The 57,054-nt window shown below is 38.3% G+C and carries 62 protein-coding genes (1 of these 62 only partly in view); 37 read left to right on the forward strand and 25 right to left on the reverse strand.

The window, feature by feature from the left end; all coding sequences use genetic code 11:
• On the reverse strand, nucleotides 1-1,190 hold the 5' portion of the coding sequence (locus FVB9532_RS02940; RefSeq protein ID WP_150543721.1) for a tetratricopeptide repeat-containing sensor histidine kinase. Its footprint begins 745 nt before the window's first position; only the first 1,190 of its 1,935 coding nucleotides appear in the window; its start codon is at nucleotides 1,188-1,190; its stop codon lies beyond the left edge, outside the window.
• Nucleotides 1,191-1,347: 157 nt separating this feature from the next.
• Here FVB9532_RS02940 and FVB9532_RS02945 point away from each other — a divergent pair, with 157 nt between their 5' ends.
• Nucleotides 1,348-1,941, forward strand: a complete 594-nt coding sequence (locus FVB9532_RS02945; RefSeq protein WP_150543722.1) for a hypothetical protein — start codon at nucleotides 1,348-1,350, stop codon at nucleotides 1,939-1,941.
• Between the two features lie 499 nt (nucleotides 1,942-2,440).
• On the opposite strand, the gene FVB9532_RS02950 is transcribed toward FVB9532_RS02945, so the two are convergent.
• The 18 genes from FVB9532_RS02950 to FVB9532_RS03025 form a co-directional block, all read right to left on the reverse strand.
• Nucleotides 2,441-2,653, reverse strand: a complete 213-nt coding sequence (locus FVB9532_RS02950; protein ID WP_150543723.1) for a heavy-metal-associated domain-containing protein — start codon at nucleotides 2,651-2,653, stop codon at nucleotides 2,441-2,443.
• Between the two features lie 23 nt (nucleotides 2,654-2,676).
• Entirely contained in the window at nucleotides 2,677-4,938 is a 2,262-nt protein-coding gene (locus FVB9532_RS02955; protein WP_150543724.1) for a heavy metal translocating P-type ATPase, read from the reverse strand.
• A gap of 105 nt (nucleotides 4,939-5,043) precedes the next feature.
• Nucleotides 5,044-5,610, reverse strand: coding sequence for a helix-turn-helix domain-containing protein (locus tag FVB9532_RS02960; protein ID WP_150543725.1), 567 nt, complete (start codon nucleotides 5,608-5,610; stop codon nucleotides 5,044-5,046).
• A gap of 37 nt (nucleotides 5,611-5,647) precedes the next feature.
• On the reverse strand, nucleotides 5,648-5,797 hold the full coding sequence (locus tag FVB9532_RS19400) for a hypothetical protein (RefSeq protein WP_194716471.1): 150 nt from the start codon (nucleotides 5,795-5,797) through the stop codon (nucleotides 5,648-5,650).
• Between the two features lie 62 nt (nucleotides 5,798-5,859).
• Nucleotides 5,860-7,674, reverse strand: a complete 1,815-nt coding sequence (locus FVB9532_RS02965; RefSeq protein ID WP_150543726.1) for an efflux RND transporter periplasmic adaptor subunit — start codon at nucleotides 7,672-7,674, stop codon at nucleotides 5,860-5,862.
• A gap of 25 nt (nucleotides 7,675-7,699) precedes the next feature.
• Nucleotides 7,700-8,191: a DUF305 domain-containing protein gene (locus FVB9532_RS02970; protein WP_150543727.1), complete on the reverse strand. Its 492-nt coding sequence runs from the start codon at nucleotides 8,189-8,191 to the stop codon at nucleotides 7,700-7,702.
• A 116-nt stretch (nucleotides 8,192-8,307) separates the two neighbouring features.
• Nucleotides 8,308-9,537, reverse strand: coding sequence for a permease (locus tag FVB9532_RS02975; protein ID WP_150543728.1), 1,230 nt, complete (start codon nucleotides 9,535-9,537; stop codon nucleotides 8,308-8,310).
• Between the two features lie 49 nt (nucleotides 9,538-9,586).
• Nucleotides 9,587-10,252, reverse strand: coding sequence for a DUF2231 domain-containing protein (locus tag FVB9532_RS02980; RefSeq protein WP_150543729.1), 666 nt, complete (start codon nucleotides 10,250-10,252; stop codon nucleotides 9,587-9,589).
• A 17-nt stretch (nucleotides 10,253-10,269) separates the two neighbouring features.
• Nucleotides 10,270-10,407, reverse strand: coding sequence for a hypothetical protein (locus FVB9532_RS19405; RefSeq protein WP_194716472.1), 138 nt, complete (start codon nucleotides 10,405-10,407; stop codon nucleotides 10,270-10,272).
• A gap of 206 nt (nucleotides 10,408-10,613) precedes the next feature.
• Nucleotides 10,614-11,066 (reverse strand): heme-binding domain-containing protein, encoded by a 453-nt coding sequence (locus FVB9532_RS02985; RefSeq protein WP_150543730.1) that lies wholly within the window; start codon nucleotides 11,064-11,066, stop codon nucleotides 10,614-10,616.
• Nucleotides 11,066-11,665, reverse strand: a complete 600-nt coding sequence (locus tag FVB9532_RS02990; protein WP_150543731.1) for a DUF3347 domain-containing protein — start codon at nucleotides 11,663-11,665, stop codon at nucleotides 11,066-11,068. Before FVB9532_RS02990 ends, FVB9532_RS02985 begins: the two co-directional genes overlap by 1 nt.
• Before the next feature lie 126 nt (nucleotides 11,666-11,791).
• Nucleotides 11,792-12,112 (reverse strand): four-helix bundle copper-binding protein, encoded by a 321-nt coding sequence (locus FVB9532_RS02995; RefSeq protein WP_150543732.1) that lies wholly within the window; start codon nucleotides 12,110-12,112, stop codon nucleotides 11,792-11,794.
• A gap of 62 nt (nucleotides 12,113-12,174) precedes the next feature.
• Nucleotides 12,175-12,387: an SHOCT domain-containing protein gene (locus tag FVB9532_RS03000; protein WP_150543733.1), complete on the reverse strand. Its 213-nt coding sequence runs from the start codon at nucleotides 12,385-12,387 to the stop codon at nucleotides 12,175-12,177.
• 12 nt (nucleotides 12,388-12,399) lie between these two features.
• A complete protein-coding gene (locus FVB9532_RS03005; protein WP_150543734.1) occupies nucleotides 12,400-14,691 on the reverse strand; it encodes a multicopper oxidase domain-containing protein in 2,292 nt (763 codons plus the stop codon).
• 67 nt (nucleotides 14,692-14,758) lie between these two features.
• Nucleotides 14,759-15,322, reverse strand: a complete 564-nt coding sequence (locus FVB9532_RS03010; protein WP_150543735.1) for an AraC family transcriptional regulator — start codon at nucleotides 15,320-15,322, stop codon at nucleotides 14,759-14,761.
• Between the two features lie 2 nt (nucleotides 15,323-15,324).
• A complete protein-coding gene (locus tag FVB9532_RS03015) occupies nucleotides 15,325-16,542 on the reverse strand; it encodes a TolC family protein (RefSeq protein ID WP_150543736.1) in 1,218 nt (405 codons plus the stop codon).
• On the reverse strand, nucleotides 16,539-20,324 hold the full coding sequence (locus tag FVB9532_RS03020) for an efflux RND transporter permease subunit (protein ID WP_150543737.1): 3,786 nt from the start codon (nucleotides 20,322-20,324) through the stop codon (nucleotides 16,539-16,541). The genes FVB9532_RS03015 and FVB9532_RS03020 overlap by 4 nt, the downstream gene beginning before the upstream one ends.
• Before the next feature lie 135 nt (nucleotides 20,325-20,459).
• On the reverse strand, nucleotides 20,460-20,876 hold the full coding sequence (locus FVB9532_RS03025; RefSeq protein WP_150543738.1) for an HYC_CC_PP family protein: 417 nt from the start codon (nucleotides 20,874-20,876) through the stop codon (nucleotides 20,460-20,462).
• Nucleotides 20,877-21,153: 277 nt separating this feature from the next.
• Here FVB9532_RS03025 and FVB9532_RS03030 point away from each other — a divergent pair, with 277 nt between their 5' ends.
• The 27 genes from FVB9532_RS03030 to FVB9532_RS03160 all read left to right on the forward strand — a co-directional run bounded on the left by FVB9532_RS03030 (nucleotide 21,154) and on the right by FVB9532_RS03160 (nucleotide 44,206).
• Nucleotides 21,154-21,570, forward strand: a complete 417-nt coding sequence (locus FVB9532_RS03030) for an HYC_CC_PP family protein (RefSeq protein ID WP_150543739.1) — start codon at nucleotides 21,154-21,156, stop codon at nucleotides 21,568-21,570.
• A gap of 177 nt (nucleotides 21,571-21,747) precedes the next feature.
• Entirely contained in the window at nucleotides 21,748-22,329 is a 582-nt protein-coding gene (locus FVB9532_RS03035) for a helix-turn-helix domain-containing protein (protein ID WP_150543740.1), read from the forward strand.
• 172 nt (nucleotides 22,330-22,501) lie between these two features.
• Nucleotides 22,502-22,738 carry a DUF1517 domain-containing protein gene (locus FVB9532_RS03040; RefSeq protein ID WP_150543741.1) on the forward strand — a complete coding sequence of 79 codons (237 nt, stop codon included), beginning with the start codon at nucleotides 22,502-22,504 and terminating at the stop codon, nucleotides 22,736-22,738.
• Between the two features lie 10 nt (nucleotides 22,739-22,748).
• A complete protein-coding gene (locus FVB9532_RS03045) occupies nucleotides 22,749-22,967 on the forward strand; it encodes a heavy-metal-associated domain-containing protein (RefSeq protein WP_150543742.1) in 219 nt (72 codons plus the stop codon).
• Between the two features lie 17 nt (nucleotides 22,968-22,984).
• The gene (locus tag FVB9532_RS03050) at nucleotides 22,985-23,203 is read left to right on the forward strand and encodes an SHOCT domain-containing protein (RefSeq protein ID WP_150543743.1); all 219 of its coding nucleotides are present in this window, start codon (nucleotides 22,985-22,987) and stop codon (nucleotides 23,201-23,203) included.
• A gap of 18 nt (nucleotides 23,204-23,221) precedes the next feature.
• A complete protein-coding gene (locus FVB9532_RS03055; protein WP_150543744.1) occupies nucleotides 23,222-23,497 on the forward strand; it encodes a DUF5676 family membrane protein in 276 nt (91 codons plus the stop codon).
• A 23-nt stretch (nucleotides 23,498-23,520) separates the two neighbouring features.
• Complete coding sequence (locus FVB9532_RS03060; protein ID WP_150543745.1) at nucleotides 23,521-24,303, forward strand: AlbA family DNA-binding domain-containing protein; 783 nt, start codon at nucleotides 23,521-23,523, stop codon at nucleotides 24,301-24,303.
• 49 nt (nucleotides 24,304-24,352) lie between these two features.
• A complete protein-coding gene (locus FVB9532_RS03065; protein ID WP_150543746.1) occupies nucleotides 24,353-24,814 on the forward strand; it encodes a universal stress protein in 462 nt (153 codons plus the stop codon).
• Between the two features lie 34 nt (nucleotides 24,815-24,848).
• The gene (locus FVB9532_RS03070; RefSeq protein ID WP_150543747.1) at nucleotides 24,849-26,216 is read left to right on the forward strand and encodes an NAD(P)/FAD-dependent oxidoreductase; all 1,368 of its coding nucleotides are present in this window, start codon (nucleotides 24,849-24,851) and stop codon (nucleotides 26,214-26,216) included.
• A complete protein-coding gene (locus tag FVB9532_RS03075; protein WP_150543748.1) occupies nucleotides 26,206-27,561 on the forward strand; it encodes an APC family permease in 1,356 nt (451 codons plus the stop codon). The genes FVB9532_RS03070 and FVB9532_RS03075 overlap by 11 nt, the downstream gene beginning before the upstream one ends.
• A 21-nt stretch (nucleotides 27,562-27,582) precedes the next feature.
• Nucleotides 27,583-28,596: a type II glyceraldehyde-3-phosphate dehydrogenase gene (locus FVB9532_RS03080; protein ID WP_150543749.1), complete on the forward strand. Its 1,014-nt coding sequence runs from the start codon at nucleotides 27,583-27,585 to the stop codon at nucleotides 28,594-28,596.
• A gap of 11 nt (nucleotides 28,597-28,607) precedes the next feature.
• On the forward strand, nucleotides 28,608-29,669 hold the full coding sequence (locus FVB9532_RS03085) for a class I fructose-bisphosphate aldolase (protein ID WP_150543750.1): 1,062 nt from the start codon (nucleotides 28,608-28,610) through the stop codon (nucleotides 29,667-29,669).
• A gap of 24 nt (nucleotides 29,670-29,693) precedes the next feature.
• On the forward strand, nucleotides 29,694-30,665 hold the full coding sequence (locus FVB9532_RS03090; protein WP_150543751.1) for an ATP-dependent 6-phosphofructokinase: 972 nt from the start codon (nucleotides 29,694-29,696) through the stop codon (nucleotides 30,663-30,665).
• A 37-nt stretch (nucleotides 30,666-30,702) separates the two neighbouring features.
• Nucleotides 30,703-31,476, forward strand: a complete 774-nt coding sequence (locus FVB9532_RS03095) for an SDR family oxidoreductase (protein ID WP_150543752.1) — start codon at nucleotides 30,703-30,705, stop codon at nucleotides 31,474-31,476.
• A 27-nt stretch (nucleotides 31,477-31,503) separates the two neighbouring features.
• Complete coding sequence (locus FVB9532_RS03100; protein ID WP_150543753.1) at nucleotides 31,504-32,334, forward strand: universal stress protein; 831 nt, start codon at nucleotides 31,504-31,506, stop codon at nucleotides 32,332-32,334.
• A gap of 2 nt (nucleotides 32,335-32,336) precedes the next feature.
• Complete coding sequence (locus FVB9532_RS03105; protein ID WP_150543754.1) at nucleotides 32,337-33,179, forward strand: ATP cone domain-containing protein; 843 nt, start codon at nucleotides 32,337-32,339, stop codon at nucleotides 33,177-33,179.
• 10 nt (nucleotides 33,180-33,189) lie between these two features.
• Nucleotides 33,190-34,566 carry an MBL fold metallo-hydrolase RNA specificity domain-containing protein gene (locus tag FVB9532_RS03110; protein WP_150543755.1) on the forward strand — a complete coding sequence of 459 codons (1,377 nt, stop codon included), beginning with the start codon at nucleotides 33,190-33,192 and terminating at the stop codon, nucleotides 34,564-34,566.
• 26 nt (nucleotides 34,567-34,592) lie between these two features.
• Nucleotides 34,593-36,095: a thymidine phosphorylase family protein gene (locus FVB9532_RS03115; protein WP_150543756.1), complete on the forward strand. Its 1,503-nt coding sequence runs from the start codon at nucleotides 34,593-34,595 to the stop codon at nucleotides 36,093-36,095.
• A gap of 6 nt (nucleotides 36,096-36,101) precedes the next feature.
• Nucleotides 36,102-36,995 carry a ribose-phosphate pyrophosphokinase gene (locus FVB9532_RS03120; protein WP_150543757.1) on the forward strand — a complete coding sequence of 298 codons (894 nt, stop codon included), beginning with the start codon at nucleotides 36,102-36,104 and terminating at the stop codon, nucleotides 36,993-36,995.
• Between the two features lie 44 nt (nucleotides 36,996-37,039).
• The gene (locus FVB9532_RS03125; RefSeq protein ID WP_228482241.1) at nucleotides 37,040-37,636 is read left to right on the forward strand and encodes a hypothetical protein; all 597 of its coding nucleotides are present in this window, start codon (nucleotides 37,040-37,042) and stop codon (nucleotides 37,634-37,636) included.
• A 10-nt stretch (nucleotides 37,637-37,646) separates the two neighbouring features.
• A complete protein-coding gene (locus tag FVB9532_RS03130; RefSeq protein ID WP_150543759.1) occupies nucleotides 37,647-37,940 on the forward strand; it encodes a phosphoribosylpyrophosphate synthetase in 294 nt (97 codons plus the stop codon).
• Between the two features lie 18 nt (nucleotides 37,941-37,958).
• Nucleotides 37,959-40,091: a copper-translocating P-type ATPase gene (locus FVB9532_RS03135; RefSeq protein ID WP_150543760.1), complete on the forward strand. Its 2,133-nt coding sequence runs from the start codon at nucleotides 37,959-37,961 to the stop codon at nucleotides 40,089-40,091.
• The gene (locus tag FVB9532_RS03140) at nucleotides 40,091-41,347 is read left to right on the forward strand and encodes an MFS transporter (protein ID WP_150543761.1); all 1,257 of its coding nucleotides are present in this window, start codon (nucleotides 40,091-40,093) and stop codon (nucleotides 41,345-41,347) included. The genes FVB9532_RS03135 and FVB9532_RS03140 overlap by 1 nt, the downstream gene beginning before the upstream one ends.
• 26 nt (nucleotides 41,348-41,373) lie before the next feature.
• The gene (locus FVB9532_RS03145) at nucleotides 41,374-42,225 is read left to right on the forward strand and encodes an RteC domain-containing protein (protein ID WP_150543762.1); all 852 of its coding nucleotides are present in this window, start codon (nucleotides 41,374-41,376) and stop codon (nucleotides 42,223-42,225) included.
• A gap of 294 nt (nucleotides 42,226-42,519) precedes the next feature.
• Nucleotides 42,520-42,804 (forward strand): helix-turn-helix domain-containing protein, encoded by a 285-nt coding sequence (locus FVB9532_RS03150; RefSeq protein ID WP_031428464.1) that lies wholly within the window; start codon nucleotides 42,520-42,522, stop codon nucleotides 42,802-42,804.
• 3 nt (nucleotides 42,805-42,807) lie between these two features.
• Nucleotides 42,808-43,560 (forward strand): hypothetical protein, encoded by a 753-nt coding sequence (locus FVB9532_RS03155; protein ID WP_150543763.1) that lies wholly within the window; start codon nucleotides 42,808-42,810, stop codon nucleotides 43,558-43,560.
• Nucleotides 43,544-44,206: a P-loop NTPase family protein gene (locus FVB9532_RS03160; RefSeq protein WP_150543764.1), complete on the forward strand. Its 663-nt coding sequence runs from the start codon at nucleotides 43,544-43,546 to the stop codon at nucleotides 44,204-44,206. The genes FVB9532_RS03155 and FVB9532_RS03160 overlap by 17 nt, the downstream gene beginning before the upstream one ends.
• Nucleotides 44,207-44,302: 96 nt before the next feature.
• Here FVB9532_RS03160 and FVB9532_RS03165 read toward each other — a convergent pair whose 3' ends face one another.
• Nucleotides 44,303-44,950: an N-acetylmuramoyl-L-alanine amidase family protein gene (locus tag FVB9532_RS03165; protein WP_150543882.1), complete on the reverse strand. Its 648-nt coding sequence runs from the start codon at nucleotides 44,948-44,950 to the stop codon at nucleotides 44,303-44,305.
• Between the two features lie 189 nt (nucleotides 44,951-45,139).
• Between FVB9532_RS03165 and FVB9532_RS03170 the strand changes: the two genes are divergently transcribed.
• From FVB9532_RS03170 to FVB9532_RS19650, 9 genes are all read left to right on the forward strand, one after another.
• Complete coding sequence (locus FVB9532_RS03170; protein WP_031428457.1) at nucleotides 45,140-45,427, forward strand: hypothetical protein; 288 nt, start codon at nucleotides 45,140-45,142, stop codon at nucleotides 45,425-45,427.
• Nucleotides 45,428-45,463: 36 nt separating this feature from the next.
• Nucleotides 45,464-45,748, forward strand: a complete 285-nt coding sequence (locus FVB9532_RS03175) for a hypothetical protein (protein ID WP_150543765.1) — start codon at nucleotides 45,464-45,466, stop codon at nucleotides 45,746-45,748.
• On the forward strand, nucleotides 45,735-48,137 hold the full coding sequence (locus tag FVB9532_RS03180) for a TraG family conjugative transposon ATPase (RefSeq protein WP_150543766.1): 2,403 nt from the start codon (nucleotides 45,735-45,737) through the stop codon (nucleotides 48,135-48,137). The genes FVB9532_RS03175 and FVB9532_RS03180 overlap by 14 nt, the downstream gene beginning before the upstream one ends.
• 4 nt (nucleotides 48,138-48,141) lie before the next feature.
• The gene (locus FVB9532_RS03185; RefSeq protein WP_150543767.1) at nucleotides 48,142-48,723 is read left to right on the forward strand and encodes a conjugal transfer protein; all 582 of its coding nucleotides are present in this window, start codon (nucleotides 48,142-48,144) and stop codon (nucleotides 48,721-48,723) included.
• Between the two features lie 2 nt (nucleotides 48,724-48,725).
• Nucleotides 48,726-49,568, forward strand: coding sequence for a hypothetical protein (locus FVB9532_RS03190; protein WP_150543768.1), 843 nt, complete (start codon nucleotides 48,726-48,728; stop codon nucleotides 49,566-49,568).
• A 12-nt stretch (nucleotides 49,569-49,580) separates the two neighbouring features.
• Nucleotides 49,581-50,195 (forward strand): conjugal transfer protein TraK, encoded by a 615-nt coding sequence (locus FVB9532_RS03195; RefSeq protein ID WP_150543769.1) that lies wholly within the window; start codon nucleotides 49,581-49,583, stop codon nucleotides 50,193-50,195.
• Nucleotides 50,185-51,114, forward strand: a complete 930-nt coding sequence (gene traM, locus FVB9532_RS03200; protein ID WP_150543770.1) for a conjugative transposon protein TraM — start codon at nucleotides 50,185-50,187, stop codon at nucleotides 51,112-51,114. Before FVB9532_RS03195 ends, traM begins: the two co-directional genes overlap by 11 nt.
• Nucleotides 51,111-51,968: a DUF4138 domain-containing protein gene (locus FVB9532_RS03205; RefSeq protein WP_150543771.1), complete on the forward strand. Its 858-nt coding sequence runs from the start codon at nucleotides 51,111-51,113 to the stop codon at nucleotides 51,966-51,968. The genes traM and FVB9532_RS03205 overlap by 4 nt, the downstream gene beginning before the upstream one ends.
• A 177-nt stretch (nucleotides 51,969-52,145) precedes the next feature.
• A complete protein-coding gene (locus tag FVB9532_RS19650; protein ID WP_228482243.1) occupies nucleotides 52,146-52,346 on the forward strand; it encodes a hypothetical protein in 201 nt (66 codons plus the stop codon).
• Between the two features lie 5 nt (nucleotides 52,347-52,351).
• Here the strand turns inward: FVB9532_RS19650 and FVB9532_RS03215 are convergent, their stop codons facing one another.
• From FVB9532_RS03215 to FVB9532_RS03235, 5 genes are all read right to left on the reverse strand, one after another.
• Nucleotides 52,352-53,179 carry a nucleotidyl transferase AbiEii/AbiGii toxin family protein gene (locus FVB9532_RS03215; protein WP_228482244.1) on the reverse strand — a complete coding sequence of 276 codons (828 nt, stop codon included), beginning with the start codon at nucleotides 53,177-53,179 and terminating at the stop codon, nucleotides 52,352-52,354.
• Entirely contained in the window at nucleotides 53,137-53,925 is a 789-nt protein-coding gene (locus tag FVB9532_RS03220; protein ID WP_150543773.1) for a type IV toxin-antitoxin system AbiEi family antitoxin domain-containing protein, read from the reverse strand. Before FVB9532_RS03220 ends, FVB9532_RS03215 begins: the two co-directional genes overlap by 43 nt.
• A 75-nt stretch (nucleotides 53,926-54,000) precedes the next feature.
• Nucleotides 54,001-55,581 carry a type IV secretory system conjugative DNA transfer family protein gene (locus tag FVB9532_RS03225; protein WP_150543774.1) on the reverse strand — a complete coding sequence of 527 codons (1,581 nt, stop codon included), beginning with the start codon at nucleotides 55,579-55,581 and terminating at the stop codon, nucleotides 54,001-54,003.
• A gap of 9 nt (nucleotides 55,582-55,590) precedes the next feature.
• The gene (gene mobB / locus FVB9532_RS03230; RefSeq protein WP_150543775.1) at nucleotides 55,591-56,622 is read right to left on the reverse strand and encodes a MobB family relaxase; all 1,032 of its coding nucleotides are present in this window, start codon (nucleotides 56,620-56,622) and stop codon (nucleotides 55,591-55,593) included.
• A gap of 11 nt (nucleotides 56,623-56,633) precedes the next feature.
• Nucleotides 56,634-57,014 carry a BfmA/BtgA family mobilization protein gene (locus tag FVB9532_RS03235; protein ID WP_150543776.1) on the reverse strand — a complete coding sequence of 127 codons (381 nt, stop codon included), beginning with the start codon at nucleotides 57,012-57,014 and terminating at the stop codon, nucleotides 56,634-56,636.
• Nucleotides 57,015-57,054: the final 40 nt, after the last annotated feature.

The raw sequence follows: 57,054 nt of genomic DNA on the forward strand, positions 1-57,054 counted from the left end.
ACTACGAGTAATAAAATAATAGGAATGAGAATGATTAAAAAACCAATTAAAACTGCGTTTTTGATCGTACGTTGTTTGTCGATTTCTATTTGATCTTTCAGCTTAGCCTCTTGGAGTTTCATAATTTCTTTCTCCTTTTCTAAGCTTTTATATTTTTCTTCTAATTCTCTAACCTGGCGTTCATTTTGCTGTGAAGCTATTGTTTTATTTACAGCTTCATATTGCGTCATTAAATTAAAAGCATTTTTAAAATCTTTTTTGGCAAGGTAAAGATCAACAAGTGCTCGATTTACTCTCTTTTGTAATTCTAGACGATTCCACGATACCGTATTTATATAGGCAGTGCTTAGCGCAATTTCTGCAGCTTCATAATTTTGTTCTTTTAAGTAGATATAGCCTTCATTTAGCACCGCGTGGATATAAAAACCATAGTAGCTTTTTTCCAGACATTCTTTTTTTATTTGCTGAAAAATTGTTAGAGATTCTTTAGAGGTATAGTTTTCAGATTGCAGTCTGGCAAGGTTTAATTGTATGCGATAGGATAGTTTATCAAGTTTTTTTATAACCGGTAATTCTAAAACTTTAGTGTAGGTAGCTGTTGCTAAATCCCATTCATTATTTCTATATTGAAAATCTGCAAGAGCAGTAAGAACCAAAGCTTTTAAATTGTCATTGGCATGTTTATTCTGCAAAAGCTCATCTATAATTTCTTTCGCTTTCTGTAACTCTTCTTTTTGTAAATAGGTTTCAGCTAAGCCTAATTTCAAATACATGGAAATAGGTTTGTTTTTAGCTATTTTTAAATTTTCTAGTCCTTGTATATAAGTAGCAATAGCTTCTTCCAACAATCCCATCTTCCTTTTAGCAAGGGCTTCGTAATAAATTCCGCGGTAGTTATAATATTTGTAGTCTGGACTGGTAGTGGGTAATTCTTTAATTGTTTTTTGCAGACGCTCACCATATACTATTAAAGAGTCGGCCAAATCTGTTTTGTCAAATACTTGAGCGATGGTATCCAGGTATGCCAGCCGTTGTTCGGTGCTTTTAGCATTCTCTAAATTTTGATAAAAATAACTATCTACCTCATTGGGAATTTCAGTAAAAGCTTTGAAATTAGAATAATCCTGCGCTTGCGCCTGGATAATTATTAAGAAAGAAAATAAAAAGTATACCAGCCTTTGGAAGGACATAAAATTGACCCTTTTTAGAGCTTGCAAAAATACGACTTATAGAAAATACAAAAGCCTTATTTGTTATAAAAAATCCTTAAAAACCCTGAATTCAGGGAGTTTTTCGAGAAGTCTCAACAGTATCTTTCACCTCGTATTTTAATTTGATAGAAATCTTATGAACGGACAATTTAAAACGAAAGGATTTGATAAGGAACAGCTTAAAGATTTTTCGAGCGATCTTAAAAGACAAGGTTTGTTATTCGATATACGCTGGAAAAAGAATCATAAAATTGTAAAAGAAACCAGTGACAAAGCCAATGTACTTTTATTAGAAATTGAAGGTAAATGGTTTTTTAAACAGATAGGGAATAAAGGATTGATACGTCTAAAATATCTTGATGATCAGCAAAAGAAAATTCTATTGAAAGTTTTGGGAGAATATCACTTTTATTCTGAACCAAAATGGGAGTTAGGAATAGCGATGGTAATATTTTATCTTGTAGTAGAATATTATATTAGTGCAGCCCAACAAATGGATTGGCTGATGCCTTTTATTATGGTTTGTACGCTGCTGGTTCTTCTATTCCTGTGGGTAGCTTATTTGAGGGCTCAGGAAAAATTAAGTGAAAAAATGTATAAACTTAGTATGATTTTTGGTCTGCCAGCTTATGCTTTAACGGCTATAGGTTCATTATTAGCCTTGCCGCTTTACAACTGTATTTTACGATATCATTTAAAATTCAAAATATTGAATAACTCAACTATCTAAAATATGAGAGTAAGCAATTAATAGGGGAGGAAGAGGAGTTGTTACGATAGAAAGTTTAAAGGAATTAATTAAAAAATATAACATAGTCCCCAACAATTAGGATTGATCTCTTTTTTCTCTTTTATTTATGAAAGTTTATTGTTTTAAGATTAAGATACAAAAAAAGCCAATAATCTAAATGATTATTGGCTTTATATTGTCGGGGTGGCAGAACTAACTTGCCACTAGACAATATTTTAATAACCAGACACTTATATTGTTTCAATAAAATCAGGTAACCGAATAGGTAACCTTTGCACCGATTTTATTCGTGAAAGCAAAGATATATGAATATTGGAATATAAACACGAACAAATCCTATCATATTTAATTTCAATAAGCTCTTTTTACAAAAAACTGATTTTCAATATAATAAAAAAATAGTTAATTTTGTTTCTTGATCTTCCAAGGTAAAAGAGCCTATCAAAATTTTCCAGACAGCCACAAACCCTTTGAATTTTTAAGCAATTTTCTCAGCTTTAAATCCAATCTTCTTTAAAGTGGTCTCTATATCTTCATCGGTAGCACCATTACTTTCCACAGTTAAGATTTTATCGGGGTTATCGGTATCCACTTCCCATCTTTCAACACCGTCTTGCTTGTTTAAAAAAGGGGTTACTTTTGATACACAACCACCACAATTGATATTTGTTTTAAATTTTAAAGTTTTCATTGTTTCTGAATTTATAATTAATATTAAAGTTTTACTCGTTTCAGTCTTAAGCTATTTGCAACTACAGATACGCTGCTAAATGCCATTGCTGCACCTGCAATCATAGGGTCTAATAAAAATCCATTTACGGGATAAAGTACTCCTGCGGCTATTGGAATACCAATGATGTTGTAAATAAATGCCCAGAACAAGTTCTGACGTATGCCCAAAACGGTTCTTTTTGACAGTTCCAATGCTTTGGGTATGGATTGCAAATCTGACGTTATCAATGTCATTTTTGCCACGTCCATAGCTATATCCGAACCTTTACCCATAGCGATACTCACATTGGCCTGTGCCAAAGCGTGGGAATCATTGATACCATCGCCAACCATAGCTACTATCTTTCCGTCGGCTTGTAACTTTTCAACGAAACCTGCTTTCTCTGAGGGCATTACTTCTCCTTGATAATTTGTTATTCCTACTTGTTTTGCGACAGCTGAGGCAGTTTTATTATTATCTCCAGTAAGCATATAGACCTGGATGCCTCGTTCTTGAAGCGTTGTTATGGCCTTTTTCGAAGTTTCCTTAATCTTGTCTGCAATAGCGAGTATCGCCAGAACTTGTTTTTCATTACTAAAGAAAATGACTGTTTTTGCTTGCTCTTCAAGACTTTCTGCTGTTTGCCTTAAGGAAGCGCTGATTTGAATATTTTTATCGACCATTAGCTTATGGTTGCCCACATAATATTTTGAACCATTTTCTGTTTGAGCTTTTACGCCTTTTCCTGTAATACTTTCAAAAGAAGCAATTTCAGTTTTTTCAATCTTTTCATCTTTAAAGTGGTTGACTACTGCTTCTGCCAGAGGATGTTCCGATTGTGATTCGATAGTCAAAAGAATTTCCTTGTATTCATTTTGGTTTTCAAGCTTATCCTTCCAATGTACGTTTGTTACCACTGGTTTTCCTTCGGTAATCGTACCGGTTTTATCAAGAATGACAGCATTCACTTTATGACCCAGTTCTAAACTTTCAGCATCTTTTATAAGAATATTATTTTCAGCTCCTTTGCCAATACCGACCATTATAGCGGTAGGTGTTGCCAAGCCCAAGGCACAAGGACAAGCGATAACCAATACGGCTACAGAAGTTAATAAGGCTTGTGAAAATGCATTATCGCCTCCAACCGACATCCAAACAATGAAAGTAATGATAGAAATAACCAATACGACAGGAACAAATATTCCGGCAATCTTATCGACCAGTTTTTGGACAGGTGCTTTGCTGCCTTGCGCTTGCTGAACCATTTTAATGATTTGTGACAGCAAGGTTTCTCCACCTACTTTTTCGGCTGTAAATTGAAAACTCCCTTTTTGGTTTACCGTGCCCGCAAATACCTTTTCATCCTTTATTTTTTCAACTGGAACAGGTTCTCCCGTAATCATACTTTCATCTACGTAAGAATTTCCTTTGGAAACTTCGCCGTCCACAGGAATCTTTTCTCCCGGACGAACCAATATGGTCTGACCAACTTGCACAGACGAAATAGGAATTTCTTTTTCTTCCCCATTCTCAATAATTTTTAGCGTTTTGGGTTGTAATCCCATAAGCTTTTTAATGGCCGAAGAGGTGTTTGATTTTGCCTTTTCCTCCAATAGTTTTCCTAAAGAAATAAATGTAATAATTACAGTAGCAGCTTCGTAATACACGTGAGGCTCAATACCACGGCTCAACCAAAATTCAGGAAAAAAAGTATTGAATACACTAAAGAGAAAAGCGATTCCGGTACTCAAAGCTACCAAGGTGTCCATATTCGCTTTACCGTGTTTGGCTTGCTTGAAAGCATTGATGAAAAAGCTACGACCGAACCAAAAAAGAATTGGAAAGGTCAGTACCAAAGAAATCCATTTACCTGGTTCCCATTGCATATAGAACATACCCAATACAAAAATGGGTAGCGTAAGAATAGCCGACCAAATAGTACGGCTTTTTATATCTTGATAATGTTTTTGCTGTAGTTCTTGTTGAACTTCCGAAGGATTCTCCGCATCAATGATAATGTCATAACCCACTTCGCGAAGTGCGTTTTGAAGTTGATTAGGGCTCAACCCCTTTTCATATTCTACGAGAACAGAACTGCTGGCAAAATTCACACTCGCCCTGTTCACCCCTTCCGTATGTAAAAGAATAGACTCTACACTAGAGGCACAAGCTGCACAGGTCATTCCCGTTACCGGAAAGGAGTTTTTTATGCCTGGGTTCGTTTTCTCTTTTTTCTGGTGTTCAAATACATTTACTGCTTCCATAGACTGTTTGATCTTGTTTGATACAAATTTCGAAAGATAACAGGCTTGAAGTATTATGGAATGGGCTGAATGATTTGTAATATTTTCAGATTAATGGATTTAATTCTACACCTCATCCAAATTCTTTCGGTTTTTGTTTGTAGAATTTTTGAAATGTGTAGGTGTCATCCCCGTAATTTTTTTAAATTGATTGCTTAAATATGCAACGCTGCTATAGCTCATTTGAAATGCAATTTCGCTTAAACTCAATTCATTATATACAATAAGTTCCTTTACGCGTTCGATCTTTTGGTTGATGATATACTGCTCAAACGTAATACTCTCTACAGCAGAGAATAAGGAGCTAAGATATTTATAATCCAGATACAATTTCCCACTAATATACTCTGGCCATTTTATATCGAGTGCCTCGTTAGAGTGATGGATTTTATCCACCACCAAACTTTTCATTTGTTCAATGAGTTGACTTTTTCTATCATTAACCAAACTGAACCCTTCATTTTGAAATTCCACGGACAATAAACTTTTATTTTTAGGGCTCAGCTCATTTGACAAAGCTACTTCACCCAACTCTATAGTATTGTATTCAATATTCAATTTGTTCAAAATACGGGATACAGAACTTATACATCTGGGGCACACCATATTTTTTATATAAAGGATATTGGGCATATTGTGGATTTCATATATTAGAATGGATTCTCACGCCTTAAAAACTAACAAAGATGGCAGCAATCAAGGCCGTTATAAAAATAATAACCATAGCAAGAATACCATAAATTTTATCCTTTTTCGTAATGGTGTTATTGCTGGTTTTTATGTCTTTTCTGCTTTTATTTTTTCTCCTATTTTCACTCATATTCTTTCTCTAATTTTCAAGTAGAAAATGGCTTTATTTTTGGAAATTTACTGTGGAAATAACTACTCAAATGTATCCCTAACCTCGCCACAGGTCAACATAGCTTGTCCATAATATGGATTTTGGATTTCTTTTTCTAAACTCAACCAATAAGCTCCCTTGTTACTATTGGCCATTGGACAAAATTGGCTGTAAGCCTTTTGGTTTACGCCAAAGAGTTGAACACTGCTTATCATATGGGCAGATAAATGTTTAAAGTGATCCCTTTGTTTTTTGATATCTGAAGAAAGGGAAATAGCATCTGTTGAGGACTTTAATTCCTTTTGAATGGCCATCCAGTGCTTGTGCGCTTTTTCATCTTCCAATAATTTCATATCCACCTTGCTCAGACTTTTTTCTACCCGTTCAGCAGCTTGCTGTGCGTTTTTCGCATTATCATTTACTAAGGCATTTTTCAAATCAATATAGCCATCAAAAACCTGCTCTACCTGCTTTTGAAACTTGGCAGGAACATCTATTCTTTCGTTCATTTTCGTATGGTCAATGCTATTACCAGTGGCTTCGGTGTTTGCTTGCTGCATCCCAGTATGTCCTTCGTGCCCTGTCATTGTCTTGCCACCTTCTTGATTCATCATTGATTTTTTACCACTTAACTGTGCAGCGGCATCCACGGTAAACGTTCCATTGGTCACGATTACATCTCCATCTTCCAATCCGCTTGTTATAGAATAGGTTTCCCCGTTTCTGTTACCTATCGTCACTTCACGCATTTCAAAGATAGGTTCGTCGGGATCGGTTTTTACATACACCAATGAACGTTCCCCTGTCCACATTACCGCGCTTGCTGGAACAAGAAGCTGTTCTTCACCAGAAGGCTCAATACCTTCAAATTTACCTGTAACGAACATTCCTGGCTTCAAGAGGTTGTTTTTATTTTGTATAGTAGCCCTTACCGTTACTATTCTGGTTTGGGTGTTTAATACCGGGTCAATAAAAGATATTTTCGCATCAAATTCTTTATTGGGATAGGCATTGGTGGTCATTTTTATTTCCTGCCCTTTTTCAAATTGTGAAATTTGATTTTCGTAGGCATCAAACTCTGCCCAGACCGTATTTAGGTTGTTCAATTTTAAAATGGGCTGCCCCTGTTTTACGTAATCGCCCTCTTCCGCCATTTTTTCGGAAACTGTTCCGGAAACCGTGGCATAAATGGGGAAATTTTCACGAACTTCTCCAGATTCTTCGATGCTGTTGATCTGGCTTTCTGAAAGTTTCCAGAGCTTCAATTTATTCCGTACGGATTTATAAAGTGCGGGCTGGCTTTCTTTAAGGGAAGCCGTGGTAATGAGTTCTTGTTGGGCAGCAACAAGATTAGGCGAGTAGATTGTTGCCAAAAGCTGCCCTTTGCGAACTTCTTGTCCTTCATAATTTACATTTAGGCGTTCAATCCTCCCATCAAAATAACTGGCCTGTACTGCACTCGCTTCTTCGTTTTCCACGATTTTACCGGATAAAGACGTAACATTTCCATTTTCGCCTACAGCATTACCAACTACATTGGTTTGAATATTGGCCAGTGCCATTGCGTTTTTGGTCATTTTAATTTCATTTGCAGATAGGCCATCAGCTCCAGATTCGGCCGGGATAAGTTCCATTCCACAAATAGGGCAATCTCCCGGTTCCGGTTGCATAATCTGTGGGTGCATTGAACACGTCCACATTTGATTGGCGGTTTCGCCAGAATGATCGTGAGTATTGGACACCTCGGATACGTCCTTACTAGCCGTAGATTCATCCACCGGCTTCCCGAAAATTAGGTATCCTGCCAATAGGCCCACAATACCTGCGATACTTATGTATAAAAATTTCTTGTTCATAACATATAAAATTAAATCTGTTTATTTACTTCTTGTTTTCTAATCGTTTGATATACTGTTTCATTTCAGCAATTTCCTTTTCCTGAGCCTTAATGATTTCATCCGCCAATTTTCGTACTTCCGGATCTTTTATATCGGCTCGCTTGCTGGTCAAAATGGCTATGGAATGATGCGGGATCATTGCCTTCATATATAAAACGTCTCCAATGATGGGGGCCTGGGCTCTTACCAAGCCAAAAGCACCCGCAAACAGAATCGCGCTTCCCGCAAGTATCGCGATGTTCTTTTTCTTGTTTTGATACATTTTTCGCATAAAGAACCACATAATGACCGCCATACAGGCTATTCCCAAACAGGTCATATAAAATCTGGTAAGACTAAAATACACGTGGTCTATTTCGTATGTATTGAGATACATTGTGACGTACATAGCGATAAAGGAAAGACCAAGCATAGCTATAAACCTGCTATAATTACTTTTTTTTATTCCATCTTGTTTTTTTTCTGTTGACTTCATTTTTTTATTTTTTTTGATTGATAATTGTTAAGTCTTTTTACTTAGGGTCTATTTAAATTGATAATCTTTTTCTTTTGACTACCATTTTGTTAATGATTACTCCTTTAATTTCAATCTTAATTCATAAAAAATTTTACAATCAGCCCGCCCGCAATCCAGATATAACTAATAAAGGCCGCATACTTTAAGATGTTTTCGAGCAATTGGCTTTTAGGGGCCATTTCGCCCATTTTGCTGTCCACATCCTTCTTTTTGAAAAATCCTAGATAAATTAAATACCCTGATATTGCTAAAAATGCAAGGTTTAGGTAGAAAGTGTAGTTTATCTTGAAATATTCGCTATTCTGAACCTTTACCTGTGATGGATCTGGTAATAGGCTCATCAGGTCAAAAGAATAGTGCAAAATCAGAGAGGCTCCAATTAACGCAGTGAACAGCAGAAAGAGAATAAATAATGACATTTTCCAACCGTAGTACTTCGCATTGATTCTTAAAATTGGAAAAACGACCAGATCACTGAAAATAAAAGCCATTACCCCCGCAAAACTGACCCCTTTTCCGAAAAGCAAAGCAGCCAAGGGAATATTGCCCATAGACCCTATAAATGTTACAAACGCTGCAGCGGGACCCACTATAATGTGTTCCAGGATTTCAAAAAAAGAAAAGTCCGTATTTCCCTGACCGCTTCCAATAAAGAGGGTCTGAAACCACGCATCAGGTACAAAGGCTGCAACAATGCCGGCAATGGTAAAGCCCACGGTTACATCTTTCCAGACCATTTGCCATTCCATCTTATATTTTTTACCCACTTTCGCCCAGCTATCTTCTTTTTGAATCTGCTTTTTCCAATTTTTGGAATCGTCCATTCCTGAACCTTCATCTTCCTTTTCAAGATTTTTTCTTGCTTTATCAATGAGCTTTTTGGGATTTATGAGCTTTATTAAAATCCAGCTGATCCCTATCAATAAAATCCCCCCGGCATATTCGCCTACGACAAACTGCCATCCTAAAAAAATGGAAATGATAATACCCAACTCGATAACGAGATTTGTAGAAGCCAATAAGAAGGCTATGGATGAAATAAAACTAGCCCCTTTTTTGAAAAGGGATTTTGTGGATGCAAGTGCTGCAAAACTACAGGAGCTACTAATAAAACCGAAGAATGTACCCAACAATACGCCCTTGGATTCTTCACCGCCCATTGTTTTCTGCATCCGCTTTTCGGTCACGAAAATCTGAATCATACTACTTATGATATAGCCCAATACAAATGCCCACAGCGCCATCCAGAAAAATCCAGTGGTAGTGTATGCTGCCTCGCCCCATTGTTTTAGAAAGTCGTTCATATATTATTTCATTTTAAGGATTTAATAACTGCAAGATTGAACATAGGAGTTAATGGGAATGGCTATCGTGACCTTCTTCAGATTCATTTCCCAAATACTTCCCTTGGGGACCTACACCTTCAATATAAACCAGTTGGGAACCATAATGCCCAGCCCAGCCCACAGAATAACCTGAAAAAGCAAGTACTAAAAACACTAAAACTTCAAACCATCTTTTTTGTTTTAAAAGGAAAAGACTTCCCAGCTTTAAGATAGCGGCGGCGGCACTAGACCACATCGCCCACATCGCATATTTGTCGTGCTGTTCCAATACCTTTTTTGCGGTTTGGGTAAGACCTTCGGTATGGGGGTGTACAAAGTTAGCGGCCACGTAGGCCGCTATAAATCCTGCCCCTACCGTTAGCAATATGACCCAATCCATTGTCCGGTTCATTGTAAACAGTTGTATCAATTGCAATACAACTGCCAAAAGCAATAATACTATGGGAAAATGAACCACCAAGGGGTGAAGGTTAGGAAATTCGTCCAAACTAGCTTTAGGATCGGTTTGTGAGAATGAAACTGAACTACTTGTTCCAAAGGCCGCAATGGATTTTTCATTTATTATTTCCGCTTTTGTATTGGAAATAGAGGAATCATTAGCCATAAACGCAGTTGAAAAAAAACCAAAATACGTCAACATCAATACGGTAAAAAATAGTTGTTTAATTTTCATTTCTATGGTTTTTTAAATTAGTTTCCAGTTAATTGGAGCCCCAAAGCCCCCATAATTATAATGGCCATTATCCCATAAATGATATAGTTGAACCACTTTCTAAAGCCACCATTCTTTTGTTCTTTTTCATTTCCTGTTTTGCAACAATCTTTCATCGGCTTTCTTTTTGTGCCTGTCAAGGGAAGGGGCTTTTTAAACTAATTAAATTAAGAATACCCTTCCCTTACAGGACTTTATCATTATACCCTAAAAAGGAAAGGTTTAACTAACTAACCAATCTTCAATGAAAAAAAAATCCTTTCCTTCTTTCGGGTATAACTTTATTTATTTCATTTCTTCATCGCTGCTGAAATTTTAAGCGCTATAGATTATTTTTTAGCTGGGTCATATATTTTATAATTTCCTTTTTATCCGTCTCGGAAAGGTTTGCATCCGTATGAATCAAGGTATAAGAGTCCAGCGGCATTTCGTCATCTTCAATTTGACTAATAATTGACCGCAACTTGCTATTTTTTCTACGGTCGGAATATTCACCCCATTCATTAAAATTCAATTCGGCTTTTCCTTCTTTTATGTGATCTTCTAAAAACCAAGCGGCTGGTTGTATTTTATTGTACCAAGGATATCCTGTATTGTTGCTATGACAATCATAACAGGATATCTGTAATTTGTTTTGTATGGTAGTAGGTACTTTGTTAACCAGCATAAAATCGGTTTTAGGTACAGTGCTACTTAGATTGCGACTTGTGGGTATAAATTGAATACCCACAAACGCAACTAACAAAACCAGTACAATGATTTTGATGATTTTCATTAATTAATTTCCTTTTGTACTTCCCCACAACCCATCATTTTACTTCCATAATATGGGTTTTTGATCTCTTTGGAAGCACTTAACCACTGCGCTCCTTTATTGTCATTGTACATTGGACAAAAATCCTGATATAGTTTTTTATCGGTTCCCGTTATAGCGATCATATCAATAACATCTTTGCTCAAAATGTCAAAATGCTCCCTTTGGTGTTCCATAGGACTTTCTGAAATATGCTCCGCGTGTTCCTTTGCATCTTCAATAATATCGGTTAATTCCTGCTGTTCTTCGGAAGAATAACTGGCCTTATCAAAATCATCAAAGTCAGCTACCAAATTCCCCCCGGCTTCGGCGGCTTTTACCTGGTTATCTGCCACTAAGGCATTTTTTATTTTAAGGTAGTTATCGATGATTGCATCTGAAGCATTACTACCGGCATTAGCCATTTGTTTTGAGCCATCTTGATTATTACCATCTTCCTGGTGCATTTCGTTGGACATTGGTTCCGCAGCCCCTTCTTTTTTTCCGTCCTTGCAGGACATTGCTGTTAGGGTTACTAAGGTCATTGTTAGGATACCTATTGTCTTTTTTAGTTTTCTCATTTTGATTTTAATTTTAATTGTTGTTTAAAAATTTAATTTCTGTCATACCCATATTTTAGGGTCTATTCTATATTGGATTTTTGATTAATCCTCCCCCTTTAAATAGGGGAAGATTACTAATTATTACTAGCTTAAATAAGCTTCACAGGCCTCTGCGCATTTTTTACACGCTTCTGCACAATCCTTACAATGCTGGGCATCGTGTTTTGCACATTCCTCTGCACATTTTTTACAGGTTTTATGGCAGTATTCTACCATTCCCTTGGCATCTGAATAATTTGCGGCGAGCAATTTTGCGGTTGCGCTGCAAACTTCTGCGCAAGCTCTATCCGTCCTGATACAATCCACCATCATTTTGATGTCATCTGCATCCAGACAAGCATCTGCACAATAATTGCAATGAGCAACACAGTTGTTCAATGCTTCAATCAATTTTGAATTTTTCATAGGTTCTATATTTAAATTAATAATCGGTTACTTTGTTGAAAATCACATTCCCAAATTTGTTATTATTTCTTGGGGTTTCTATTATTGGTAGGATTAATCGTTTCTTTACGTTCGATATATTCTTCTTTTGTAATTTCGCCTTTGGCATAGCGTTCATCCAATATTTTCAGGGCATCCTTTCTTTTTTTCTTCTTTTGCTGTTTTCTGCCAGAGTAGATAACAATACATAGTATTATAACTCCCAGTAAAATCAGCCAATCCCATTCGTACATCATAACAGTTGGTTTTTAAAATCTTGCGGAAAGCCCACCACCCGCACCGAAGCGGTTGTCGTAACTTGCCATCAAGGAAAAGTTTCGTGATAAATAATATTCTACTCCAGCATTCCAGGTCACTTCTTTGGCGAAATTATCGCCTGCGGGAAGGGCGTCAACCCATCCAAAATCGGCTTGATATTCATACTCTCCAAATATTGCAGTTCTTGGAAATATGAGGATTTCCCGGCTTAAACTTATTTGGGGTCTTAATTTATTGTCAATACGCACATCTAAATTAAAGAGATAAGGTGTCAAATACCGAATCCCGGCAATTGCGGTGGTTGAAATTTCGTCTAAATTATCTTCCATTTCGTTTTCGACGTTCACCCCGCCAAAGACACGCAAATAATCGTGCAGATAACGTTCATAGGTTACTTCGGCTTCCAAGTTCTGGTTCCAGCCATATTCTGCCGAAACATTAAATTGATTACGAATATTGGAAGCGACAAAATCAAAAGAAGCCATATGTGAAGCTGCTTCTGCTAATGACCAAGTGTAAAATGGATCTGTTTCTTTGATTAATTTGGAAACAGGATATTCTTCCATCCTTGGATCGCGTGGGGTGTCGTAGCTTATTATTCTGTCCATTCCAGCATTCATATGATAGAGGATATGGCAATGTAAAAACCAGTCCCCGTACTCATCCCCATTATTCCCATAAAACTCTATGGTAACTTTCTGCATTGGGGGGACGTTTACCGTATGCTTTAAGGGGGAATATTCTCCATTTTCATTAATAACCCTAAAAAAGTGACCGTGCAAGTGCATAGGGTGGTGCATCATCGTAAGGTTATTGTAGGTAATTCTGGTTACTTCATCGCCATTTATCTTTATCTTATCGGTTTCACTCAACGGAACGCCATTCATACTCCAAATGTAACGGTTCATATTCCCTGTAAGGTTTAGCAGGATTTCCCTTACAGGAAGATTTTGATCATATGAAGTTTTTTCGGGTGCTTTAAGATAATCGTAATTATACTCTGAAAACATATCCATTCCATTCATCTCCATATCATCCATCTTACCTTGGGAATGTTTCATCTTTTCGTACTTCATTGAATCTTTCGGCATATTCATCTTGTCATCGTCCATCTTCATTTTCGACTTGTCCATATCCATTTGCATCCCATACTCTTCTTTCATTTCATACCGCTCATCTTTCTTTGGCTTGAATTTTAGGGCGTGTGCCCCCATTTTCATATCCATTTTTGCCATTTGCTGCATCATCTTGATTTTATCGGGTTTCGGGACAACTTCCGCTGGAAGTGTTTTGCCCTTACCAATATAAGCTGTGGTCGTCCCAGAACCGTCCTGTGTCATTACACGCAACTCAATTTTTCCATTTTGTGGAACGGTAACAATAAAATCATAAGTTTCAGCAGTGGCTATAAAAGTCTTATTATGGGCAATGGGAACTACATTTTGACCATCAGCCGAGACCAACATTGGCGTTTCGCCACCGAAGGTCATCCAAAACTGGGAGGAGGCGGAACCATTTATGATACGCAACCGAACCTTTTCTCCTGGTTTAAATTGCGGATATTCAACCGATTCTTCGCCATTGATCAAGAATGCAGGGTAATAGACGTCTGCAATGTCTGCACCTTCCATCCGTTGTCGCCAAAAATCGAGTTGCGCGCCAAATGCTCCCCGCCCAATAACTTGATTCAAAGGTGTGGAAGTACCTTTCTTCATTTGATACCATTCATTACCACGTTTAAGGTTACGCATCACATTTTTAGGTTTTTCATTTGTCCAATCAGATAGCATCAATACCAAATCTTTGTCATAATCCAGTGTTTTTTCTTTTGGATTGATTAATAAAGACCCAAAAACGCCACTTTGTTCCTGAAACATTGTGTGGGAATGATACCAGTACGTTCCGGATTGTTTGATGGGGAATTCATATTTAAAGGTGGTGCCGGGCTTTATTGGTGGAGTTGTTAAATAGGGTACACCATCCATAAAATTGGGTAACAGCATTCCGTGCCAATGAATTGAGGTTTCTACGCTCATTTCGTTTTTTACATAAATAACCGCATATTCGCCTTCTGTAAATTCTAACGTTGGCCCAGGAATACTGCCATTGATGGTCATACCTTTTACCTGTTTTCCTGCTTTATTGACCATTTCTTCCTTGAGGGTCAAAGTGTATTCGTGTACCGGCAAATTATTCACATTGCCTTCTTCTGGACGAGCGGTTTGTGCCTTTACATTGAAAAGCGCAAACATTGCTAAAAATGTCAATAATACTTTATTCATCGATTTGATTTTTAACATAAAAATATTGATTTTTCTAAAAATAATGTTTAATAATTATGGTTTATACTTATATAATTCGGTCTAAAGGGTTTCTAAAGTTTTTTTCTAAAGTTTTGTATTCTGTTAGGCTCATCCCTGTTTCGGTTTTGAATTGATTGCTCAAATGTGTTAAGTTGCTATAATTTAACAATTGACTTATTTCGGTAAAATTCAACTCTTTATTATGTATCAATTCCTTGGCCTTTTCAACCTTTAGTTTTATAAAGTATTTTTCAAGTGTTACTTTCTCATTATAGGAGAATATTTTACTGATTCTGGAATATTCTTGGTTCAACTCCTTTGAGAGTATATCCGAAAGCCTTTCATTATTGAGAGGTAAGGTTTTTAACAAACTGATTAAGGTTAACTTGACTTGTTCTACCATTTTAAAGTTCTCACTATTGATGATGAAAAATCCATTGGATTCGATTATTTTCTGAAGGGCAGGGATTTCATCTTTCGAATCAATATTTACCGTCAGTTCTCCCAATTTCACATTCAAGACCTTGATACCTTCATCTTTTAGCTCATTCTTTAAGACTTTGATACATCGGTCACAAACCATATTTTTTATATATAAGGTCTTTTCCATTCTTAGTTGGTTAAATAATTAATGGTTGCCGATTGCGTATAATACGCTTGAATGGCCTCTATTTGGTTAATCCCAAATTTTAACTGCAACTCTTGGATATCCAATACATCATTAAAGTTAATCGTGCCTGTTTCATAATTCCTAATTAAGATTTCTTCGGCATTTTTGGCTTGTTTTAGGTTTTTCTCCTGAATGTTGAATTTTATCCTGGCCTCGTTCCGTTCTGAAATTGCTCTGGCAAACTTCGATTTTAACGTGTTTAAACGGTCATTCTTTTGCGATTGAATTTCCTGTTGTTTTAATTCATTCTGTTTGGTTATCGATTTATATTTATTGTTAAAAATGGGAATGGAAACCGAAACCATCGGCATCAAAATATCTTTACCATTATCACTAAAATTCATCTCTGGGCGTTCTTCGATAGGGATAAAATCCAATCCGACCCCTAAACTTGGTAAGCTTTCTTTTTGATTGAGTTTTTCTGATTGGACAACCGATTCATATAACTTATCGAATTTAAGCAACTCCGGATTTAAAGAAAGTGCTTCAAAACCAGGGACGGGATCATCTTCTGGAATCCCTAAATTAGTGACTACCTCTGTAGGTTCGTCATATTTACGATCTAACAAACTATTCAAGGCCGCCTGGATTCCTTTGGCTTTTTGAAACAAAACTTCTTTCTGTTGTAAGATTTCGTTTTGGCGTATTTGTAACCGCAATACATCTACCGCACTGGCATTGCCAACTTCTGTGGCAGTTAAAGCCAATTGCTCGTAGGTTTCCAGTAGCTGGATATTATCGTCCAAGACTTTTTGCTTGGCCCTAATTCCATATAATAAATAATAGAATTCTGATACCGATAATGCAAGTTTTCGTTTGGCGATACTAACCTCCACATACTCGGCTTCTGCCATAGAGGAAGCATAATTTTCCCTTGCGGTAATTGTCCCAAACCAGGGCAACATCTGCTTAACAGAAAATTTAGCGCGTTGCGCCCCTGTACGGGTTTCTGGCTCACTTACAAAATAGGCCGCTCCAAATTCGGTATTGGGCAAGGTATTCACTTCATTTATCTTTTCCTCAGCGATATTGTACCGCAGCTCGAAAGCCTGAATCTCCGGATTGTTTGCCTCCGCTTCCTGAATATAGGATTGCAGTTGTTGCCCATTCATTTGAGTTAGGGTCGATAAAACAATTCCTATGATTAAAAAATATCTCATTTGCTCGCTCTTTTAAGTTGCAATTCCTTTTTCATACTGAACAATACCGGAACTACAAATAGCGTAATGAGGGCTATGAGCATTCCGCCAAAGCTGGGTATGGCCATCGGTATCATTATATCGCTTCCCCTGCCTGTAGATGTCAGGATTGGCAGCAAGGCCAGGATAGTGGTAGCCGTGGTCATCAAACACGGACGGATACGTTTCTGCCCTGCCTCTACAATAGAATCCCGTATTTCTTTTTTATTTTCGGGATTATTGCGATCAAAAGTTTGGGTAAGATAGGTAGCCATTACCACGCCATCATCGGTAGCGATCCCAAACAGGGCAATAAAACCTACCCAAACAGCCACACTTAAATTGATGGTGTGCATCTGGAAAAGATCCCGTAAGTTTTCTCCAAAAAAATTGAAGTTTAAAAACCAATCCTGTCCGTAAAACCAAATCATTAAAAACCCTCCGGCAAAGGCAACCGCAATTCCAGTAAATACCATTAGGGAAGTGGACACGGAGCGGAATTGAAAATAGAGTATTAAGAAAATAATTGCCAAGGCTAAGGGCACTACGACAGATAAGGTTTTTTCTGCTCTTATTTGATTTTCGTAGGTACCTGTAAATTGGTAGTTGATCCCTTTGGGAACGGTAAGCTCACCGCTATCGATTTTTTCCTGGATCAGTGCCTGGGCATTTTCCACCACATCGACTTCCGCAAAGCCGTCGAGTTTGTCAAACAGCACATATCCCACTAAAAAGGTGTCCTCACTTTTGATAACCTGTGGCCCTTGCTCGTAGCGAATTTCCACAAGTTCCCCCAATGGTACGGGGCTTCCTTTTTCTACAGGCACATAAATATCTTTTATATCCTCTGGGTTTGCCCTTAGCTCCCGTGGATAACGTACCCGCACCCCATAGCGTTCCCTGCCTTCTACGGTTTGGGTTAACGGCATTCCACCAACGGCTACTTGAAGTACTTGCTGGACATCTTCTATAGTAATTCCATATCGGGCAAGACGTTCCCTTTTAATATCGATGAGGAGATAGGGTTTTCCAACAATACGATCAGCAAAAACAGCTTCTTTTTTTACTCCTTCAGACTGTTTGAGAATATCTTCCAGTTTCATCCCGAAAGCTTCGATTTCCCTTAAATCTTGACCTTTTACTTTTATTCCCATTGGCGCACGCATTCCCGTTTGTAACATTACCAGTCGGGTTTCAATGGGTTGTAATTTAGGGGCCGAGGTTACACCGGGTTGCTTGGTTACCCTTACAATTTCGTTCCAAATATCATCTGGGGATTGTATTTCGGGACGCCAGTTCCGGTAAAAATCGCCATCTTCATCAGCAATGAGGTTTTGGTTTTCCACAAGAAAAGGATCTTCAATTTCTGAATCCTTATAATTTTCATCTTCATCCACTTCACTATTGGGGTTTACCACGAGGTTCCCGTTCTTAAGGACAAATAAACCATCCTCATTTACTTTATATCTTTGACGCTTGCCGTTTTCATTCAGCATATATTCCGATTTATACTGAATGATATTTTCATACATTGATAGGGGTGCCGGGTCAAGGGCGGATTCTGTCCGTCCGGATTTTCCAACGACCGTTTCTATCTCTGGAATACTCGCAACTGCCATATCCAATTGCTGTAGTACCCGTTTATTCTCTTCCACACCTGCGTGAGGTAAAGAGGTGGGCATTAGAAGAAAAGAACCTTCATTTAAGGAAGGCATAAATTCCTTACCCGTATTCTGCATAATTAGGACTCCAAAAATCACAATGACAGTCGGAACTGAAAGGAATAAAATTTTATTACGGAGTGCCCAACGTAAGATTCTTGTATAATAACTTTGAAACAACCAGAATACCCCTAATAAACCGAAACAGATAAACCCTACGAATAGCAAGTTCCAAAATATACTTTCATCTACGCCAAGTGGCCGCCAGTATTCTGCAAGTAGAAAGACAATCGCTAAGGCAGAAATAAAAATATTTATAGTGTTGGCCCGCTTATCTGAAAGTGTAAGTTTATCGGAAATATTAGAAGCAATATTTTCATCTTTTAAAAGTGCTGTAATTCCAAAGCCAATTAATAATAGTCCTAACCAATATCCAGAAACTATTGCCGTGATCCCTAAAAGGATCAATAACCCATTGAGGATATATCCGCTAGTTCTCCTGATGCTTTTTCTACGAAACAAAAAAGATGCGAAAGGTGGAATTAAGAATAAAGCCACGATAAGAGATGCTATTAATGCCATTGTTTTGGTAAAGGCCAAGGGTCGAAATAATTTTCCTTCCGCGCCAATCATTGTAAACACCGGTATAAAACTGATAATAGTGGTCAATACCGCGGTAAGAATGGCTCCCGACACTTCGGCAGTGGCATTATAGACCACAGTATTAATAGGCTCCCTAGTTCCTTTTTCGCGAAAGCGTTCATCTTCTTCATCCAGGTGCCTGATGATATTTTCACAGAGTATGACCCCAACATCTACCATTGTACCAATAGCAATGGCGATACCCGACAATGCTACAATATTGGCATCAACATTAAAAAACTTCATCGAAATAAAGACCATCAATACCGCAACTGGCAATAGTCCAGAGATAAGTAAGGAAGCCCGTAAGTTGAACACCATTACAACAATCACAAATATGGTAATGAGTATTTCCAGTGTTAATGCTTCATCAAGGGTACCCAGGGTTTCCTGAATAAGCTCCGTCCGATCGTAAAAGGGGACGATGGTAAGTTGCGAGGTACGACCGTCTGACAGTTCTTTGGAAGGCAGACCAGCCTTAAGTTCATCTATCTTTTCTTTTACATTATTGATCACTTCCATCGGATTGGCACCGTATCGAGCCACGACAACCCCGCCTACCACTTCAGCCCCTTCCTTGTCCAAAATTCCACGACGCGGTGCGGGCCCCAAGCTTACGTTTGCTATATCTTTAATTCTTATTGAAGTATAATCTTCAGAAGTAACAACAGCATTTTCTATATCGGCGATGGACTTTACATACCCCAGACCACGCACCAAGTATTCTGCCTGGTTGATTTCCAAAGTTTGTGCCCCGATATCCTTATTGCTTTCCTTGACTGCTGTAACAATATCTCCTAACCCGATATTATACTGGCGCATCTTTTCGGGGTCAACATCCACCTGATATTCCTGAACATAGCCTCCTATGGAAGCTACTTCCGAAACACCACTTGCCGAAGAAAGGGCATATTTCACATAATAATCCTGAATACTGCGTAGTTCGTTTAAATCCCAACCTCCGGTTACATTGCCATCTTTATCGCGCCCTTCTAAGGTGTACCAATAAATTTGCCCCAAGCCGGTTGCATCTGGGCCTAAAGAAGGGTTCACGCCATCGGGCAATAACCCGCTTGGTAAGGAATTCAATTTTTCGAGAATACGGCTTCGGCTCCAGTAGAACTCCACATCCTCTTCAAAAATGATATAGATACTTGAAAAACCGAACATAGAAGAACTTCGGATGGTTTTCACCCCGGGAATACCTAATAAAGTAGTGGTAAGGGGGTAGCTTATCTGGTCTTCTATATCTTGTGGGGATCGGCCTTCCCATTTTGTGAATACAATTTGCTGGTTCTCGCCAATATCTGGGATGGCATCTACGGCTACAGGATCGGTAGGAAGAAAACCGGTATCCCAGTTAAATGGCGCATTAACTACGCCCAAACCTACAAAGAGTGCGAGCATCAAGACCGCTACGAGTTTGTTCTCTATGAGAAATTTTATGCCTTTATTTAGCATATTTATTGATATTTAAACAGTTATACATCGAATAAAATCCTGATAGTATCAGAAAATTAAACACAACAAAATGAGCCCAAAATGGAGGTAACCATAGGGCAAATCTTTCCGATAATTATCGGAAACTGTTTAAAATCAAATTAAATACGTTTCGTGTAGCTTCTGTACGTCCCTTATGAGGTTGGGAGGTGTATAATCTCTAAATGGAACAATATTCTTATCCAGTCCATCAAAAAGATTAAAATAGGTATAAAAGAAAGTAGCAACAAAGGCTTGTTGCTCAAAAGATAATTTTGTGAAAGATGAGTTTAAATCATCTTGACCTTCAACCACTATTTGAGTATCTGAACAACAAGGTTTTTCCGAGAAACCTTCCTCACAACTTTTTTGGGATGGCTGATTCTCCATTCCGCAGGTCTGCGCATTATGAAATAAAGCAAAGTCAACCAAAGAATCTCCACAATAATGAATATCCACCGTGAACGACATAGTGGTAAAAAACACTAAGCTCGCCAAGGCAATAGATAATATTTTATGGAAAAATGATTTCATAATTCTGCAAAGATATAAAAAACAATAATATATAAAGATATTACTAATTTTTTATTTCGGTTAAAATAAACTTTTAAAGAGTTTTATTTCCTTTTTTATTTTCGACAAAAATAAAAGGATTAGACTTTTTAAATTATGACAAATATCATATTTCAGTTGTCTTTTTTCCATTACGTTTGGAAAAAATAAGGTTTAAAAAATTTTTATAATAATCTTCTACTAAGAAAAATAGACCAAAAAATAGTTAACATTTGTTAATTTTTTTTATATTCGTATTGTGCAAAGTTTTAATAAAATAATAGCTATCTCTTTAGTATTTGCAGTAATGTTCGCTTCGTCGTCCTTTACTGTGAATATGCATTTCTGCTGTAATAAGCTTGTGGATATGGCTGTTTTTGCTAAAGCTCAGGTTTGTGATAACGCGATTAAGGGTCAAACCAATTCTTTGAAAGAATGTTCTTTTGAAAAAAAAGGTTGTTGTGATAATAAATCTTTTGTAAAAGAAGGTAGCGATAACTTTCAAAAAACTTCATTTGAAATGGAAAATCAAAATCTGGTTTTCCTGCACACATTTTTTTACGCTTACGTAAATCTATTCGAGGGACTTGAGCAAAATATCGTCCCTTTTTTAAATTATGATCCACCCCTCATACCAAAAGACTTTCAGGTACTCCACGAGGTATATTTAATTTGATTTCTTTCTAAGTGGGCTCTTTTTCAAATAACCTACACTTCCCGTATTAGCCGGTACTAAGAACAGGCTAACAATGGTGCGCTCATTCCTGAGCACGCCACACTCTCAACTATTTGCAAAAGAGCAAATTATAAACCTTTGTTAGATAAAATTTTCTAACAGTAAATAAATAATACTATGGATTTACAGAAAGAATTCTGGATAAAGAATATGGTATGTAGCCGCTGCCTAAAAGTTATAAAACAAGAACTTGAAGAGCTTGGGGTAATTGTGCTCTCTTTGGAATTGGGCAAATTATTAGTGGAAGCTTCCAGCAAAACGGATACGGATATTACTGATGCTGTGACTAAAGTGCTCCATTCCAATGATTTTGAAATAGTACAAAGTGAAGAGGAAATGTTGGTTGAAAAAGTAAAAATTATCCTAATCGAACTGCTTACTCAACTACCACTTCATTTAAAAATGAATACTTCAGAACACTTGTCTTCTATTCTTCACAGGGATTATAAAATATTGAGTAAGCTATTTTCTAAAAATGAAAATACAACAATTGAAAAATACTTTATAAAACTGAAAATAGAAAAGGTAAAGGAACTCATTCAGTTAAAACGACATTCTTTTTCAGACATAGGTCACTTGTTAGATTATAGTAGTGTTAACCACTTGTCAAGACAATTTAAAGAAGTAGAGGGTATGAGTATGACAGACTACAAAAAGACGGAAAATTGGAAGCGTAATTTTTACGACGAAATTTTATAGATAACAACGAAAGTTATGCAGATGAAATACTTTAAAAGCAGGTAGATTCACATTCATTTTAAGCCTGGACATCTCCTCACGGCTTGTGTTGATAACCCCCCAATTATCTCATAAGCCTGTTCAGGTCTTGTAAGTAAGGGGCAATAAATATTAATTCAAAAAAAACAAAACAATGAAAAATCACTGGTTATGGATGGTCCTTATGTGTGCAGTGCCACTCTTGCTCATCTTTTTGGCACCATCATTTGGAATTGGTGGCGGCACCTGGCTTTTTGCATTTATCATAATAATGTTCGCCATACACTTGCTAATGCCAATGCGGCACGGGAACCATACTCACGGGTTATCCGATGAGAGATTAAAAAAGAAAAACAAAAAAGAGGATCAAGAAAGAAATCATCATCACTAAAGTTTAAGATATGAAACAAAAATTTCAAATAAACGGAATCAGTTGTGCTGGATGTGTGGCAAGGGTCAAAAAGACCTTGCAAGAGCATCCCGCCATCGAAAAAGCAGAGATTTTTCTGGCACCAAAAGGAGCTACACTTATAACAATGAAAGAAGCTCTTTCGGTGGATGAACTACAAAAGCAACTCAATACTATTGAGGGCTATACAATTGAGGAAATAGAAAAGTAACCTTAAAATTAAAAATTATGCACTTTTATGACGGAAGTTTCGGAGGTATGCACCTCATTTGGTGGTTTATCTGGTTGGCCTTAATCATTTGGATTTTCTTTATCCCAACCGATATTCCATACCAAAGAACAAAAGAAGAAAAGCCTTTGGACATCCTAAAGAAGAGGTTTGCCAAGGGCGAAATTTCAAAGGAAGAATTTGAAGAATCCAAGAATTTACTAAACTCAGATAACTAATCTTAAAACACACAAATTATGTATCGATTAAACGTAAAAAAATTCGGTTTTGCTCTTGGTCTAACAGGAGCCTTGATATATCTGGGCTGTATGATCGTGATGGCTACAGCGGGACAGGAAGGATCCATAACATTTTTTAATAGCCTTGCGCACGGATTGGATGTTACCACTATTATTAGGATGGACGTACCCTTATCGGAAGCACTTATTGGTATCATACAGATTTTTATTTTAGGATGGCTTATTGGCGCGTGCATCGCTGCTTTTTACAATGCTCAAATTAAAAACAAATAAAATTGTGAAAGTTGAAAAAAGTTATGGCGAAAATTAAGATCATTTTAATTCATTTTCTATTGGGTGCAGGTATTTTTTATTTCCTAGTACACCCCTTTACAATGGTGCTTTATTGGTTTGAATTTAGCGAGACAGCTTTTTCATTTTCCTTGTTCCAAGAAGTTTTAAAACAACGTTTTTTAGAGTCCTTTACTTTCGATATGCGGGGAATGGGTGGCCTTTTAACATTATTGGGAGGTTGCTTGGGAATAGTTTCTGGTTTGTTCTGGATAAACCTTAAAAAGAAAAATGAACTCATTGAAACACAACAGCGGCTGCTTGTTCGTGACATTGAAGAATTAATTCAAGCTGGCGAAAATGAACGGGTAGAATTTAAGTCTTCCATACGTTATGATTATTACCGCAAAACAACCAATCGCGACCTAGAAGTTATCATAGCCAAAACCATCACAGGGTTTATGAACGCAAAAGGTGGAAAATTAATAATTGGTGTTGATGACGACGGAAATGTTTTGGGGTTGGAAAAAGATTATAAAACCCTAAAGCACAAAAACAGGGATGGGTATGAACGTGAGGTGTTCAGGATTATTTCTACGCAATTGAGTCACGAGGCTTGTTTCAGCAACCATATTTCATTCTACAGTATTAATGAAAAAGATGTGTGCGTAGTGAATATCGAACCTTCCAACGAACCGGTTTATGTGAATGATGAAGGAAACACCACTTTTTATGTACGCACAGGAAATGCTACGTATCCATTATCAGTAAAGGAAACAGTGGATTATTTAAAAACTCAAAAAGCATAAGTATATGCAATAAGGCATAGGACATCTCAATTAATAACAAATTCAAATTATGAAAATTATATTGGCCATAGACGGTTCAGATTTTAGTAAAGTAGCCATTCACGAACTTATAAAAATGACCCCATCCTCAAAAAGTGAAATTCATATTATAAATGTTTATGAAGTTCCTAAAACAACCGGTCTGGGATTGCATACTATGGGCGGCAGGATAGGTAATTACATAGAAGAAATTAGAAGTAACGCTCAAAAATTGGGAAACAAAATCGTTTCAGAAGCTTTCGATAAAATCAAGACCGAAAACAAGGCACTTACTATAACCACAAGTGTTGTTGATGGCCTTCCTAAAAAAGAAATTTTAGAAAAAGCAGAAGCCTTTGATGCCGATTTAATTGTAGTCGGTTCACAAGGACAAGGGGCTTTTTCACGCTCTTTATTGGGTTCCGTTTCACAATATTTAGCAACACACGCCAAATGTTCAGTAATGATTGTGAAAGACAAAGACGCAAAATAAACTATGGCTAATTCCAATGATATAAAAATTAAATATGAATGTTAATCACTCAAATAATACTATTACAGAAACTGCTTGCAAGGTAACAGATGAAATCTGCCTTCCAGATTCCAACTTACCTCGTGTTGTAATTATAGGTGGTGGGTTTGCAGGTTTAGCAATGGTTGAAAAACTGAAACACAAAGAGGTGCAGGTGGTACTGTTCGATAAAAACAACTTTCATCAATTTCAACCATTGTTTTATCAGGTGGCCACCAGTGCCCTGGAACCCGATAGTATTGTATTTCCCTTCAGGAAACAAATCAATGGATATAAAAATGTATTGTTTCGCTTGGCTGAAGTCGAGGAAATTCAACCCTCTTCAAATAGCCTAATAACTTCCAAAGGAAATGTTAATTATGATTACCTAATCCTGGCAACGGGCACCAATACCAATTTTTTTGGGATGGATTCAGTAGAATCCCACAGTCTTGGGATGAAAGACATTCGTGATTCTCTTAACATCCGCCATATGATGCTGCAAAATTTGGAACAGGCAGCTATTACCTGCGATGAAAAAGAACGTGATGCGCTCACCAACTTTGTAATTGTTGGTGGTGGTCCTGCTGGCGTAGAGATGGCAGGAGCTTTGGCTGAATTCTGTAAATATATTCTTCCAAAGGATTATCCGGAATACCCTTCTTCCATTATGAATATTTACTTAATAGAGGCCGTTGATGAATTGTTAAGTACAATGTCTGAGAAAGCATCTTCGAAAACCCTAAAATATTTGAAGGATTTGAATGTAAAGGTACTGCTGAATGAAGCTGTAAGCAATTATGATGGCAATGAAGTCACTACCAAAAGTGGCAAGACCATTTTAGCCAAAAACCTAATCTGGACGGCGGGTGTTAAAGGACAATTTCCAAATGGTATTGATGAAGAACACATAGTCAGGGGCAATCGTATTAAAACCGATGCCAATTTAAAAGTAGAAGGTTACGAAAATATTTTTGCCATAGGCGATATCGCAGCCCTTATTTCTAAAGATACCCCAAAAGGACATCCACAAGTAGCACAAACCGCTATTCAACAAGGCAAATACCTGGGGGATTCGATATTGAATATCATAAATAACAAAGCCATAAAACCCTTCGAATATAAAGACAAAGGTTCCTTGGCCACAGTAGGTAAACGTAAAGCAGTAGCCGATTTGGGCAAATTCAAATTTTCGGGCTATTTCGCCTGGTTGCTATGGTCTATCGTACACCTTATGTCCATAAGCGGTTTTAGAAATAAATTAATGGTTGGTTTTAATTGGGTGGTAAGCTACTTTTCTTATGAAAAGAGCAACCGCCTGATTATTAGAAATTTTAAACCCACGTCATCCCAAACAAAAGAATCAGGCCAATATGAAAGTTAATACAACAAATATTCAAAAACTATCTTTAATTGGATCTATATCCCTCGGCACCGGTGTGATGATCGGTGCAGGTATATTTGTCCTTATGGGACAGATAGCCGAACTGGTAGGTGATTTATTCCCCATAGCATTTATTGCGGGAGCGATTGTGGTAGGTTTTAGTTCGTACTCTTATGTAAAGTTTTCAAACGCATTTCCTTCGTCTGGAGGAGTAGTCAAGTTTTTGGATAAGTCCTATGGCCCGGGAACCACCACCGGTGTCTTTTCTTTGCTGATGTATGTTTCTATGGTAATTTCAGAAAGCCTTGTTGCAGGTACCTTTGGAGCTTATACCCTTCGGTTGTTCCCCGAAGATTTTGCCGGTTATGCGTCAATACTGGGTATAGTATTGCTAGTAACGGCTTATATAGTGAATGTTTTGGGCAACAAAGTTATAGGTGCAACTGCAACCTTCACGGCGATAATTAAGGTTGTGGGAATTGCATTATTGGCTATTGCCGGACTTATAGTTTCAGGTTTTTCAGATATTACCGGAAACTATATCCCTCAAAATACCGAAACATTACCGCAAGGATTCGCCTTTGTGGCTGCTTTGGCCTTATCTATTCTCGCTTACAAAGGGTTTACTACTATCACCAACCAAGGTGGAGATATTAAAAACCCACATAAAAATCTAGGACGGTCCATTATTATTTCTATTCTTATCTGTACCCTCATCTATGTAGCACTCGCTTTGGCAGTTGCCGGAGGTTTAAGCATTCCTGAGGTTATTGCGGCAAAAGATTATGCCCTTGCGGCTGCAGCAAGACCTATTTTTGGCGAATGGGGATCCTGGATTACCATTGGCATTGCCATAATTGCCACAGTATCTGGGGTCATTGCTAGTGTTTTCTCATCATCACGCTTGTTAGCGATGCTCAGCAATATGAAACAGGTACCGTCTTTAAAAAGGATGGGGAACTTTAAAAATCCTGCGCTCATATTCACGGTTTCACTCGCTATTTTACTAACTGTCCTATTTGATTTAACAAGAATCGCTTCTATCGGCGCTATTTTCTACCTCATTATGGATATTGCTATTCATTGGGGGCTTGTAAGGCACCTTAAAAAAGAAGTTGATTTTAAACCAATTATTCCCTTGGTTGCCATTATACTGGATGTCGCAGTACTCACGGCCTTTCTTTATATAAAATACCTGAATGATCCATTGGTGCTTATCGTGGCAGCAATTGGGATTGTTCTAATCATTGTTGCGGAACGCCTTTTTATGATTTCGCATACAGACGATGAAGGAAATATGCATATGGGAATGGAAACTACAAGTAATAAACACAATAAATCATAATTAAATAAAAAAGAAAATTATATGAAAAACATAGCAGTTATAGGATACGGAGTCATTGGAAAAAGAGTGGCCGATGCCATCAATTTACAAGAAGATTTGAATCTTGCGGGAGTATGCGATGTCATCAGCGATTGGCGTTTACAAAACGCCGTGAGAAAAGAGTATGATATCTATGCCGCAACCGCCGAAGCCGAAGATGAAATGAATGCTTCTGGCATTTCGGTAAAGGGCAACTTGCAGGATTTATTGGAAAAAGTTGACCTCGTAGTGGATTGTACCCCGAAAGCAATTTCAGCATTAAATGTGCCTCATTATAAAAAGAAGGGCGTCAAGTTTATTGTGCAAGGTGGTGACAAGCACGAAACCACAGGTCATTCCTTTAGTGCTGAAAATAATTATGAATCGGCATTAAATTTGGATGCCACACGGGTTGTTTCCTGCAACACCACTTCTATTTTAAGAACATTGACCGCTTTAAAAAGAGCCGATTTATTGGATTATGCCAGAGGAACACTTTTAAGAAGAGCTACAGATCCTTGGGAAAGTCATCTAGGTGGTATAATGAACACAATGGTTCCCGAAAGAGATATCCCAAGCCATCAAGGTCCTGACGCTAAAAGTGTCGATCCTGATTTGGATGTTATTACTTCCGCGGTAAAAGTACCGGAAACATTAAGCCATATGCATTATTGGAACGTGAAGTTAAAAAAACAAGCCTCAAAAGAAGAAGTGCTTGATGCTTTTAAAACCTCTAGTCGTATCAAGCTAATTCAATATGATCAAGGTCTGGTTTCAAACAATACCATTAAGGAAATGTTCTTGGATATGGGAAGACCTTGGGGCGATATGTACGAAGTAGCCCTTTGGGAAGATATGCTGAAGGTACAGGGCGATGAACTTTTTTATGCCTACGTGGTCGATAACCAAGCCATTGTCATCCCTGAAACGATTGATGCTATTAGAGCATTAACTGGAATTGAAACAGATGGAGCAAAATCCATCGCCAAAACAAATGAAAGTTTAGGAATTCATTAAACACTATCAAGATGAAAACAAACAAAAACATAATAGAACTTTTAGGAGAAAAAGCAGACTTCTATTTAGAACACGTTTGTGAAAAAATAACCAAGGATGAACTGCAAACCCCAAGTAGAACAAACCTAGATAAGGTATTTACCCAAAGTAATAGAAATCCACAGGTACTGCGAAGCCTTTCGCAATTGTATAACCACGGAAATCTCGGAGGCACAGGTTATTTGAGCATTCTGCCCGTGGACCAGGGTATTGAGCACAGCGCGGCCTTTTCATTCTATAAAAATCCTGATTATTTTGACCCAGAGAACATCATAAAACTTGCGATGGAAGCCGGCTGTAATGGTGTGGCTTCCACCTTTGGGGTTTTGGGATTGAATGCCCGAAAATACGCCCATAAAATCCCCTTTATCGTAAAGATCAACCACAACGAGTTGCTCACTTATCCCAATAAATATGACCAAACGTTCTTTGGTAAGGTAAAAACAGCTTGGGATATGGGTGCAATTGCCGTGGGTGCAACTATTTATTTTGGTTCACAGGAAAGTAATAGACAGCTAAAGGAAATAGCCGAAGCTTTTGAAGAAGCCCATAATTTGGGTATGGCAACCATCCTTTGGTGCTATTTGCGCAATGAAGATTTTAAAACAGAAAAAGAAGATTACCACACAGCAGCAGATTTAACCGGGCAGGCCAACCATATAGGGGTAACCATTCAGGCAGATATCATCAAACAAAAATTGCCGACAAACAACTTTGGTTTTAAAAATATCGGTTTTGGCAAATACGATGATGCGATGTATGAAGCGTTGACCACAGACCATCCCATTGACCTGTGCAGGTTACAGGTAGCGAATTGCTATATGGGTAAAATAGGATTGATAAATTCAGGAGGAGGTTCTAAAGGTGAATCTGATTTGGTTGATGCCGTAACTACAGCTGTCATTAATAAAAGAGCTGGCGGTTCTGGATTGATAATGGGAAGAAAGGCATTTCAAAAACCATTTGGCGAAGGGGTGGAAATATTACAATCCGTTCAGAAAGTATATCTGAATGATGAAATTACAATAGCGTAAACTATTGCACATAGAAATATAAAAATGAATCAATCCATAAAACATATTGGAGTATTTACATCTGGAGGCGATAGCCCGGGAATGAATGCTGTATTATACGCAATTGCAAAAGCAGCAGAAGCAAATGGCATAAAAGCTACCGGAATTAGAAAAGGTTACGAAGGATTGATTGATGGTGATTTTATGTCCTTAGAAACACATCAATTACAGAAATTGGTACACAAAGGCGGCACCATCCTTAAAACTGCCCGGAGCAAACGTTTTATGGAACTGAAAGGCAGAAAAAAGGCACTACAAACCTTACAAATAAATAATATAGATGCTTTGATCGCCATAGGTGGCGATGGCACATTTAAAGGATTACTTGCTTTTTCAGAAATATATGACATACCATTTATAGGTATTCCTGGAACAATAGATAACGATATTTCTGGGACTGATTATACCCTTGGTTTTGATTCCGCAGTAAATACCGCTATTGAAAATATTGATAAGATAAGAGATACGGCCGAATCCCATAACCGTGTGTTCATCGTGGAAGTAATGGGTAGGGATTCCGGTTATATTGCCCTGCATTCAGGGCTTACCGTTGGTGCAGATGCCATACTCATTCCCGAAAGTGGCAAAGATATTATTGATTTATTGAACAAGGTAAAGGACTATGATAGCGAAGATGCTTTTCTTGTCGTGGTTTCTGAAGGAGATGAAATAGGCGCCGAACTTGTGGCATCAAAAATAAAGGAAATCAATCACAATGTCGATTTACGCATAACGAAGCTTGGCCACGTGCAACGAGGTGGAAACCCATCTGCTTTAGATAGAATGCTTGGTATTAGGCTTGGAGTGGCAGCAATAGATGCACTTTTGCAAGGGAAAAACAACGTAATGGTAGGGATTTTAAACAACGAATTATACCTAACACCTTTTGAAGAGGTGGTTAAACAACATCAAGTAAATGATGAATTACAGAAACTTTTAGAATTATTTGGTAAGTAAAAAACAAAACTCTTATAAACACTTAAATCTTAAAATTATGGATCGAGTAAAAAATAAAATAGCCATTGTCACGGGAGGTGCCTCTGGCCTCGGAAAATCAAGTGCTATTTTGTTAGCACGTGAAGGAGCAAAAATAGTGATAACAGATTTGGACGAAGAAAACGGAAATGTAGTAGTTCAACAAATTAAAGATAATGGCGGTAAAGCCATATTCATAAAACAGGACGTGTCGGAAGAAGATCAGTGGGAAATGGTTATGGATACTACACTCAAAACATTTGGGAAACTCCATATTCTGGCAAATTCAGCCGGTATAGGAGTTGGAGGAACTGTGGAAGAGGTCACCCTTGCAGATTGGAAAAATCTTCTAAATATCAACCTAGATGGCAGTTTCCTAGGCACCCAATACGGCATTAAGGCTATGAAAGAGACCGGGGAAGGTGGTTCAATCATTAACTTTTCTTCTATTGAAGGCCTTATTGGCGACCCCAATTTAGCTGCATATAACGCAAGTAAGGGTGGTATAACTTTATTTACCAAGTCTGCTGCACTTCATTGCGCGAAACAGGGTTATGGCATCCGTGTCAATTCCATTCATCCAGCTTATATATGGACACCAATGGTAGAAAATTTCCTTAAAGCCCAAGGTAATTTAGAAGAAGGAAAAAAGCAATTGGAAAGTTTGCACCCTGTTGGACATATGGGAGAGCCAGATGATATAGGTTATGGAGTGGTGTATCTGGCTTCGGATGAATCTAAATTTATGACAGGTTCTGAATTGGTAATCGACGGCGGTTATACCGCACAATAAAATACAAACTAAAAAAATCAATAAACTATGAAAAACATACTCGTACCAACAGACTTTTCAAAAAATTGCAATAAAGCAGAAGAACTCGGAATTGAAATGGCAAAGCTTTACAATTCCGAAATCCATTTTTTCCATTTGATGAAAACCCCCGTAGAATGGGTAAAGTTGGATAAACAAAAAGAAAAGCAGTACCCAGAAACAGTAAAGCAAATAGGCCTCGCAAAAGCCTACCTGAGCGAACTGGAGAAAAAAGCCGAACGACAAGGCCTTGAATGCAGGACTTTCCTTGAATTTGATGGTGGTCAGGCAAATATCCTTAAACATTCGGGTCATTTTCATCACGATTTTATAGTTACGGGAAGTAGTGGCACCCGAGGCGGTATACGTGAGTTAATGGGAAGCAACGTAGAAAAAATTGTTAGGAAAGCTGATGTACCGGTTGTTATAGTCAAGGATGAAGAAGTATCCTTTCCTTTCAAGGATATCGTTTTTGTTTCAGATTTTCTTCAAGATGTATGCGATGCATTTAAGCAGGTTATTTCGATTGCTGAAAAATGCGGTGCACATATCCATTTATTGAGGGTCAATACTCAGACCGATTTTAACAGTATAGAACAAGGGTTGGACCCCATCAAGGAGTTCCTGAAAAAATTCCCCGATTTGGATAACCTCTCAATGAATGTATATAACGAACCTGACGTAGAAACAGGGATAAACAATTTTTTAAAGTATAGAGATGCCGATTTGATTGCAATGTGTACCCACGGCCGTACAGGTTTTTTAAGCCTGTTCTCTAAGAGTATCGCCGAGGGTGTAACCAATCATTCCGAATTACCAGTAATGACTATTAAAGTGTAAGGATGAATAAATCAGTTCTGATAAAAAAATATTCCGGTGAGTACGAAGCTTTTGATATAAACAAACTCATCAATTCCCTGCGGCGTTCACGGGCAGATGAGGATATCATTCAGGATATAGCCCGGAAGGTGCAAGAGCAGATTGAAGAAGGAATGACCACCAAAAGGATCTATCAAATGGCCTTTAAAATGCTAAAGGCTAAATCCAGGGTAAGTGCTTCAAAGTACAAGCTCAAAAAAGCTTTGATGGAACTGGGTCCAACCGGTTTTCCATTTGAAAGATTCGTAGGCAAACTATTAACGCACGAAGGGTTTTCAACACAAGTTGGTGTGATTGTGCAGGGCAATTGTGTGCAGCACGAAATAGATGTGATAGCCCAAAAAGAAAATAAGCACTATATGATTGAATGTAAATACCATAGCGACCAAGGGCGGGTTTGTAATGTAAAGATTCCGCTATATATCCAATCGAGGTTTTTGGATGTAAAGAGACAATGGGAACATCAAAAAGATCACGATACAAAATCCTATCGGGGAGGACTTTATACCAATACCCGTTTTACTACAGATGCCATTCAATATGGAAATTGCGTTGGTCTAATGCAGGTGAGTTGGGATTATCCGCAACAAAATGGTTTAAAAGACAGGATAGATAAAGCTGGTTTGCATCCTCTAACAGCCCTGACGACCTTAACCAAAGCAGAAAAGACCAAATTACTGGATAAAGGCATCGTGCTCTGCAAAGAGCTACACGAAAATCCAACCTTTTTGGAACAAATCGGTATCGATAAGCCAAGACATAAAAAAATCCTCGAAGATTCACAGGAGTTATGCAGAACGAATTAAAGCAATAAAAATGAAAAACAATAAAATAAACGTCCATTTTTTGGGAGCGGCAGGCACGGTAACCGGCTCAAAATATTTAGTGGACACAGGAGATAAAAAGATACTGATAGACTGTGGACTTTTTCAAGGATTAAAGGAATTACGCCTTAAAAACTGGGAATATCTACCTGTAAAGGTTTCAGAAATTGATATGGTATTGCTTACCCACGGCCATTTAGACCATACAGGTTATCTACCCCGATTGGTGAAGCAAGGGTTTAATGGTCCTATCTACGGTACGAATCCTACTTTGGACATTGCAAAAATCATTTTGAACGATAGTGCAAAAATTCAAGAACAGGAAGCCGAACGTGCCAATAAAGAAGGCTATTCCAAACACAATCCTGCTGAACCATTGTACGATTTAAAGGATGTAGAAAAAACCATCCCACATTTTAAGGGCGTTCCTCAAGCACAATGGATTCCCTTATTTGACGGTATCAGGGCTCGCTTCCAATACAACGGACATATTCTGGGTGCAACTTACATCGAATTGGATGTAAATGGAAAATGTTTTGTCTTTTCAGGAGACGTTGGTAGAACCAATGATTTATTACTCTATCCACCACTAAAACCAAAAAAAGCGGATGTGCTTTTTATAGAATCCACTTATGGAGGAAGGTTTCATCCAGATGAAGTGGAAGCACTTCCGCAGATTGAAAAATTGGTCAACGACACCATTAATAAAGGGGGAAGCTTATTTGTTCCTAGTTTCTCCGTAGAACGTGCCCAGTTGATGATGCTGATTTTTTGGAAATTACTCAAGGAAAAGAAAATCCCAAAAGTACAAATGATAATGGATAGCCCAATGGGTGCAAGTGTATTGGAATTGTTTCATCGCACGAGGGATTGGCACAGATTGGAAGGCAATGAATGTGATGAAATGTGTTCACACTTCACGGTCGTAAGCAGTTATCGGGAGACGATGGAATTACGAACAGATAAGAAACCAAAAATCGTGATTGCAGGAAGTGGAATGCTCACAGGTGGAAGAATGCTCAACTACCTTGAAACTCAAGCACAAAACCCCATTAACACCTTGCTTTTTGTGGGTTATCAAGCTGAAGGAACGCGAGGCAGAAAATTATTGGAAGGCGATAAAAAACTAAAAGTGTATGGGAAATGGGTGCCCTTTGATATGGAAGTAGCCGAAATTCAAGGCCTCTCGGCACACGCTGACCACACAGAACTTATGGATTGGATGAGCAAAATAAAAAATAAGCCAGAGCGGATTTTCATTGTACACGGTGAAAAAGAAAGTGCAGAAGCATTACAAAAGGGTATCAAGGAAACCTATGATTGGGATGCTGAAATCCCACAGCTTTACAGCATTGAAGAAATAAAATAGGTTGTAAAAAGCACAAAAATGAAATTATGGAACAACACTCAAATATCCTAAAATATAAACATCTGGGTATTTATACCCAGAATGAAAACGTGGTCTATATGCGCGAAGATTGCCACGTCTGTATTTCTGAAGGTTTTGAAGCGCTTACCCGAATTAGGATATCCAATAAAAACACATCAATTGTAGCAAGTCTTAATGTTTTAAATTCAGATATGTTGTTACCCAATGAAATCGGACTATCAGATGCTGCCGCGAAAAAACTGAATGCTTCTCAAAATGACACGCTGTATGTTTCCCATTTGGAACCTATTGAATCCTTAAGTCACCTTAGGGCTAAAATCTACAATCAAAAACTGGATTATTCAGCCTTTAATGAAATCATTACCGATATTGTGGAAGGCGATTATTCTAATATTCACCTTTCGGCATTTATTACGGCCTGTGCAGGTGACCGATTGGATATTGATGAGATATCCGACCTTACTAAAGCTATGATAACTTCTGGAAAGCAGTTGGATTGGAACAAAGAAATCGTAGTCGATAAGCATTGCATTGGCGGATTACCTGGCAATAGAACAACACCATTAGTGGTTGCCATTGTGGCTGCTTACGGTCTTACGATGCCAAAAACATCGTCACGAGCTATCACTTCTCCAGCTGGAACAGCAGATACTATGGAAGTAATGACCAATGTTACCCTTTCATTAGAAGAAATAAAAACCGTAGTTGAAAAAGAAGGAGGCTGCATTGTTTGGGGCGGTACAGCGCAATTGAGTCCTGCGGATGATATTCTAATTAAAATTGAAAAAGCCTTGGATATTGATAGCGAAGGCCAGCTAATCGCTTCGGTACTTTCAAAAAAAGCTGCGGCAGGCTCCACGCACGTTATCATTGATATTCCCGTGGGAGAAACCGCCAAGGTTCGTAGTTCAGAAATGGCACAAAAACTAAAGAATCATATTGAAACCGTTGGAACGGCTGTTGGGTTGAATGTGAAAGTTATTATTACAGATGGCTCACAACCTGTCGGAAGAGGTATTGGTCCTGCTTTAGAAGCCATCGATATATTAAAAGTTTTAAAAAATGAAGCAGATGCACCCAAAGACCTAACAGAAAGAGCATTGCTTTTAGCCGCTGAACTAATAGAGCTTTCTGGCAAAGTAGAAAAAGGGAAGGGATTAGAAACCGCACATCAAATTCTCACATCTGGTCAGGCTCATAAAAAATTCCTTGCTATTTGTAATGCGCAAGGTCGCTTTTCAAAACCTGTTTTAGCACCCTATAAAATCGAAATTAGAGCAGAAACCTCTGGGAATCTAAAGCGAATAGATAATAGGAAGATTGCTAAACTCGCCAAGCTTTCCGGCGCACCTCAATCTAAATCGGCAGGGATTCTTCTAAATGTTCATTTGGGAGAACAAATCGAAGAGAACCAACTGCTTTATGCCATATATGCTGAATCCAAAGGCGAACTCAACTATGCTCTGGAATATAAAAACAACCATAATGACATCATAACTATAATTTAAAAAACTATGAAAACAATATTATTCAGTCTTCCCGGAAATGAAGAACTAACAGAACTAATGGCCACAAAAATGAATACTGAAGTGGGCAAAGCCACTTTGCGGGAATTCCCTGATGGAGAATCCTACACGCGCATATTGTCTGATGTTAAAGATAAATGTGTGGTACTGGTATGCACCTTGCACGAACCAGATGCAAAACTGTTGCCACTTTATTTTCTAAGCCACACAGCCAAATCATTAGGAGCTATGTGCACCTGTTTGGTAGCACCCTATTTGGCGTATATGCGACAAGACAAAGTTTTTAACGAAGGTGAAGGGGTAACTTCTGGTTTCTTCGGAAAATTGATTTCAGGTTTTGCCGATAGCATTACCACTGTTGACCCACATTTACATAGAATTAGCTCTTTGGGGGAAGTGTATCAAATTCCGAATAAAGTGATTCACGCTGCCGATGCTATTTCAGATTGGATAAAGGAAAACATCAAAAACCCAGTACTTATCGGTCCCGATTCTGAGAGTGAGCAATGGGTTTCTGAAGTTGCTAAAAATGCAGGAGCACCATTTACGGTATTGCAAAAAGTACGTCACGGCGATCGTGATGTGGAAGTCTCTGTACCAGATGTGGATACATACAAAAATGCCACACCTATTTTAGTGGATGATATTATTTCCACCGCACGTACAATGATTGAAACCGTAGAACATTTAAAAAAAGCAGAAATGAAACCCCCTATTTGCGTCGGCATTCACGCCGTTTTTTCAGGAAATGCCTATCAGGATTTGTTGGATTCCGGCGTGGAAAAAATAGTGACCTGTAATACCATTCCACACCCTTCAAATGCTATTGATTTGAGCGATGTACTGGCAAAAGAAGTAAAGAAATTAATGCACCATATATGATAAAGCGAAGCTTCATACTCATTATTATATTATTCAGCATCTCAATGAATGGACAAACTGAAATGCTCATTGGGCAGATTTCAGGCAGGGATGTAATTCGGGAGAATTTCAATGAAGAAGGTGCTTTTTTAAACAAGCAAACTTTTGAAGCAGGAAAGATTATCGATAAAAATGGATATTATGAAATCAAGGTTGTTACGGAATTGTTTGACAAGGATAAAAAATCTACTGACAAATACACCACGACCTATCGCTGTAAGCCTGATGAAGCCAGTATAATGATAATGGCATTTCCTTTTTCAAAGCCAAAATCAAAGGAAACTGAAATAAACACTATTTCTGATAATTTTAAAGCGCTATATAATTTGGAAAGCTTGGAAGATATAGAATTGGAAATGAGTTTTGACTCGGGCTTATTGAACTTTTTTGGTTCAAAAAGCATTATAAAAATATACGATCGAAAATTTAATAATAGCGAAAATAATATTAATTCAAAAATCAATATTAAGGCTTATGCCTGGGGAATTCGCATTAAGCAACTCAATTATACCGTTATCGAAAAATTAAATAAAAAAGGTCTATTGACCTTTCAAAAATTTACAGAAGAAGATAAGAGTTATTTTACAATAAACTATAAATAAATAAAGACAAATGAAAAATTACGATACACTATCAGAAGCTATAAATGATTTACAGGCTAACGATTATCCCTATGATTTCAACTTAAAGCCTGAATGCTTGGAATGTCCTTCCTTGAAAATTGAGATCCGGCCAGAAGATTTTAAAGTAGATAAAACCTTTCGCTTTGAAGGAATGAGCAGTACCGATGATAATAGTGTTTTATATGCTATATCTTCCAAAGATGGAATTAAAGGACTTCTGGTAGATGCCTACGGTGTCTATTCTGAGAATATTTCAGAAAAAATGCGAAAAAAATTAAGATAACACTTAAACAATACTATAATGGAAAATCACGAACACCACAAACACGAAGAAATGGATCATTCTAAAATGGACCATTCAAAAATGAAACACAAAAAAGAAGATCATTCAAAAATGAAACACAAAAAAGAAGATCATTCAAAAATGAAACACGGAGATGGAGACCATTCCGGTCATAATATAGGTCACGGCGAGATGGGCCACGACCATCATAAAATGATGATTGCCGATTTCAGGAAACGCTTTTGGGTAACCTTAATCTTGACTATTCCCATCCTCATCATCTCCCCGATGATCCAGGGGTTTATTGGGTATGAGTTCTTGCTTCCCGGAAACCAATATATTTTATTTGCCCTTTCTTCGGTAGTGTATTTCTATGGCGGCTGGCCATTTATTACCGGATTTTGGTCCGAAGTTAAAAAAGGTGCACCGGGGATGATGACCCTTATTTCTATGGCCATTACTGTGGCTTACTTTTATAGTTCGGCAACGGTGTTCGGTTTAGAAGGAGTTGATTTTTTCTGGGAACTGGCTACTCTTATCGCAATTATGTTAGTAGGACACTGGATAGAGATGAAAAGCGTCTTGGGAGCTTCAAAAGCCTTACAGCTTTTGGTAAGTATGATGCCAGCCGAAGCACATCGTGTAAAAGGTGATACCGTTGAAGATATTCAATTGGAAGATTTATTAAAAGACGATATAATTTTGGTTAAGCCTGGTGAAAAAGTTCCTGCTGATGGTATCATCACAGAAGGTTCCAGTTATCTAAATGAATCTATGCTTACCGGAGAATCTAAACCAGTAAAAAAAGAAGAAAAAGATAAAGTAATTGGAGGTTCGGTAAATGGTAATGGCAGTTTAAAGGTAAAAGTAGAGCATACAGGAAAGGACAGCTATCTCAACAAGGTCATCACAATGGTTGAAGAAGCACAAAAGTCCAAATCAAAAATGCAAAACCTCTCGGATAGGGCTGCAAAATGGCTTACCTATATCGCATTGGGAATTGGATTTGGTACATTGGCGGTTTGGCTGATTTTAGGCTTCCCTTTTGTGTATGCTTTGGAGCGTATGGTAACGGTAATGATTATCGCCTGTCCCCACGCCTTAGGCCTTGCCATCCCATTAGTAGTCGCTATTTCTACTGCTGTATCTGCACAGAACGGATTGTTGATTCGTAATAGGACAGCTTTTGAAGAATCCCGCAAAATTTCAGTTCTGCTTTTTGATAAAACGGGAACGCTTACAAAAGGGGACTTTGGGGTTACCCGCATTGAATCTGTAGATGAAAAATTTTCGAAAGAGGAAATATTACGATTTGCGAGTGCTTTGGAGCAAAGCTCGGAACACCCTATTGCCGTTGGAATAATTAAAAAAGTAAAAGAAGGCAAAGTTGCTATTCCAAATCCAGAAAACTTCAACGCAATTACCGGTAAAGGGGTTGAAGCCAACGTAGAGGGGAAACAAATAAAAGTTGTAAGTCCGGGCTATTTAAGAGATGAAAAAATAATTATTCCCGAGGATGCTTATAGCGATGCCGCAGAAACTGTTGTTTTTGTCTTGATTGATGGAGAATTGGCTGGATATATTGCGCTTGCCGATGAGATCAGACCAGAATCTGCCGAAGCTATAAAGGTCTTTAAAAAGAATAATATTAAAGTTTTAATGGCTACTGGTGATAATGAAAGAACTGCCAAAGCTGTTAGTGATAAACTCGGATTGGATGGATACTACGCCGAAGTTTTACCACATCAAAAAGTGGAAATAGTAAAAGAGTTGGAAAGTAAAGGAGAGTTTGTTGCAATGACCGGCGACGGAGTGAACGATGCCCCAGCTTTGGCCCAGGCGAATGTGGGTATTGCGGTAGGTTCTGGCACGGACGTAGCCGCCGAAACCGCCGATATTATTTTGGTAAATAGCAATCCACAAGATATTGCTAACTTGATTCTGTTTGGCAAGGCTACCTACAATAAAATGATCCAGAATCTTGTTTGGGCGACGGGGTACAACGTTATTGCCATTCCGTTAGCTGCTGGGGTGCTTTATTCTACCGGTTTTGTTTTAGGCCCAGCCGTTGGAGCCGTACTTATGAGTTTGAGTACAATTATTGTGGCCATTAATGCTCAATTATTGAAAAAGAAAATTGGAAAGAAATAATGAGCAAAAAAAGAAAGCTCGGCAGGATTATTTTGATCCTGCTGAGTTTATTTATGGTAATGCTTGGGTATGGCATTTTATTACCAATCCTTCCATACTATACCGAAAGGCTTGCTTTAGGAGATAACCTGGATACTGATTCGATTAACTTTCATATTGGTTTATTGACCAGTATTTATCCGCTCTTTCAGCTTCTTTTCGCTATACTCTGGGGTAGGTTATCCGATAAATATGGACGTAAGCCCATAATCATTGTCGGATTAATTGGATTTATAGTAATGCAACTGCTTACTGGACTGGCAACATCTCTTACAATGCTCTATATAGCGCGTATCCTTGGAGGTATATTCACATCGGCTGTTATTCCTGTCAGTAATGCATACCTTAGTGATATCACTTCTAGAAAGCATAGGACCAAGATTATGGCTTGGTCTGGTGTGGCTATAAGTTCCGGGGTTATTTTTGGACCCGTTTTAGGCAGCTTCCTATCCCAAACCAACCTACATTTTAAATATTCATTAGGGATATTACATCTGGATCGCTTTTCAATCCCATTTCTTCTGATAGCTCTTTTGGGTTTTATTGTAATGATGATACTTATTAAATGGCTTAAAAATACAGCACCAGTAATCAATTTTGCTTCAGGAAAACAAAAATTAAATTTTAGCTTTAGTAGGTTCTTTATCGTCCTTTTACTGCTTTCTTTTGTAATGCAGTTCGTAGTCACCCTCTTTGAAACGGTTTTTTCAATTTATGGAAAAGACGAGTTGTCATTTACCAGTATTCAAATAGGCATTGGTTTTATGCTTTGTGGGGTGGTAATGGCGGTATTACAACCTGTATTTGCGACCTACGGTAAAAAATTGATAACGGCAAAGAAACAAATCGGGGCCGGATTATTGATTTCGGGAATTTCAATGATCGCATTCCCTTTTTTCAACAACGAATTTTATGTCTATGTGTTAATCATCACATTTGCCACAGGAGGTGCTCTGGTAACCCCGAACCTACTTTCGGCCGTTTCCTTACTTTCAAAAGAAAATGCGGGCAGCAATATTTCTATCCAAACATCGGCAAATAGTGTGGGACAGATTTTAGGGCCGGTTATAGGGACTTGGCTTATTGCAGGTGGGTTTTATTACCCATTTATTATTGCCGGCATCATCATACTGACCGCTATTGGATTACTGTATTTTTATAGAAGCTTTTACAAACCTACCAACGAAAATACCCAAAGATCACTTACTGATAATTAACCGAATTCTAAAGCCCCATATATGTTTTGCTTAAATTAATACATAAAATATTAGATGATTACAAAGAGGATATGAAGGGGGTTGTAGAATCGAATCTTAACGATTTTAACAACGTTGAGCAAGGAATTTCCGTTTCCAGGCAGTATTTACAAAAATTAAGAATATGTGTAAGGCAAAATGAGTTCAGTAATCAACAGGACGAAATAACATTCTTTAAAGAACATAAACCTTACATATACAGTCGGTTAAAATTTTATGCTAAACTCTATAATTTCTTGATAAATAGGCCTGCGGGAACAATAAAATCCCAACAGGAATTTATAGACGCAGAAATAAAAAAACTTCAAGAAAGTAACCGGCGTAATATAGATTTCATAAAGTATTATAGGGAGCAATCTACGGTTCTCGATGAATTTTATTTTTTGCGCGGAAAGGATAAAATCAGTTTGGTTTCCAATACCTCCCATTTTTATACCGATGCCGAATTCTCTACAAGCCACGATAACGCCGTCGCTAAAATTATGGCTTATGATCTTTTAGTTAACCATTATGTTCAAGAACTGAGCTATTTAAGAGATATATCTTATGGGAAATCACGAGAATTAAATACCTTGGCCAACGGGGATCGGCTAAGCTGGACTGCTTCAAAAACAGATTTGATAGAATTGATATATGCTTTACAAGCCTCTGGGGCCATAAAAAGTGGAACGGCCGGGATTAAAGAAATGGCTTCGGCTTGCGAAAGTATTTTTGACCTAAATCTTGGTAACGTGTACAGGACTTTTTTAGAAATCAGGGAAAGGAAGATAGACCTGACCAAATTTATCGATAGGCTAAAATCTGCGCTTTTACAAAGGATGGAAGAAACCGACGGTTAATTTATTCAACCCTGAAAATGTTAAATTTTCTCCCAAGTTGGGTACGACTTGGGAAAAAATAAAATTAATTTTTTTTATGGCTGTTTAGTGTTGACCTTCCAATGAACAACAAACAAATAAAACCATTTTAACTCATTGAAAATGAGAAAATAAAAACACCCAACTTGGGTATACCTTGGGAATAAAACCCATTAAACTATCCCAAATTTGTAGAACGAAAGTCAAATCCTGCGAGGGGCTATCAAATTAGTTTAGACTGAGGCGGTAGCCCTTTTCATTTAAAACCGTTCTATTATGCCAACAAGTATCATTACCACAGACGATCTTCGGGAATTCAAAATGGAATTGCTCGATGATATTAAAAAGCTCCTATCCCGACAAGCAACCGGTAAACTCAAAAAATACCTGAAATCTTCCGAAGTAATGGAACTGCTTCAGGTCAGTCCGGGAACACTTCAAAATCTTCGCGTCAATGGCACACTGCCCTACACCAAGGTGGGAGGTATCATTTACTACGATGCCGAGGAAATCCAGAATGTAATGACCGCAAACCGTGTGCAGCACGGATTAAACTCTTAGGCGATGAATTATATAAAGCTACTCAATGCGGCTTTTGAAAAATTCTTTTTCGATGACCGCTTGAACCCAACCCATATCAGCCTGTATATGGCGTTGTTCCAAGAATGGAACAGCAGCCGTTTTGCAGATGAATTTTTTGTGAACCGTCGCGAATTGATGCGCGTGGCCAAAATAGGTTCTAAATCTACCTATCATCGCTGTGTTACCGACCTAAACTCGTGGGAATACCTATCCTATTTCCCATCGAACAATCCATACAAAGGCAGTAAAATCAAGATGGCCATTATCGGGACAAGTGATGAACCGGATACGGGACGGTACAATCCCGAATTGGAACAGCTTGCGGAACGGTACCATCCCATACGTGAACCAGTAGTGAACCAGCACCGTCCCACCAATGGACAAGCTGTGTACCAGCACCGTCCCGTGAGTGGACAAGCATTGGTATCTAATATAAACAATACCAAACAAGTAAACATTAATAAACAGCCAAAGGGCAGGCAGGCCGTTTTAGATTTTTTTATTGAAAAAGATTTTAATGCTGATGAAGGAAAAAAATTCTTCGCGCATTATGAAGCCAACAATTGGCAAACGAGCGATGGGAAGTTGATAAGGGATTGGCGGGCTCTGGCCAAAAACTGGATGGATAGAACCGAATTATTTACCGGAGAAAACAAACCAAACAAAAAGGGAGCGTCCCAAAATCGGGACAACCTCAAAACCACTAAAACCAAGGATTATGGACAACCCCTCTAAAATTACCGAAGGCGGCGTGGAATATTCGCTAGGCAAATTTGATGGGAAATGCGTGCTTTACGATTTCCCGAAAATCCTAATTTACTTGAATGCCAAGGGAAAGCTACTCTTTGGAAAGAAATTTAAAATTTATGAAGAGGACAAGGATATTTTGCTGAAACTCTGTTCCTACTTCATCAAGGACAAGGAAAACTGCCAAAAATTTGACATCGATATTGAAAAAGGCATTTTACTATCGGGCCCGGTAGGGTGCGGTAAAACCAGTTCATTGAAACTTTTACGGCATTTAGTGCCGTTGCAACGTCCGTATGAAATGATCCCCTGTCGCAATGTTGCATTCAGTTTTAACCATCTTGGTTTTAAGACCATCGAGGATTATGGAAATACGAAATTTTTCTGCTTCGATGATCTGGGCGTAGAACCTGCCGGAAGGTTTTACGGCAAGGATCTGAACGTGATGGGCGAAGTCCTGCTATCGAGATATGAACTATACCTACAGACCAAACGAAAAATCAAGACGCACGCGACTACGAACCTCAATGCCGAGGAACTGGAAGAACGCTATGGAAACCGTGTCCGTAGCCGGATGCGGGAACTGTTTAATTTGATTGCTTTTGATGAAGGGGCTGGGGATAAGAGGAAATAGATTAAGCCCGCCAAGACTTGAATATTATAAACAACTCAATAAAAAATTGCTTGCCTAATTCCCGAATGTTTTTTATCACTTCTAAAAATGCCTCTTTCATAATTTGGTTTTTAAATAGTTATCTATTCCCATCAAAATAGCCAATGCCATTGCCTTAATTTTTTCAGGTATCAAAAAATAATTTCCCTCATCTTCATTGGTAAGAAATCCAGCTTCCACAAGTATGGCCGGGCAATACCCAATCATTTCCCTCAGAACTTGAAAGTTGGCAAACTTCACACCTCTACTTTCATAACCTATTACTTCACAAAGTGCCCTTTCAATTTTATAGCCTGCAAATACCGATTCCATCGAGAATTTTTCTTGTTTTCTTAAAGCATAAACCTCAATCCCTCTCGCATCCGGATTATCAGAATGATTGCAATGCAAGGACACAAATAAATCCGCTTTTAATGCTTTGGCCAGCTTAGTTCTGTCAGATAAAGAAATTAGTGTATCACTATACCTGGTTAAATAAATATCCAAAGGCTCTTCCAATACATTATTCAGCTTCAAAATGGCATTTGCAATATCCAAAACCACATCCTTTTCTTGGATTCCATTTACACCAATTGCACCAGCATCTTTTCCTCCGTGTCCAACGTCAATTATTATTCGTTTTTGAACACTCGTTTCTTGTCCAAAAATGACACACATTTTTAGAAGCAAAATCACAAAACTGACGTTTTTGAGCACTTTTTTCATTTTCACTTTTCGGGTTATTAACAACTTACCTTCCAAAATCCATAAAATTTGATGTCAAATAATGGCAACGGAATTCAATTAATACCAAATAATATTTTATTCACAAATATTTGATTTTCAAGTATTTGAATACAAATATATGTACTTTTCCCTTAACGAAAACGAATCAAAAATTTAAACTGTTCCGTTATGAAAAAATCAATCTACTTGGCAACTTTTCTTTCGTTGCTCTCAACATCACTTTTTGCACAAATCGGCGGAATCGAAGATTCAGTTGACGATGTTTCAAACACCATCAGAACCATTTTTCCGATAATCCTCGGGGTGATTTTCCTTATCGGTTTCCTGTTCAACGCAGGACATTTCTTTGGGGAAAATGCAGACCTTAAAAAAGGAATTACCCGTGTACTCGTATTTGTGCTAATAGCGGGAGCTGTGGTTGGAATCTTTACTTACCTAATAGGAATCGTAGTATAAATGAACCCTCATCGAGGGCTTTAATAGAAGAGCTTTATGAAGAAATTCGAGGTCTATAAAAACATCAGGAAGCGGGCGGTCATTTTCGGACTGCCCATATCCTTGTTTGCCATAATGATGGTTTCCATTCTCGCTTCGCTACTGGTCATCATCTTCTCGTTCAGCTTCGGAATAATCATTGGCGTATTGCTGCTCAATTCAGCCTTGTATATCGCTTTGACCCGGATAACCGGCAATCCACAGCTTTTCCAAATGGCAAAAGCCTTCCCACAAATCATCAGTAACAAAAGAAACTCCGGCATCGATTATGAACAAGATTAACCTTTCGGCATACCGACCCATAGCGGATATTCAGGACAATATCATTTTTGCCAATAATGGCAATGTGGTCTTGTGCTATGAAGGCAATTTGCCCGAAATCTATTCCTTGTCCGAAAAGGATTTTGAGGATATGCACGGGGCTTGGTTTCAGGCTTTGAAGTCGTTGCCGGTGGGAACTGTAGTTCATAAGCAGGATATTTATTTGAAAAAATCCTATTCTTCGCAACAACTGCCCAATAAAACCTTTTTGGAAAAAGCGACCCACGATCATTTTAAAGGGCGTGAATATATGGAGCACCGCTGTTTCCTGTTCTTTATCCTGACCAAGAACAAAGCACTTAACAGTCCCAAATATGTCAACCCCTTCCGAAAGGTTTCCAAGAGCATTATCCGGGAACTTGATGATACCGTGCAACGCTTTATCGGCTCGGTAAGTGATTCGGTTTCCTTTATCAACAATAGCCGTAAAATGGAATTTTTTCCGCTTGAAGCGAAAGGGATTGAGCAACTGACCAATGGGTACTTTAATGGCTTCAATGAAGGTTTTGATACGGATATTTTACTTGAGAAAAAGAACGTCAATATCGGCGAAAATTATTTTGATGCCCTGGCCATCAACAGCGAACTGTGCTTTGGCGAAAGTGTACAAAGTAGCAAGACCAATGAGAAATTCACTTCTGACGATTTTGTGTTTCATCAAGGGTTTATTGATGGTTTAGGGCTTACGCTTAACGAAAACCACATTGTCAACCAAATTCTTTATCTGGACGATAAACAGAAGTGGCGCAAGCTGCTCGATAAGAAAGTCGAGGAACTAAACAAAAGTTCCAACTTTGGTTCGCAAAACAAAGTGGTATTAGGAAAAATCCAGCACATCCTTGACCAGATCAATGCGGATGACAATGCGCGGATTATTCGTGGTCATCTGAACATTGTCTATTGGGATAAAAACCCGGTCAACCTTAGCCGGATCGGTTCCAAAATAAAAACTGAATTCAAAGAATTGGATATCATCCCGTATTACCCACGAGGCGAAGAACGTAAAAACTATATTCTAAATAGTTACTGCTGCTTTTCATCCAACTTTTCAAACAACGATCTGTATGTAACGGATTTAAAGCACGCACTTTGCCTGTTCATCAACAATACAAACTATAAATCTGATAATACCGGAATCATCTTTAATGACCGTGAGCATAACATTCCCGTATTAAAGGATGTTTGGGACGAAAAGAAGAAACGCATCAAGGCACGGAACTTTGCTATTTTCGCGCCAACAGGCGAAGGTAAATCCTTTTTGGCAAATAATATTCTGCGCCAATATTTTGAAAGTGGTGTTCGCCTTGTCATTATCGATCTGGGTGGTTCTTATACCAAGTTTGCTAAACTCTATCCAGAGCAGTACACCGTACTTCGTTATGAAAGCGGAAAGAACTTGGGCATCAACCCATTTTACATCAGCGATACAAATGACCTGACACCGGAACGTCTTGAAGATTTATCCGTGTTTTTGTTTGAACTATTCGCTTCGGACTTAAAAGTGACCAAGGCACAATCTGTTTCTGTCAAGAAAATACTGCGTCATTATTACGATAGTACTTCAGAAAATCACTCCTTGGATGGTTTTTACAATTTCATCGAGCGCAACCAAAAAGACCTTTTGGGTCAACTTAAAATCCATCCTGACTACTTCAATGTTACGGGCTTTTTACACGTAATGTCGGAGTATGTTGCCGATGGTCTATATAGCTTCCTTTTTGAGGTCAGTGAAGACCAGACCTATAAAATTGAGGACAAACGATTGATCGTTTTTGAACTGGATGAGGTCAAGGATAATAAGGAAATTCTTTCGGTAATGTTGAAGCTGATAAAGTCGGCAATCCAACGAACCATTTGGAAAAACAGGGCTGAAAAAGGCATTATTCTATTTGATGAGTTTGCGAAGCAACTGAAGTTCGACAATGTACTCGAAAGCGTGGAATTCTATTATCAGGCTATCCGAAAACAGAACGGTGCTATTGGTATCATCCTGCAATCCATCAATCAACTACCAAACAATTCAACTTCCGCCAGCATATTGGAAAACACACAGGTTATTTACAGTTTGAACAATGAAAAAGGCTATGGCGAACTAGTTAAAAGACTCAACCTTTCAACCCACGACCTGAACCAATTAAAGTCTATTAAAAACAATCTTTCTGGATCACGCAAGTACACCGAAATGTTCATCAAAATTGGTAGGGAAAGCAACATCTTCAGGCTCGAAGTTCCGAAGGAAGTATATGCAGCTTATCTAACGGATGGACAGGAAAATGAAGAAATAATGAAGCTCTACGAAGAGCATCACGATATGAAAAAAGCTATAATTCAATTTACATCTAAAACATAATATTATGAAGACAAAAATTAAAATTTTAGTAATGTCAGTAGCCCTGACTTTGTGTATGTCGGGTAATGCGACTGCCCAAGGAATGCCCACTTATGACAATACCAATTTTATCAGCTTGGTAAAACAACTCATAGAATCTGGAAAGCAGACAGCCCAGATGATTAAGTCTGTAAAATTCCTGAAAGACGCAAAAGAGGCAATAGAAAAAGTATCAAGCGTTGTCCAGCAACTGAGGGCAGTTGAGGAAATTGGACAGAACAATCAACGCCTTATCAACGTAATGCAAAACGATGTACAGGATATTCTCAACTCGCCTTACATTAAGCCAGATGAAGTTTCAAAGGTTGTGGAATCTTTTGATGCCATAGTTCAAAACTCATTGGACACGGTGGATTTTATCGACGAAGTCCTATCCAACGATTACCTTAAAATGAGTGATGCCGAACGTGCTGAAATTCTAAAAACAAAAGAACTGGAATCAAAGCAAATGGTTTCCACCATCACGACCAAAACAAAACGCTATCGTGACATTATTTCCTTCAGAAAAATGCAGGATAAAGTCAATAACCGAGAAACCGAATATTAAAAATGACCGCAACCATACTTTTAGGAATCGGACTGGAATATATAGACACGGTTTTCCAGACTATACAGGCCAGCGACTTTTCGCAATACACCATTGCCGGAATGAAAACGCTTGCTGTCTTGTTCTTTCTGGTTAACATCCTTAAAAAGTATAACGAAGGCATTGCAGATAAGGATGGCTACACTTGGGGATTGAGCCCTGGCGAATTGGCCAAAAATTTTGCTATCGTCATTTTGGTCATTTTCTCAACACAGGTCTTAAGCTTTTTCGATGGCATCTTAGTCGCTATTGAAGGGCAATATCGAGGGACAGCACCAGCATTATTGCCTTTACAGATGCAAGACATTCCTTTAGAGGAAGACGTAAGTTTGTTTGATGCCGCAAGTTCGGCAATGACGCTTTTATACGAAGCATTGGTCACGCCATTGTACGGTTTTAAGATATTGGCTTTCATAATGAGCACCATACTTTGGATATTGGATTTGTTCATCTATCCGTTATTCTTGGCAGAACGCTTCTTCCTTTTAGGAATAATGCAAGCCTTCTTTCCTCTGGTCATTAGCCTGGCAGTTTTTGAAAAATTTCGTTCGCTCGCTTATACGTTCTTTAAACTATATGCAGCGGTATATATGCTCGTGCCAGCATTCTTTCTTGTCAATGTATTTATCAATGCCATTTATACTGAAATCAATACCAATTTTTGGGTCAATCTATTCGGAACCGATACAGGTCAAGGATTTTTTGCACCTGTGGTTCAATTGGGTTCAGTAGGATTTATTGTGTTCCTGAAATTCAAACTGTATAAACGTGCCACGTCCTTTACACTCAGATTATTTACTGCCTAAATCAGATTAAATATGAAAACACCATATAAGAATATTTACAACGTCCTAAAGCTGAATCGGTTTATCGTTCTGACAGTCATTGTTTGTGCATTGCTGTCCAGCACATTTTCAGTTTGGATGGTATTCAACATCAATCAAAAAGCACTCAATAGCGCCTTTGCCATAAATACCGACGGCAATATCATTCCGCTGAAGCTCGTGACCCAAAAGGAAAATTTTCAGGTTGAAGCTTTGGCACATTTAGACCTGTTCCATAATTACTTCTATAACATCGATGCCAGTAATTATGAACGCAACTTGGAAAAGGCATTGTGGTTGGGCAATAGTTCCGTGGATAATCTTTACCGTCAGAAAAAAGCAGATGGTGTTTACAACAGATTGCTTCAGTATTCCTTGGTTCAAAAAGTACTGAGTATCAATTCAAGAATAACCGAAAATAATGGGGCGTATAGCTTTACAACTACCACCATTTTTGAAATCAATAGAGGTTCAATAATCGATACCTATGAATTGATTTCAACAGGAAACCTAATGACGGTTGACCGGAACTTTCCCAACAATCCCCACGGTTTACTGATTACAAATTACTTCGAAAACACCTTAAAAAAACTAAATAATGAAAATTGAAAAGAATAAAATAGTATTTGCTGCGGTGTTGGCCGTGATTTTCATATTCCTCATTTCATATTCCGTGATGGTAATGGGCGATGATGAAAGTGAAACTGAAAATCTTAAACAGACCTTAGTTCCTGATTTGGAAGAAGACCAAAAAGAGTATGATTCCAAACTGGATGCAATTAACGACTTGAAAAAAGTACGTGAAAACAATGCACCCAGTATCTACGATGAAAAATTGATTGATTCATTGGGATTTTACGATCCAGACCTTCCAGAACGTGAAAAAGAACGTATCGTAGATAGCATCTATGAGGCTGGTAAGATTCAATATTCAGAGAAACGATACCAAAACTTTGGACAGAAAAGAACTGTTCACAAAGTGGTGTCAAGAATTGATTCCGCTGAAGTAAAGAAGAAACAAAAAATTGAAGCAAAGGAATTGGGCTTGGAACATCAATTATTCTTCGCAGCTTCGCCAAAACCCAATGAAGTTTCAATCATAGGCAATACAGATGAAACTATTTACGTGGTGGTAGATGGCGACCAAGTCGTAAAAGCGAATACCAGATTGCGAATGCGCCTGACAAAAGCTGCTACCATCAATGGTAAGCTAATGCTAAAGAATACGCTTGTATTTGGGTTTATCAGTTTTCAACCAAACCGAGCTTTGATTGAAATTGAAAACATAAAGCACCATCCCACTAAGCTCAAAGCTTTCGATTTGTCAGATGGTAGCGAAGGTATCTATGTACAGAACAATTTTAGGGCAGAAGCCACCACCGAAGTTCTCGACGATATTATTGGCGATATCAATATACCAACAGTTCCGCAAGTAGGTGGCGTAACAAAGGTGCTAAGGCGAAGCAACCGCAATGTAAAAGTTACGGTGCTGAACAATTACAAACTCATTTTAAAACCCAAGTTATGAAAACATTTATCTCAATTTTAATACTGGTGTTGATTTCCGCTTTCGCACCTCGACTTTGCTCGGCACAGGCTACAGCACAAACAACAAAAGTCCTCGATACCATTTATGCCAATGATACCAAAAATGTTGCGCTGTTTTTTCCAGAACCCATACGGCAAGGTATAACCGGTTCAGACAATTTTGTATTTACCTACAATCGAGAAAAAGAACAATATTTCGGACTTCTTCAAGCAAAGCCCGGAAAAGAAAGTAACCTTTTAGTAGTCAATAGAAATGGTTCAATTTTTTCGTATATTGTAAGATATAAGAAACAGCTCTCTAAGCTCAATTATTTCATTCCGTTATCAAATAGTATCGGTAATGAAAAACCGATTGTAACTGATTCGGTTCTTGTTGAATCTTCTGAAGAACTTGTAGATAATAGAACCTATTATTACCAAAAATTCTGCTCGTATCTTCTCAATAGAAAACAGCGCATAGGTCGAATTAAGAAACGAAACGAAAGTATTGTTTTGAGTGTTGAGAATATTGTTTTTGATAAGGAAGAGCTCTACTTCGTTATCCAGATTGAAAATAATTCTGCTTTGGATTACGATTTGAATTTCTTGAACCTGTCGATTGAAACTCGGCAAAAAGGAAAAAGAAAATCGTTACAACGCCTCTATCAAGAACCTATTTACATAAATAATCTGCCTTCAAAAATTACAGAAAGTGAAACGGTTCGCTTCGTTTATGTGTTGCCCAAGTTTTCATTATCCAATGACCGTAGGGCAGTTTTGGAATTGAATGAAAAGGATGGCGAACGAAATATTGAAATGAAACTATCACATAGATATATTAATAACCCAAATTAATACTGTTATGAAAAAAATGTCGTTTTTTCGCTCACATTACTGTTCCTTTCTTGTGCTGATTCTGAAACTAAAATTTCAGGACCAAGTGCTACAGCCCAAATCGTCATTGAAAGCTTTTATGAAAAAGATGAGGAAACCTTAAAAGCACATTCCACACCACAGGCGTATTCCAACTATATGAATACCATAAATATGTTCAACGCTAAACCAAAGGATGATTCTAACTTTACTGTTTTGCAGGATACGATTATGGGCGATGTGGCTTGGGTAAAATATACCACAGCATACGATAAAACGCCTGGTATTTTTAAACTGATCAATCAGGACGGCAAGTGGTTGGCTACTGCAAGAGGTTCAAAGGATAAATCGCCTTTTTAAAATAATCACATTCTTGGAACAATCGTTTCTTTCAACCATCGGAAAGCGGCATCTTGATCGTATTGAATTTCCGGCCGCAACAAACCTTCCATATCGCCTTCAAAAGCTACATCGTTTTCCTTGGCTTCTATATTTTGTAGGAACTCTTTTTGCGAAGGAACTTTGCCAACGGAAAATTCCACATAAGCCTTAAAGCACTTGATAATTTCATCAATGTCGAGATATACATTTCGTCTGGAATAATCCAGATCAAACAAATCCCTTCCTTTACTTCGTTGATAGAGTGCCCTCAACTTCGTGCCTAAAAGTTCATTGATGTTATAGGTTTTAATATCAGCTCTTCCGGCAAACCAGGGATTATCGATTTCAAAAGGGAAATCTACCCAACTGAGTACGTTGAAGTGTTCTTTACAATTAATCTCTAACTTTAGCCGACGACGCTCATTTTCATATTCCGATGTAAAACGGTACAGCGCTTTTGCTCCGTGCCCTCTTATCTGTGTATGTCTATCTTCTTCAAAAAAAGTAATGACCTCGCCTATGCGCTTCATAATGGGTTTGATAGGGCCTTCCCGAACCTGTACAAGGTCAATATCCTCGGAATATCTCGGTGCCGGGTTCAGATATAATTTATGTAGAGCGGTGCCGCCCCGGAAAGCAAGGTTTTTCCTTAGAAAATCATCGGCAAAAATTGCTACCAACGCCCGACTAATAATCAAATCCTGTTCAACCTGTGCAAATTCTTTCCAAGATGCGTATTCCCGCCATTGGGCTATATAAGGTTTTGAAATCATAGGTCGCTTTCTAACTGTAGGTTGATATCTACCTTCCACTTATTATCCACCGAACCTGGCCTTTGCTGGTTGGTTGGCTTTAATAAAACCGGATGTATTTTTTGTTTTTCCAAATGTTGAAAGATTAAATCGGACAAACTATTCTCTGAATCTATTTTATCCAATAAAAAACCCAGTCGCTGAAGTGTTGCCTTATTACCGTACCAACTCAATAAATCCTCCAAATCGTTTGGGGTAACTTCTTCCCGCAATTCTTCGATGGTGGATAGCATTCGATTCAGCCCCCCCAATTTATTTTGATAATGCACCAGATCTGCCAAGGTCAACGCCGGACTGGAAATATGGTAGATTCCGGCATCTGATTTTTTTGAATGTATATTTTTTTCCGGCCAAGCGGAAGTGGTCAAAAAACGGATGTCAATGGCCGGTTTTTGGATATCCAACAGTTTCGGAGTTGCTGTCATTACATAATCGCGCTGGGCTTGTTGATGGCTTGCACCGTAAACTTTGGCCGCGCTATAGAACCCCAGATAATATTTGCGTTCTAAATAATCGAAAAGTTTATCGATATAGAGATTAATGGGAAGTTTTCCAAAATTGGAATATCTGGGGGTAAGTATAAGGTAAAAGCCTTTTCTTAGATTAATGACTTTGTTCTTTTCGATCAGATGCGCCAATTCCAGCCAAATTGCGTTTTTGCTTTTTGCCGTCTGTCTCATCAGTTCGTCCAGGGAAAAAGAATATTCTTCTACAGACAGCAATTTATCGATATATTCCGCTACCATAGCTTTAGTAATTATTAGAGCAATATATAGTTTTTAGACATAAAACTAAAATAAATACTATAATATTTCAATAAATTATTCAAATATCGACCTCGCCTCCTCATAAACCCGCTCAAAATTAGCCTCTAAATCGGCCGGCGTAAATTGCTTTGATTCCTCTGGAAGCTGTCGATGTATTTTCTGCAATTTAAACTGAACCTTTTTATCCTTCCCGTCCGCATAGGTAATAAACTCGCCCTGTTTCAGGCGAAAGAATACATCTGCCCTAATTTTCGGGATTTCCTTTTCTCCGGTGGTTATTCGGGTATCAAAATCAAGGTTATGGCCCCGGCTTACGCTTTTGGTGGGGTCTTTTATAATTTCAAAAAAGCGTTCGTAATATTTGGCGGTATCAGGATCGTTGACCTTGCCGAAAAATTGGTATGAAAGATTGCTCAAAATCGCTTTGCTTGCCTTATCGCCGTACATCATATCGTTCTGAATCTTGTCCTGCATTACATAGATTGTTGAAATATCATAGCTACGCAACGTTGCCGGGATGCGGTGCATATTCAATAGCCGAATGGTCGGGGCTTCTTCCATCAACAGGAAAGAAGGTTTGGAATTCCGCATACTCATTTGTTTGGTGATCGTATGGATAATGGTTGCAATAACAGGCGAATAAGAAGTCTCGAACTTGGGATTGTTCACGATGGAAATAACTGCGGGATTATCTTCATTATTAATGTTGAGTGGCACTTCATCCGCTGAAAGTGCAATAAAAATGCGTTGGGTACTGATCCGTTTCAGCGCATTGGCCAAGGTGCTTTTTACCCCTGCGGTCTGCCGTTCTGAATCCTTACCACTTATAAATGCATCGGCCATCGCCCGTGAAGTTGAATTGGTTTCCAAGAACTGGATTAGGCTTTCCGTATCCAAATACTGATAAATAGCAATCAAATGCGGTAGGGTACAAAATTCGGGATAGGATGTCTTTAACTTCCAAATCAAGCCGCCGATCAGGCCTTCCGCAGCATCGTTGAAGAATTTGGTCGTGCCGCTCGTACCGGATTCCCTCTGTTCCAAAAGGTTCTCGATCAACACCCGGGAAACCTCATTTACGCTTTCCTCGTTCTCTAAATAGCGCGGAGCAATAGGATTGACCCTATGGATAATTTTATCAAAGGAAATGACCTTAAACGGGATATCGCCATCCTTGAAAAGCGGATAGGCCATTTCCGTGAGTTCAAAATCTTTGTAGTCGTGAATGATCCCGCAAAAGCATTCTTTTTGGAAATGTTTCAGAAATCCAAACACTACACTTTCGGTCTTGCCACTTCCGGCAGAGCCTATGATGGATGCTCCACGTTTTACGTTTTCAAGTTTAAAGTTACCCTTGCTCGTTGCAAAATTGACCTGATATTTGCTATCGCCACTTTTAGGCTGATCAATTTTGTGCAAAAAAACATACAATACTGTATTAATTAGTATCAGCGGACAGACCAGAACCAATGAAATCAAGATCAATTCGTTACTACTCGATAGGCAGAATATAAGACCCCCAAGCAAAACCAAGTTTAAAATAAAGGCATAACGCGTCAATCTGTACAGCATATAAAATAGCGTACTTGTTAAACCAATGATTAAGAGTACCGTTGTAAGGTTGTTCAATTGCATAACAAAAATTTAGATTCCGATGGAACTTGATTTGATGGCCACGTCCAAACCTTTGCGCAGCTTATTAAAAACCTTTAGGGCAAGCTGCGCCTGGTTGGTCGGGATGCTTGGCATTATCGGGATGCCCGTTTCCCGCATCAGTTTGAAGGCTATTGACTTTTCGTTAGTGGGCAATTTTATCAGGGCGGCAAAGTAAATCTTGGGATTCTTTCTAAAATCCTTCCGGGCTTTGTAGGTTTCGGCAAAGTTGCGCTGATAGCCAAAAGTCTTATCAAAGGTCTTTTCGGCATTTTCAAAAAATTTATCCCGGTCAAAGCCCCGTTTGACTTTCTTGCCGTTCATTTCCACCTCGGAAGCTTTATACTTGCTTCCGGGCGAAAGGCTGAATGAATTGGAAGCATCCTTACGGCTTACGATAATATGAATATGGGTTTGATTGCCCGCCTTGGGCATTCCCTGAACAATCCGTTTCCCATCTTGTTGGTGTGGGGCCTGGCATTCCAATTTTGCGATTTCCCGTTCCCGCTTCCTAACACTCCCTTCCATTGAGCCGCTTTCAATACTTCGGATCTCGTTTTTTAGTTGAAGTATTTTAGTGGCAAAAGGCTGGTTTTCCCTGACCTGTTTATCCGTCCCCTTAAAGGTTCGTTGGTGCTCGATTTTCGCATAATATTTTATATCATTGATCTTTACCGGTCTCCCATTGATTTCCCGGTTGAACGATACCACATAATCCTTCATTAGTTCACGGGTATACTTTTTCAGATCTTCACTGCTGTTCTGTAACCGGTTCAGTTCGTACTTCGACGGACTGACCGTGATCGAATAAAATTTCGGTTCGGTCTTTTTCAGTTTGGCACCATTCCCGTCAATATCCTTTACCACTTCTTCCGCTGAAAATTCATCCCCATATTGGTTGAAAAAATGTTCCATATCCTCCTGCTCCAGACCTTGGTTTTCCTTCTCCAGATAGCCCACAAAATCGGCTGAACTTTGGGAATAGTTCCCGCCCAATTTTTGAGGTGTGATCGTGATGTACATAGTTCAAAAATTTATAGTTCGTTGTTGTGGTTTTGCTTTTCCTGAAATCTTACTTTCGGCTTTTCTTCCACAAATTTCTTCTCCAAGATCAAGGGTTTCTTTTTGGGTTCTTCGGTCTGGAAAAGGGATTCGATCATCGCCACGGTGGGTCTGGTCTGGGTCTTTTCCATATCCCGCATTATGGCGATTACCGCATTGATACGTTTCTTTAGATTGGCCTCGATCGTCCTTCCGGTCGGGCCCAGTTTTTCCCGTGGGGATATCTCGTTGTAGTGGAAAAAATCGAGCATCGTGGCCATTGCCTCGGTGTGCGATTTGAAGTGTGTTCTTGAAAATTGCTGGAAACGCTTGGCGGTTTCCTTTTTGAACCTAATGCCGATAAATGAGTCCATAATTCGCCGATTTGTCGCAAATCCTTCCCTAAAAATGGGC

The sequence above is a fragment of the Mesonia oceanica genome (assembly GCF_902499555.1).
GTDB classification, from domain to species: Bacteria; Bacteroidota; Bacteroidia; order Flavobacteriales; family Flavobacteriaceae; genus Mesonia; species Mesonia oceanica.

What these genes read in the sequence shown, in the direction of transcription:
- FVB9532_RS03120 (WP_150543757.1), top strand. Translation starts at nt 36,102, where the DNA reads ATGAAAACAATATTATTCAGTCTTCCCGGAAATGAAGAACTAACAGAA.
- mobB (WP_150543775.1), bottom strand. Translation starts at nt 56,622, where the DNA reads ATGTACATCACGATCACACCTCAAAAATTGGGCGGGAACTATTCCCAA.
- FVB9532_RS03040 (WP_150543741.1), top strand. Translation starts at nt 22,502, where the DNA reads ATGAAAAATCACTGGTTATGGATGGTCCTTATGTGTGCAGTGCCACTC.
- FVB9532_RS03140 (WP_150543761.1), top strand. Translation starts at nt 40,091, where the DNA reads ATGAGCAAAAAAAGAAAGCTCGGCAGGATTATTTTGATCCTGCTGAGT.
- FVB9532_RS02975 (WP_150543728.1), bottom strand. Translation starts at nt 9,537, where the DNA reads ATGAACGACTTTCTAAAACAATGGGGCGAGGCAGCATACACTACCACT.
- FVB9532_RS03055 (WP_150543744.1), top strand. Translation starts at nt 23,222, where the DNA reads ATGTATCGATTAAACGTAAAAAAATTCGGTTTTGCTCTTGGTCTAACA.
- FVB9532_RS19650 (WP_228482243.1), top strand. Translation starts at nt 52,146, where the DNA reads ATGAATACCATAAATATGTTCAACGCTAAACCAAAGGATGATTCTAAC.
- FVB9532_RS02990 (WP_150543731.1), bottom strand. Translation starts at nt 11,665, where the DNA reads ATGAGAAAACTAAAAAAGACAATAGGTATCCTAACAATGACCTTAGTA.
- FVB9532_RS03185 (WP_150543767.1), top strand. Translation starts at nt 48,142, where the DNA reads ATGAAGACAAAAATTAAAATTTTAGTAATGTCAGTAGCCCTGACTTTG.
- FVB9532_RS03220 (WP_150543773.1), bottom strand. Translation starts at nt 53,925, where the DNA reads ATGGTAGCGGAATATATCGATAAATTGCTGTCTGTAGAAGAATATTCT.
- FVB9532_RS03190 (WP_150543768.1), top strand. Translation starts at nt 48,726, where the DNA reads ATGACCGCAACCATACTTTTAGGAATCGGACTGGAATATATAGACACG.
- FVB9532_RS03135 (WP_150543760.1), top strand. Translation starts at nt 37,959, where the DNA reads ATGGAAAATCACGAACACCACAAACACGAAGAAATGGATCATTCTAAA.
- FVB9532_RS03180 (WP_150543766.1), top strand. Translation starts at nt 45,735, where the DNA reads ATGAACAAGATTAACCTTTCGGCATACCGACCCATAGCGGATATTCAG.
- FVB9532_RS03090 (WP_150543751.1), top strand. Translation starts at nt 29,694, where the DNA reads ATGAATCAATCCATAAAACATATTGGAGTATTTACATCTGGAGGCGAT.
- FVB9532_RS03125 (WP_228482241.1), top strand. Translation starts at nt 37,040, where the DNA reads ATGAATGGACAAACTGAAATGCTCATTGGGCAGATTTCAGGCAGGGAT.
- FVB9532_RS03160 (WP_150543764.1), top strand. Translation starts at nt 43,544, where the DNA reads ATGGACAACCCCTCTAAAATTACCGAAGGCGGCGTGGAATATTCGCTA.
- FVB9532_RS03005 (WP_150543734.1), bottom strand. Translation starts at nt 14,691, where the DNA reads ATGAATAAAGTATTATTGACATTTTTAGCAATGTTTGCGCTTTTCAAT.
- FVB9532_RS03065 (WP_150543746.1), top strand. Translation starts at nt 24,353, where the DNA reads ATGAAAATTATATTGGCCATAGACGGTTCAGATTTTAGTAAAGTAGCC.
- FVB9532_RS19405 (WP_194716472.1), bottom strand. Translation starts at nt 10,407, where the DNA reads ATGAAAGATTGTTGCAAAACAGGAAATGAAAAAGAACAAAAGAATGGT.
- FVB9532_RS03080 (WP_150543749.1), top strand. Translation starts at nt 27,583, where the DNA reads ATGAAAAACATAGCAGTTATAGGATACGGAGTCATTGGAAAAAGAGTG.
- FVB9532_RS03020 (WP_150543737.1), bottom strand. Translation starts at nt 20,324, where the DNA reads ATGCTAAATAAAGGCATAAAATTTCTCATAGAGAACAAACTCGTAGCG.
- FVB9532_RS03045 (WP_150543742.1), top strand. Translation starts at nt 22,749, where the DNA reads ATGAAACAAAAATTTCAAATAAACGGAATCAGTTGTGCTGGATGTGTG.
- FVB9532_RS03010 (WP_150543735.1), bottom strand. Translation starts at nt 15,322, where the DNA reads ATGGAAAAGACCTTATATATAAAAAATATGGTTTGTGACCGATGTATC.
- FVB9532_RS03225 (WP_150543774.1), bottom strand. Translation starts at nt 55,581, where the DNA reads ATGCAATTGAACAACCTTACAACGGTACTCTTAATCATTGGTTTAACA.
- FVB9532_RS03100 (WP_150543753.1), top strand. Translation starts at nt 31,504, where the DNA reads ATGAAAAACATACTCGTACCAACAGACTTTTCAAAAAATTGCAATAAA.
- FVB9532_RS03110 (WP_150543755.1), top strand. Translation starts at nt 33,190, where the DNA reads ATGAAAAACAATAAAATAAACGTCCATTTTTTGGGAGCGGCAGGCACG.
- FVB9532_RS19400 (WP_194716471.1), bottom strand. Translation starts at nt 5,797, where the DNA reads ATGAGTGAAAATAGGAGAAAAAATAAAAGCAGAAAAGACATAAAAACC.
- FVB9532_RS03195 (WP_150543769.1), top strand. Translation starts at nt 49,581, where the DNA reads ATGAAAACACCATATAAGAATATTTACAACGTCCTAAAGCTGAATCGG.
- FVB9532_RS03085 (WP_150543750.1), top strand. Translation starts at nt 28,608, where the DNA reads ATGAAAACAAACAAAAACATAATAGAACTTTTAGGAGAAAAAGCAGAC.
- FVB9532_RS03050 (WP_150543743.1), top strand. Translation starts at nt 22,985, where the DNA reads ATGCACTTTTATGACGGAAGTTTCGGAGGTATGCACCTCATTTGGTGG.
- FVB9532_RS03150 (WP_031428464.1), top strand. Translation starts at nt 42,520, where the DNA reads ATGCCAACAAGTATCATTACCACAGACGATCTTCGGGAATTCAAAATG.
- FVB9532_RS03060 (WP_150543745.1), top strand. Translation starts at nt 23,521, where the DNA reads ATGGCGAAAATTAAGATCATTTTAATTCATTTTCTATTGGGTGCAGGT.
- FVB9532_RS03000 (WP_150543733.1), bottom strand. Translation starts at nt 12,387, where the DNA reads ATGATGTACGAATGGGATTGGCTGATTTTACTGGGAGTTATAATACTA.
- FVB9532_RS03095 (WP_150543752.1), top strand. Translation starts at nt 30,703, where the DNA reads ATGGATCGAGTAAAAAATAAAATAGCCATTGTCACGGGAGGTGCCTCT.
- FVB9532_RS02995 (WP_150543732.1), bottom strand. Translation starts at nt 12,112, where the DNA reads ATGAAAAATTCAAAATTGATTGAAGCATTGAACAACTGTGTTGCTCAT.
- FVB9532_RS03205 (WP_150543771.1), top strand. Translation starts at nt 51,111, where the DNA reads ATGAAAACATTTATCTCAATTTTAATACTGGTGTTGATTTCCGCTTTC.
- FVB9532_RS02945 (WP_150543722.1), top strand. Translation starts at nt 1,348, where the DNA reads ATGAACGGACAATTTAAAACGAAAGGATTTGATAAGGAACAGCTTAAA.
- FVB9532_RS02960 (WP_150543725.1), bottom strand. Translation starts at nt 5,610, where the DNA reads ATGCCCAATATCCTTTATATAAAAAATATGGTGTGCCCCAGATGTATA.
- FVB9532_RS03025 (WP_150543738.1), bottom strand. Translation starts at nt 20,876, where the DNA reads ATGAAATCATTTTTCCATAAAATATTATCTATTGCCTTGGCGAGCTTA.
- FVB9532_RS03155 (WP_150543763.1), top strand. Translation starts at nt 42,808, where the DNA reads ATGAATTATATAAAGCTACTCAATGCGGCTTTTGAAAAATTCTTTTTC.
- FVB9532_RS03015 (WP_150543736.1), bottom strand. Translation starts at nt 16,542, where the DNA reads ATGAGATATTTTTTAATCATAGGAATTGTTTTATCGACCCTAACTCAA.
- FVB9532_RS03235 (WP_150543776.1), bottom strand. Translation starts at nt 57,014, where the DNA reads ATGGACTCATTTATCGGCATTAGGTTCAAAAAGGAAACCGCCAAGCGT.
- FVB9532_RS03105 (WP_150543754.1), top strand. Translation starts at nt 32,337, where the DNA reads ATGAATAAATCAGTTCTGATAAAAAAATATTCCGGTGAGTACGAAGCT.
- FVB9532_RS02955 (WP_150543724.1), bottom strand. Translation starts at nt 4,938, where the DNA reads ATGGAAGCAGTAAATGTATTTGAACACCAGAAAAAAGAGAAAACGAAC.
- FVB9532_RS02965 (WP_150543726.1), bottom strand. Translation starts at nt 7,674, where the DNA reads ATGAACAAGAAATTTTTATACATAAGTATCGCAGGTATTGTGGGCCTA.
- FVB9532_RS03075 (WP_150543748.1), top strand. Translation starts at nt 26,206, where the DNA reads ATGAAAGTTAATACAACAAATATTCAAAAACTATCTTTAATTGGATCT.
- FVB9532_RS02980 (WP_150543729.1), bottom strand. Translation starts at nt 10,252, where the DNA reads ATGAAAATTAAACAACTATTTTTTACCGTATTGATGTTGACGTATTTT.
- FVB9532_RS03035 (WP_150543740.1), top strand. Translation starts at nt 21,748, where the DNA reads ATGGATTTACAGAAAGAATTCTGGATAAAGAATATGGTATGTAGCCGC.
- FVB9532_RS03115 (WP_150543756.1), top strand. Translation starts at nt 34,593, where the DNA reads ATGGAACAACACTCAAATATCCTAAAATATAAACATCTGGGTATTTAT.
- FVB9532_RS03175 (WP_150543765.1), top strand. Translation starts at nt 45,464, where the DNA reads ATGAAGAAATTCGAGGTCTATAAAAACATCAGGAAGCGGGCGGTCATT.
- traM (WP_150543770.1), top strand. Translation starts at nt 50,185, where the DNA reads ATGAAAATTGAAAAGAATAAAATAGTATTTGCTGCGGTGTTGGCCGTG.
- FVB9532_RS02970 (WP_150543727.1), bottom strand. Translation starts at nt 8,191, where the DNA reads ATGAAGTCAACAGAAAAAAAACAAGATGGAATAAAAAAAAGTAATTAT.
- FVB9532_RS02950 (WP_150543723.1), bottom strand. Translation starts at nt 2,653, where the DNA reads ATGAAAACTTTAAAATTTAAAACAAATATCAATTGTGGTGGTTGTGTA.
- FVB9532_RS03170 (WP_031428457.1), top strand. Translation starts at nt 45,140, where the DNA reads ATGAAAAAATCAATCTACTTGGCAACTTTTCTTTCGTTGCTCTCAACA.
- FVB9532_RS03130 (WP_150543759.1), top strand. Translation starts at nt 37,647, where the DNA reads ATGAAAAATTACGATACACTATCAGAAGCTATAAATGATTTACAGGCT.
- FVB9532_RS03070 (WP_150543747.1), top strand. Translation starts at nt 24,849, where the DNA reads ATGAATGTTAATCACTCAAATAATACTATTACAGAAACTGCTTGCAAG.
- FVB9532_RS03165 (WP_150543882.1), bottom strand. Translation starts at nt 44,950, where the DNA reads ATGAAAAAAGTGCTCAAAAACGTCAGTTTTGTGATTTTGCTTCTAAAA.
- FVB9532_RS02985 (WP_150543730.1), bottom strand. Translation starts at nt 11,066, where the DNA reads ATGAAAATCATCAAAATCATTGTACTGGTTTTGTTAGTTGCGTTTGTG.